At 58.8% G+C, this 55718-nt stretch carries 59 protein-coding genes and 2 tRNA genes (2 of these 61 running past the window's edge); 16 read left to right on the top strand and 45 right to left on the bottom strand.

All coding sequences use genetic code 11. From position 1 onward, the window contains the following. Nucleotides 1–1095, bottom strand: the 5' portion of a protein-coding gene (locus tag MchiMG62_RS10730) for a type II/IV secretion system ATPase subunit (protein ID WP_221056946.1). The gene continues 516 nt to the left of window position 1, outside the view; only the first 1095 of its 1611 coding nucleotides appear in the window; it begins with the start codon at nt 1093–1095; its stop codon lies beyond the left edge, outside the window. A gap of 383 nt (nt 1096–1478) precedes the next feature. Between MchiMG62_RS10730 and MchiMG62_RS10725 the strand changes: the two genes are divergently transcribed. Continuing rightward, nucleotides 1479–2063, top strand: coding sequence for a nucleoside recognition domain-containing protein (locus MchiMG62_RS10725; protein WP_244987693.1), 585 nt, complete (start codon nt 1479–1481; stop codon nt 2061–2063). Between the two features lie 229 nt (nt 2064–2292). On the opposite strand, the gene MchiMG62_RS10720 is transcribed toward MchiMG62_RS10725, so the two are convergent. The 3 genes from MchiMG62_RS10720 to MchiMG62_RS10710 all read right to left on the bottom strand — a co-directional run bounded on the left by MchiMG62_RS10720 (nt 2293) and on the right by MchiMG62_RS10710 (nt 6134). After that, nucleotides 2293–4296: a magnesium chelatase subunit D family protein gene (locus MchiMG62_RS10720; RefSeq protein WP_221056945.1), complete on the bottom strand. Its 2004-nt coding sequence runs from the start codon at nt 4294–4296 to the stop codon at nt 2293–2295. A 501-nt stretch (nt 4297–4797) separates the two neighbouring features. Further along, on the bottom strand, nt 4798–5322 hold the full coding sequence (locus tag MchiMG62_RS10715; RefSeq protein ID WP_244987692.1) for a type IV pilin N-terminal domain-containing protein: 525 nt from the start codon (nt 5320–5322) through the stop codon (nt 4798–4800). A gap of 47 nt (nt 5323–5369) precedes the next feature. Next, nucleotides 5370–6134, bottom strand: a complete 765-nt coding sequence (locus MchiMG62_RS10710; protein WP_244987691.1) for a type IV pilin N-terminal domain-containing protein — start codon at nt 6132–6134, stop codon at nt 5370–5372. A gap of 260 nt (nt 6135–6394) precedes the next feature. On the opposite strand from MchiMG62_RS10710, the gene MchiMG62_RS10705 reads away from it, so the two are divergent. The 9 genes from MchiMG62_RS10705 to MchiMG62_RS10665 all read left to right on the top strand — a co-directional run bounded on the left by MchiMG62_RS10705 (nt 6395) and on the right by MchiMG62_RS10665 (nt 16943). Then, nucleotides 6395–6835, top strand: coding sequence for a hypothetical protein (locus MchiMG62_RS10705; RefSeq protein WP_221056943.1), 441 nt, complete (start codon nt 6395–6397; stop codon nt 6833–6835). After that, nucleotides 6832–8004 (top strand): ABC transporter substrate-binding protein, encoded by a 1173-nt coding sequence (locus tag MchiMG62_RS10700; RefSeq protein WP_221056942.1) that lies wholly within the window; start codon nt 6832–6834, stop codon nt 8002–8004. The genes MchiMG62_RS10705 and MchiMG62_RS10700 overlap by 4 nt, the downstream gene beginning before the upstream one ends. Further along, nucleotides 8004–9044, top strand: a complete 1041-nt coding sequence (locus MchiMG62_RS10695; protein WP_221056941.1) for a FecCD family ABC transporter permease — start codon at nt 8004–8006, stop codon at nt 9042–9044. The genes MchiMG62_RS10700 and MchiMG62_RS10695 overlap by 1 nt, the downstream gene beginning before the upstream one ends. Beyond that, on the top strand, nt 9038–9823 hold the full coding sequence (locus tag MchiMG62_RS10690) for an ABC transporter ATP-binding protein (protein WP_244987690.1): 786 nt from the start codon (nt 9038–9040) through the stop codon (nt 9821–9823). Before MchiMG62_RS10695 ends, MchiMG62_RS10690 begins: the two co-directional genes overlap by 7 nt. After that, the gene (locus tag MchiMG62_RS10685) at nt 9820–13497 is read left to right on the top strand and encodes a cobaltochelatase subunit CobN (RefSeq protein WP_221056940.1); all 3678 of its coding nucleotides are present in this window, start codon (nt 9820–9822) and stop codon (nt 13495–13497) included. Before MchiMG62_RS10690 ends, MchiMG62_RS10685 begins: the two co-directional genes overlap by 4 nt. A gap of 7 nt (nt 13498–13504) precedes the next feature. Continuing rightward, on the top strand, nt 13505–14461 hold the full coding sequence (locus tag MchiMG62_RS10680) for an ABC transporter ATP-binding protein (protein WP_221056939.1): 957 nt from the start codon (nt 13505–13507) through the stop codon (nt 14459–14461). Continuing rightward, nucleotides 14458–15183, top strand: coding sequence for an ABC transporter permease (locus MchiMG62_RS10675; RefSeq protein WP_221056938.1), 726 nt, complete (start codon nt 14458–14460; stop codon nt 15181–15183). The genes MchiMG62_RS10680 and MchiMG62_RS10675 overlap by 4 nt, the downstream gene beginning before the upstream one ends. 223 nt (nt 15184–15406) lie before the next feature. Continuing rightward, complete coding sequence (locus tag MchiMG62_RS10670; RefSeq protein WP_221056937.1) at nt 15407–16132, top strand: hypothetical protein; 726 nt, start codon at nt 15407–15409, stop codon at nt 16130–16132. 478 nt (nt 16133–16610) lie between these two features. Then, a complete protein-coding gene (locus MchiMG62_RS10665) occupies nt 16611–16943 on the top strand; it encodes a hypothetical protein (RefSeq protein ID WP_221056936.1) in 333 nt (110 codons plus the stop codon). A gap of 853 nt (nt 16944–17796) precedes the next feature. Here MchiMG62_RS10665 and MchiMG62_RS10660 read toward each other — a convergent pair. From MchiMG62_RS10660 to MchiMG62_RS10485, 36 genes are all read right to left on the bottom strand, one after another. Next, nucleotides 17797–18492 (bottom strand): YIP1 family protein, encoded by a 696-nt coding sequence (locus tag MchiMG62_RS10660; RefSeq protein ID WP_221056935.1) that lies wholly within the window; start codon nt 18490–18492, stop codon nt 17797–17799. Between the two features lie 216 nt (nt 18493–18708). After that, on the bottom strand, nt 18709–18864 hold the full coding sequence (locus MchiMG62_RS10655; protein WP_221056934.1) for a hypothetical protein: 156 nt from the start codon (nt 18862–18864) through the stop codon (nt 18709–18711). Between the two features lie 122 nt (nt 18865–18986). Beyond that, nucleotides 18987–19364 (bottom strand): hypothetical protein, encoded by a 378-nt coding sequence (locus MchiMG62_RS10650; RefSeq protein WP_221056933.1) that lies wholly within the window; start codon nt 19362–19364, stop codon nt 18987–18989. Nucleotides 19365–19438: 74 nt separating this feature from the next. After that, nucleotides 19439–19657 carry a hypothetical protein gene (locus MchiMG62_RS10645; protein ID WP_221056932.1) on the bottom strand — a complete coding sequence of 73 codons (219 nt, stop codon included), beginning with the start codon at nt 19655–19657 and terminating at the stop codon, nt 19439–19441. A gap of 6 nt (nt 19658–19663) precedes the next feature. Further along, on the bottom strand, nt 19664–21100 hold the full coding sequence (locus MchiMG62_RS10640; RefSeq protein ID WP_221056931.1) for a TolB family protein: 1437 nt from the start codon (nt 21098–21100) through the stop codon (nt 19664–19666). 41 nt (nt 21101–21141) lie between these two features. Then, a complete protein-coding gene (locus tag MchiMG62_RS10635; protein ID WP_221056930.1) occupies nt 21142–22305 on the bottom strand; it encodes a TolB family protein in 1164 nt (387 codons plus the stop codon). Next, a complete protein-coding gene (locus MchiMG62_RS10630) occupies nt 22305–24017 on the bottom strand; it encodes a hypothetical protein (RefSeq protein WP_221056929.1) in 1713 nt (570 codons plus the stop codon). The genes MchiMG62_RS10635 and MchiMG62_RS10630 overlap by 1 nt, the downstream gene beginning before the upstream one ends. Nucleotides 24018–24073: 56 nt before the next feature. Next, on the bottom strand, nt 24074–24643 hold the full coding sequence (locus tag MchiMG62_RS10625) for a hypothetical protein (protein WP_221056928.1): 570 nt from the start codon (nt 24641–24643) through the stop codon (nt 24074–24076). Between the two features lie 30 nt (nt 24644–24673). Further along, entirely contained in the window at nt 24674–25492 is an 819-nt protein-coding gene (locus MchiMG62_RS13260) for a hypothetical protein (RefSeq protein ID WP_244987689.1), read from the bottom strand. Beyond that, the gene (locus MchiMG62_RS10615; RefSeq protein ID WP_221056927.1) at nt 25493–26539 is read right to left on the bottom strand and encodes a P-loop NTPase family protein; all 1047 of its coding nucleotides are present in this window, start codon (nt 26537–26539) and stop codon (nt 25493–25495) included. It lies immediately after the preceding gene. A 292-nt stretch (nt 26540–26831) separates the two neighbouring features. Next, nucleotides 26832–28517 carry a glutamate--tRNA ligase gene (locus MchiMG62_RS10610; protein WP_221056926.1) on the bottom strand — a complete coding sequence of 562 codons (1686 nt, stop codon included), beginning with the start codon at nt 28515–28517 and terminating at the stop codon, nt 26832–26834. A gap of 4 nt (nt 28518–28521) precedes the next feature. Beyond that, the gene (locus MchiMG62_RS10605; RefSeq protein ID WP_221056925.1) at nt 28522–29487 is read right to left on the bottom strand and encodes a polyprenyl synthetase family protein; all 966 of its coding nucleotides are present in this window, start codon (nt 29485–29487) and stop codon (nt 28522–28524) included. An 8-nt stretch (nt 29488–29495) separates the two neighbouring features. After that, nucleotides 29496–30833, bottom strand: coding sequence for an RNase J family beta-CASP ribonuclease (locus MchiMG62_RS10600; RefSeq protein ID WP_221056924.1), 1338 nt, complete (start codon nt 30831–30833; stop codon nt 29496–29498). Nucleotides 30834–30861: 28 nt separating this feature from the next. After that, nucleotides 30862–31914, bottom strand: a complete 1053-nt coding sequence (fni, locus tag MchiMG62_RS10595) for a type 2 isopentenyl-diphosphate Delta-isomerase (RefSeq protein ID WP_221056923.1) — start codon at nt 31912–31914, stop codon at nt 30862–30864. 3 nt (nt 31915–31917) lie between these two features. Beyond that, a complete protein-coding gene (locus MchiMG62_RS10590) occupies nt 31918–32676 on the bottom strand; it encodes an isopentenyl phosphate kinase (protein WP_221056922.1) in 759 nt (252 codons plus the stop codon). Beyond that, on the bottom strand, nt 32669–33538 hold the full coding sequence (gene mvk, locus MchiMG62_RS10585) for a mevalonate kinase (protein WP_221056921.1): 870 nt from the start codon (nt 33536–33538) through the stop codon (nt 32669–32671). Before mvk ends, MchiMG62_RS10590 begins: the two co-directional genes overlap by 8 nt. Next, nucleotides 33539–34327: an AmmeMemoRadiSam system protein B gene (gene amrB, locus MchiMG62_RS10580; protein WP_221056920.1), complete on the bottom strand. Its 789-nt coding sequence runs from the start codon at nt 34325–34327 to the stop codon at nt 33539–33541. A gap of 28 nt (nt 34328–34355) precedes the next feature. Beyond that, nucleotides 34356–34973, bottom strand: a complete 618-nt coding sequence (gene rpsB / locus MchiMG62_RS10575) for a 30S ribosomal protein S2 (protein WP_221056919.1) — start codon at nt 34971–34973, stop codon at nt 34356–34358. 1 nt (nt 34974) lies between these two features. Then, a complete protein-coding gene (gene eno / locus MchiMG62_RS10570) occupies nt 34975–36162 on the bottom strand; it encodes a phosphopyruvate hydratase (RefSeq protein WP_221056918.1) in 1188 nt (395 codons plus the stop codon). Between the two features lie 7 nt (nt 36163–36169). Continuing rightward, nucleotides 36170–36337 carry a DNA-directed RNA polymerase subunit K gene (locus MchiMG62_RS10565; protein ID WP_221056917.1) on the bottom strand — a complete coding sequence of 56 codons (168 nt, stop codon included), beginning with the start codon at nt 36335–36337 and terminating at the stop codon, nt 36170–36172. 30 nt (nt 36338–36367) lie between these two features. Next, nucleotides 36368–36441 (bottom strand) — tRNA-Pro (locus MchiMG62_RS10560). Continuing rightward, nucleotides 36442–36630: a DNA-directed RNA polymerase subunit N gene (locus MchiMG62_RS10555; RefSeq protein WP_054847994.1), complete on the bottom strand. Its 189-nt coding sequence runs from the start codon at nt 36628–36630 to the stop codon at nt 36442–36444. 34 nt (nt 36631–36664) lie between these two features. Next, complete coding sequence (locus MchiMG62_RS10550; RefSeq protein WP_074368526.1) at nt 36665–37066, bottom strand: 30S ribosomal protein S9; 402 nt, start codon at nt 37064–37066, stop codon at nt 36665–36667. A 13-nt stretch (nt 37067–37079) separates the two neighbouring features. Further along, the gene (locus MchiMG62_RS10545) at nt 37080–37502 is read right to left on the bottom strand and encodes a 50S ribosomal protein L13 (RefSeq protein ID WP_054847996.1); all 423 of its coding nucleotides are present in this window, start codon (nt 37500–37502) and stop codon (nt 37080–37082) included. A gap of 5 nt (nt 37503–37507) precedes the next feature. Further along, nucleotides 37508–37876: a 50S ribosomal protein L18e gene (locus MchiMG62_RS10540; protein ID WP_221056916.1), complete on the bottom strand. Its 369-nt coding sequence runs from the start codon at nt 37874–37876 to the stop codon at nt 37508–37510. Continuing rightward, nucleotides 37873–38703, bottom strand: coding sequence for a DNA-directed RNA polymerase subunit D (locus MchiMG62_RS10535; RefSeq protein WP_221056915.1), 831 nt, complete (start codon nt 38701–38703; stop codon nt 37873–37875). The genes MchiMG62_RS10540 and MchiMG62_RS10535 overlap by 4 nt, the downstream gene beginning before the upstream one ends. Beyond that, nucleotides 38703–39092: a 30S ribosomal protein S11 gene (locus MchiMG62_RS10530; protein WP_011844637.1), complete on the bottom strand. Its 390-nt coding sequence runs from the start codon at nt 39090–39092 to the stop codon at nt 38703–38705. The genes MchiMG62_RS10535 and MchiMG62_RS10530 overlap by 1 nt, the downstream gene beginning before the upstream one ends. A 4-nt stretch (nt 39093–39096) precedes the next feature. Then, complete coding sequence (locus MchiMG62_RS10525) at nt 39097–39645, bottom strand: 30S ribosomal protein S4 (protein ID WP_221056914.1); 549 nt, start codon at nt 39643–39645, stop codon at nt 39097–39099. 11 nt (nt 39646–39656) lie between these two features. Beyond that, complete coding sequence (locus MchiMG62_RS10520) at nt 39657–40106, bottom strand: 30S ribosomal protein S13 (RefSeq protein ID WP_074368521.1); 450 nt, start codon at nt 40104–40106, stop codon at nt 39657–39659. Nucleotides 40107–40140: 34 nt separating this feature from the next. Further along, nucleotides 40141–40225, bottom strand: a tRNA-Ser gene (locus MchiMG62_RS10515). A gap of 358 nt (nt 40226–40583) precedes the next feature. Continuing rightward, nucleotides 40584–41555, bottom strand: coding sequence for a deoxyhypusine synthase (locus tag MchiMG62_RS10510; RefSeq protein WP_221056913.1), 972 nt, complete (start codon nt 41553–41555; stop codon nt 40584–40586). A 690-nt stretch (nt 41556–42245) separates the two neighbouring features. Next, nucleotides 42246–43028 carry a CBS domain-containing protein gene (locus MchiMG62_RS10505; RefSeq protein ID WP_054848047.1) on the bottom strand — a complete coding sequence of 261 codons (783 nt, stop codon included), beginning with the start codon at nt 43026–43028 and terminating at the stop codon, nt 42246–42248. Further along, complete coding sequence (locus MchiMG62_RS10500) at nt 43025–43864, bottom strand: CBS domain-containing protein (RefSeq protein WP_221056912.1); 840 nt, start codon at nt 43862–43864, stop codon at nt 43025–43027. The genes MchiMG62_RS10505 and MchiMG62_RS10500 overlap by 4 nt, the downstream gene beginning before the upstream one ends. Before the next feature lie 7 nt (nt 43865–43871). Continuing rightward, nucleotides 43872–44819: a CBS domain-containing protein gene (locus MchiMG62_RS10495; RefSeq protein ID WP_221056911.1), complete on the bottom strand. Its 948-nt coding sequence runs from the start codon at nt 44817–44819 to the stop codon at nt 43872–43874. Nucleotides 44820–44858: 39 nt separating this feature from the next. Then, nucleotides 44859–45614 (bottom strand): CBS domain-containing protein, encoded by a 756-nt coding sequence (locus MchiMG62_RS10490; RefSeq protein ID WP_221056910.1) that lies wholly within the window; start codon nt 45612–45614, stop codon nt 44859–44861. Continuing rightward, nucleotides 45611–46174, bottom strand: a complete 564-nt coding sequence (locus MchiMG62_RS10485) for a CBS domain-containing protein (RefSeq protein WP_221056909.1) — start codon at nt 46172–46174, stop codon at nt 45611–45613. The genes MchiMG62_RS10490 and MchiMG62_RS10485 overlap by 4 nt, the downstream gene beginning before the upstream one ends. Before the next feature lie 211 nt (nt 46175–46385). Here MchiMG62_RS10485 and dipA point away from each other — a divergent pair, with 211 nt between their 5' ends. The 4 genes from dipA (at nt 46386) to MchiMG62_RS10465 (ending at nt 49241) form a co-directional block, all read left to right on the top strand. After that, nucleotides 46386–47027, top strand: coding sequence for a divisome-positioning GTPase DipA (gene dipA, locus MchiMG62_RS10480; protein ID WP_221056908.1), 642 nt, complete (start codon nt 46386–46388; stop codon nt 47025–47027). A gap of 5 nt (nt 47028–47032) precedes the next feature. Beyond that, nucleotides 47033–47401 (top strand): divisome-positioning protein B, encoded by a 369-nt coding sequence (dipB, locus tag MchiMG62_RS10475; protein WP_054848049.1) that lies wholly within the window; start codon nt 47033–47035, stop codon nt 47399–47401. Between the two features lie 21 nt (nt 47402–47422). Further along, nucleotides 47423–47800: a Zn-ribbon domain-containing protein gene (locus MchiMG62_RS10470; protein WP_054848046.1), complete on the top strand. Its 378-nt coding sequence runs from the start codon at nt 47423–47425 to the stop codon at nt 47798–47800. A 280-nt stretch (nt 47801–48080) separates the two neighbouring features. Next, nucleotides 48081–49241: a KamA family radical SAM protein gene (locus MchiMG62_RS10465; protein ID WP_221056907.1), complete on the top strand. Its 1161-nt coding sequence runs from the start codon at nt 48081–48083 to the stop codon at nt 49239–49241. Nucleotides 49242–49312: 71 nt separating this feature from the next. Here MchiMG62_RS10465 and MchiMG62_RS10460 read toward each other — a convergent pair whose 3' ends face one another. The 3 genes from MchiMG62_RS10460 to MchiMG62_RS10450 are packed head-to-tail and all read right to left on the bottom strand — an operon-like array spanning nt 49313 to nt 52141. Then, on the bottom strand, nt 49313–50413 hold the full coding sequence (locus MchiMG62_RS10460; RefSeq protein WP_244987688.1) for a PKD domain-containing protein: 1101 nt from the start codon (nt 50411–50413) through the stop codon (nt 49313–49315). Nucleotide 50414: 1 nt separating this feature from the next. Continuing rightward, nucleotides 50415–51194: a type IV pilin N-terminal domain-containing protein gene (locus MchiMG62_RS10455; RefSeq protein ID WP_221056906.1), complete on the bottom strand. Its 780-nt coding sequence runs from the start codon at nt 51192–51194 to the stop codon at nt 50415–50417. Nucleotides 51195–51247: 53 nt separating this feature from the next. Continuing rightward, a complete protein-coding gene (locus tag MchiMG62_RS10450; protein WP_221056905.1) occupies nt 51248–52141 on the bottom strand; it encodes a DUF7289 family protein in 894 nt (297 codons plus the stop codon). Between the two features lie 182 nt (nt 52142–52323). Between MchiMG62_RS10450 and MchiMG62_RS10445 the strand changes: the two genes are divergently transcribed. Together MchiMG62_RS10445 and uppS are read left to right on the top strand one after the other, a co-directional pair. Further along, nucleotides 52324–53334 (top strand): radical SAM protein, encoded by a 1011-nt coding sequence (locus MchiMG62_RS10445; RefSeq protein ID WP_221056904.1) that lies wholly within the window; start codon nt 52324–52326, stop codon nt 53332–53334. Next, nucleotides 53334–54113: a polyprenyl diphosphate synthase gene (gene uppS, locus MchiMG62_RS10440; protein ID WP_221056903.1), complete on the top strand. Its 780-nt coding sequence runs from the start codon at nt 53334–53336 to the stop codon at nt 54111–54113. Before MchiMG62_RS10445 ends, uppS begins: the two co-directional genes overlap by 1 nt. Nucleotides 54114–54429: 316 nt before the next feature. Here the strand turns inward: uppS and MchiMG62_RS10435 are convergent, their stop codons facing one another. Together MchiMG62_RS10435 and MchiMG62_RS10430 are read right to left on the bottom strand one after the other, a co-directional pair. After that, nucleotides 54430–55020, bottom strand: coding sequence for an undecaprenyl diphosphate synthase family protein (locus MchiMG62_RS10435; RefSeq protein ID WP_221056902.1), 591 nt, complete (start codon nt 55018–55020; stop codon nt 54430–54432). Beyond that, nucleotides 55017–55718: the final stretch of a DNA polymerase/3'-5' exonuclease PolX gene (locus MchiMG62_RS10430; RefSeq protein ID WP_221056901.1), read on the bottom strand. The gene runs 918 nt beyond the window's last position; only the last 702 of its 1620 coding nucleotides appear in the window; its start codon lies off the right edge, out of view; the stop codon is at nt 55017–55019. Before MchiMG62_RS10430 ends, MchiMG62_RS10435 begins: the two co-directional genes overlap by 4 nt.

Raw genomic sequence — 55718 nt, 5'->3', positions numbered from 1 at the left:
GCGCTGGCGGAGCGCCGCCTTGAGGAGGGCGAACATGTCGACATCCCCCTTCGAACCCCTGACGTTGATCTCGCGGGTCTGCGTCGGCAGCCAGTTCTCGTGCGGGAGCTGGATCTCACGGGTGTCTTCGATGGAGACGATCTTCGCGTGGTGGGGTATGAAGAACGAGATCGCGTTCATCGTCGAGGTCTTGCCGCTCGCCGTCCCGCCGACGACGATCATGCTCTTGCGGTTCTCGACGGCAAGCCAGATGCACGCGAGCACCTCCGGGCTGTAGGTCCCGTACTCGATGAGCGAGACGGGCGTCATCGGGTCTTTGCGGAACTTCCGGACGGTGAACGAGCTCCCCCTGGTGGAGACGATATCGGAGAACGTCAGCTGGATACGGGAGCCGTCGGGGAGCGCCGCATCGACGAGCGGCGTCGTGAGCGATATCTGCCGGTCCGCCTTCTGGGCGATCTTGAGGACGAACCGGTTCAGTTCGTCGCCCTTAAACGTGATGTTCGTCGGCATACTCTCGTAGAGCCGGTGATAGACGTAGACCGGGACGCCGACGCCGTTGCAGCTGATGTCCTCGAGGTAGTCGTCGTGCATCAGGGGGTCGATCCTGGCGAAACCCTGGAAGTTGCGCTTCAGGTAGTAGTAGAGGACACCGATCCGGTCTTTGGCCAGTTTCGGTGCGAACCGCCGCAGGATCGGCACCATGTCGTCGTACGTGAGGCTGATCTCGTTCTTTTCTCTGGGCGAGTCGAAGAGGAATACATCGCGTATGTAGTCATGGGCTTCGTTGAGGAGGATGTACTCCGAGGGTTCCAGTTCGGGTTCGAAGACCTCGTACTTCAGACTTGAGTTTTTATCCCGGGTGATGACGGCGTACGAGAATCCGGGGTTCAGCCAGTAGGTATTGACCGTGCCGTTGCCGGCGGAGGGGAGGGCCGGGCTGCCGGAGGCGATGTCTACCCCCGGCGCGTCGCGCGCCCTGAAGCGTGCGGCCAGGGTTTTGACTCCACCAAGTATCCTGGACGGAACTCCTCCGTTCGGGGTGCTCTCGTCTTCTTCTGTCGAACCCTGCTCCCGGTGCCTGAAGCGTTCCATCAGCGCCCTGATACTCCCGGGTATCCTGAGCCCTGCGGTCGGGGTAGCTCCGTATGTTTCCTCTGTCGAGCCCTGCTCCCTGCGCTGCAACACTTCTAATCTCCTGGAGTATACTTTATAGTTAATTAATTCCATAAGTTAACTATCTTATGTATACTCACGAGGGTCTTTCCTGGGTGACGATCTCCTTGGGCGTGGCGGTGATGGTGGCCCGGTCGTCGCGTCTGCCACAATCGATGAGAACCCGGACGACACGGATGTTTTCTATGAGTTCGCCTGTTGGTTATGTGTAGTAACACTTATTATATAAATTATAATAGATTGTAATACTGTGCAGATACGTCCGGGAGAATAAAAGATGGTATTCGGGGAAGGGTAGGGCCGTGCAGGTATTCTTTTCCGCGGTGAACGCCGTCCTGCTGGTAACCGTGGGCATCGTCGTCGTGAACATTCTCGCCGAGGCCGGGGTCTTTTCCCGGATTTCATCGTTTACCGGGCCGTTTTGCAAGATCTCCGGCCTCTCCGATGCGTGCGTCCTTTCGATCGTCGCGATGGGGGTCAACGCCACGGCGGGAAAGTCGATGCTCGCCGAATACTACCGCGACGGGAAGGTGACAGAGCGGGAGGTGATCCCGATCCTTATCATGGGCGCCTTCCCGGTGGTGCTCGGGGAATCGCTCTTCCGCGTCCAGCTCCCTGCGGCCCTGATCCTCCTCGGCCCTGTTGTCGGGGGGATCTACACGGGGCTGAACCTCTTCTCAAGCGGCATCCAGGCGCTTTTCGCCCTCCTCTACAGCCGCCGGTTCCTCGCAGATCCTGGACATGTGATCGCCCCGGTTCCTGCTGCCCCCGTGGCCGCGCTCGCGCTCAATCGGGGTTCTGTCATCGCCGGGTGCAGGAAGGCGGTCCCGCCGCTCCAGCGGGTCGTTCCCATCACCCTGGTCGCGCTGGTGTTGGTTGTGTTCTGAGGGGGAGGGGGGCGCACGCCGAGCTGGTGGGGGTTGCCGGGAGGCGAGACGTGCCCGGAGGGTTTTTGGATGCCGTTGCTCCGGAGATGACTGTCCTAATGTTTGAGGGGTGGTGTATGTTCACCGTCGGGTGTGAATGGCAGGGGCATGAGAAAATCGTTGGAGTTCATTAATAGTAAGTTCACTCTGCAGAGAAGATGTGCAGAAGGAGGATGGTGGTTGCCCCTCATCATGAACCGATAAAGAGCCCACCCTCCCGCCGTGCGATCTCTTCCACAGTTCCTGCAGAAAGTTCTGCGATCGGATAATAACTGCCGCCGCTGATACCGGCAATCTCCCGGCAGTAGCCGAGAGAGAGGGGCTGACGAGAAGATACTGCCTCGGTATCGATGATGACGGTTCGGATTCCGGCCTCTGCAATCGCCCCGGATACACTGCGAATCTCCTGGCGGATCTCTCCCCCCATCCCGGCATTTGCTCTGCCATCTGAGATGAGCATCATCATCGGAAGAATATCTCTGCGTTTTTTCCGCTCACGTTCGAGCATCTGCAGCCCCTTCTCAAGCCCGAGGGCAAGGGGTGTCCTCCCGCCGGTAGGGATATCCGAGAGGCGCTGATAAGCGAGTTCAACACTCCGGGAGAGGGGAAGGAGGACATCGGCGTCGTCTCCCCGGAACGCAACAAGCCCGATCCGGTCCCTGTTCTTGTATGCATCTTCAAGGAGAGAGAGGACGGCCCCTTTCGCACTCTCCATCCTCTTCTCAGCACCCATCGACCCGCTTGCGTCGACGACGAAGACGCAGGCGACCTCCGCTTTTCCGGTCCTTCGGGCCTGCCGGAGGTCTTCGGAGATGATCGAGATGGCATTCCCCCCCTTCTCACGATCACGCTGGTGAGGTGCCGCCGCTCTGATGGTGGCATCGAGCGAGAGGCCCCGCCACTCAGCTGCCGGAGCAGTACTCGTCTTCCGCCCCCGGAGGTCCTCGGTTGGAGTTGGGATACGGCGACCCCGTGCGGTCTTTCTGAGGGTGCGATCGGGGGGTATATCATCGTGGATCGGCGCCGTATTGACTGGGGAGCCGATACCATGAGTCTCTCTCCTCCCCCGGCCGGATGGCGGGGGCGGATGGGACTCGTCGCTTTCATCCTGCTCCTGTGGCGGGGATTCTGTCTCATCATCGGAAGGATCTGGATCGTCACTATCCGGGATGAGGTCATCGAGGACGCCCGGATCGATATCAGGCTCTTCAAACGGGCGTTTTCGCATCCGATGTGGGAGGGCAAGTGCAATCGCTTCGCGGACATCTGCCGGGGTGACGGACGTTCTCCCCTGGAATGCTGCGATCGTCTTTGCAGTCCGCACAACGGTGATCTCGGCGCGGTGGGTAGTGATGCCGAGGTTGAGGCACGCATCGATTATCTGCCTGACGAGGTCTTTTTCGATCTCGACCTCGGGAAGGATGTCGCGTGCGGCAAGGATCGATGCCCTGAGAGATTTGAGTTCCTCATCGTGTTCCAGACGCAGTGCTTCGGGATCTCCGTCCCATGCTTCGGCGGCTTCGATGACGAGCATCCTCTCTTCGGGATCGGCGATCCCTTCCACTGTTACCATAAGGCCGAACCGGTCGAGGAGCTGTGGCCTGAGTTCACCCTCTTCTGGATTCATTGTTCCGACAAGAATGAACTTGGACGGATGCGAGACTGATATCCCCTCTCGTTCAACGGTATTCACCCCCATTGCCGCTGCGTCGAGGAGAATATCGACGATATGATCGTCAAGGAGGTTTACTTCGTCGATATAGAGAATGCCACGGTGTGCTGTGGCAAGGATGCCGGGATCGAGTGCTGCAATCCCCTCCTTGATGGCACGTTTGAGATCGAGCGTTCCGACAACCCGATCTTCCGTCGCACCAAGCGGCAGGGTGACGACCCTGACCGGCCGGGTTGTTTGGGTGATTCGATCGCCATTATCTGCCATCCCTGAACATATCGGACAGTAACTGTCTGGATCGCCTGGATCGCATGAGAAGGGGCAGCCCTGCATGACCGGGATCTCAGGGAGAACATCGGCAAGTGCACGGACAGCGGTGGATTTTGCCGTCCCTTTCTCTCCCCGGATCAGGACGCCGCCGATCCGGGGATTGATCGCGTTGAGTACGAGAGCAAGTTTCATCTGCTGCTGCCCGACGATGGCGGTGAACGGGAGTGTGTGGTGGAGCGGTCTCGGAGTCATAATCCTACTATTGTCGTAATCTTTAATACTATTTCTTCATTTTCAAAAGTTTCTGACTACATATTCACACCTTGCTCTCTCCATGGCTTCTGCAGGAGCACTGCATGTCGGATCTGAGTGTCTAGTTTCAGTTTGCAAGACCGTACTGCAGCATCCCAACAGGTGGGAGGACGGGTGCGCTGGTTTGCCCAGAGATACTGCGAAAAACACTATATGTGTCATTGAGAATGGGTGTATCTGCGGTCTGCACAGGCACGCATACCAGGGCATTCGAGGGGGCAGAGGACACCTCCCTCTGCCTGACACCATCACCGGAAGGCCTTCCCCAGGGTGCTCTTCCGCATTGAATCATCTCGATCGAGGCCATCCTAAGACTTGGGGGGTTATTGTGGGGGTGGGTGAAATGGGTGCTCTAAAGAGGTTATCACCGGTTCGGTCGAACCGGTGGGCACCCCCCAAGGCTTGTTCAATAGCAGTGCCTTCGAAATGTTTTCAGGTATCTCAGGCTCTAATTGTAACCTCGGTCTGTGCAATAGTTTTTCCACCGTTGTCGACGAGACTTAAGGTAAATCGTTTGCCTCGATTTTCGGGATGTTGGAAACCTGCATTCTTCTCCTGTGCGTTATTATAGGGGGCCGAGTTGCCGACGTACGTCGCAGGCTGTACCGCTCCCTCATTGAGCTCAGCAGGCTCCACGATTGCGGTATCACCAGGTCCAAATATCAATGCATTACTTGTTTGATAGCCCCCCACTTTTAACCACGGTTTTTTATTTACCATAAGAGCAGAGGTATTGACCTCCCATGTCTGGTAATCGGAAGAAAAATCTCTTGTGGGTTTGACGAAAACCTTCGTGTCCAGTGTGTTCACGGTATCACCGCCGAGGTGGTAGATCGTCATGCCCTGAGACTGGCTGTATTCGGCCTTGATGGTTATCTGTGGCGTCTTCTTGGCATCGCTGGCAAGACCGCCAGCAAAGCTGGAAACAATCGCTGCGATGATGATCGTGACGACCAGCATCAGCATAATGCCGACAACCGGCGAAACGGCATCTTCGTTTTCTCTAATAGACCTCATCCCTGCACCACCACCGATTTATCAAAGATAACTTGCCCGCTTGGGATGTGTGTAATCTTGATATCCACAACATCTCCCACACGAAGGTGAGTCCAATCCTTGCCAAGAATTGCCTGAACTGAATCTCTTTGGTCTCTTTCTATATGCGTAGGATGATATTCATAGAGTTCAAGATATACATCCGCGGCTAGATCATTTCTATGAGCCGGCCCATAGCGTGCCGGTGATTGTCTCATCGCTGTTCCAACAGTCAATGTGTAATTTCCGAAGTATTGCCCGGGATCATAAGGGGGAACTGTCTTTTGGTACTCGAATTCCTGTAGCTGGGTAACTCCCTGGCCATGACCTATGGGAGAAACCATACGGAATTGCCCGGTAGTACCGGCATCGCTTGTTGTGTAATTCGTGTTTTCCACTCCTGCCGCAACCGTAGCGCCTCCGGTTATGATAGAGCCATCGTTCGCCGTTTTATTGGTTGTCCGCCACGATGTTGCAATCCGGAGATCACGTGTATGGATCGGTTCGGACACGCTCTTAATGTCGAATACAACCCAGCTTGTCCACATGTCTCCTGTATTTTTGATCTCTACATCCATCACCAGTTGCGGGGCTTTTTCTGTAGTTCCTACAAGTTCCCCGGCAAACCCCGAGATGACGGCGGCGATAATGATCGTGACGACAAGCATCAACATCACCCCTATCACCGGTGAAACGGCATCCTCATGTTTTTCTCTTCTTCCATTCATGCGATCATTATTCATGCGATCATTCCTCCTCGGCGGGGTATCCCGCGCCGAACGATCACAGTAACACTTATCACTATAAATGTGTTATTATATTGTAATTTTTAGAATTATTTTATGAATCGTTTGTGGGAAATTGTCTCATTGTCTCGACTTCTCTGGTTTTTGTTGTACAAAAATGGTTACTATCTTTATTTCGTGTGAATTATTCTGGATCTATTTTACCTAGTAATAATAACAGAAAAATACTTATGAATGAGTGTTACAATCATTGCATTATGCTTCGTATCCGCCAAGTCACCATCCTTCTTCTCATCTTTGTCCTCTGCATCGGTACCGCAACAGCAGCAATCGACCGGACAATTGCCTCTCCTGACACAGGGGGAACGATCACCGTCCGGGTGACATTCCCCGATGGGATGATCGGCGGGATCACTGAGGTGATCCCGGCAGGATACACCTATCTCGGAACAACGCACCCGATGGACCAGACCAGAACCGAAGAATCGAAGGTTCATTTTGCCATACTCGGTGAGGAATCAATCACTTACACGCTCAGTGGACCCGCAACCCCGGAGATCAACGGGACAGTTCTTGACCTGACAAACGGAATCTCCTTTTCACAACCCTCTGCAAAACAGTCCCCGGCACCCATTGCTGCTGTCATCCTTGGGGCCATACTGTCTGCTGTTATTCTTACCTGGAGGGGACACCCATGAGAACGGCACAGAAGATCCTCGGCGCGGTCATCCTTGCCTCATTCCTCATGATTTGCCCGGCACTGGCAGAGGATAACTACGATGAAGAGGCACGGCAGATCCTTGCCACAGGCATCCTCGACCATCTTCAGGGCTGCGGGCCGGGTGTCGAGGATCTCCGCGCCGCCGCTCCCCTCTATCCCCAATACCCCCGCAGGATCACCGATACCGTAGGCACGGAGATCATCCTGTACCGGCCGGTTGAACGGATTGTTATCCTTCATCACCAGGCAGCTGATGCTATCAATGTCATCGGTGAAGATGATCGGATCGTTGGAATCTCAGAGAGCATAAAGGAAAGAACATACCAATTCCCAAATCTTGTCGACCGCCCGAGCGTCGGAGGAGCCTGGGAGCCTGATATCGAAAGCATTCTTGCATTACAACCTGATATTGTCATGACCTTTGTCAAGTACCCCGAACAGGAAAAACTTGAACGCCATCTCCCTTCCCACATAAAAGTCGTTAGAATGGATTTCTATCGGGCCGAATATTTCCGTGAAGAAATGGTGACCCTCGGTAGACTCGTCGGAGCGGAAGCGAACACCCATGAATACCTTAACTGGCATGACGCCATCATGGACCTCGTCTCGGAGCGGGTCAGCACCATCCCGGATTCTAAACGGGTGCGGGTCTATGCCGAAACGGGAAGCGGTACATCCTTTGGGAGAAGGGCTTACTCTACCGATACCGGGCTTCACTCTATCCTCGTTGCGGCAGGCGGTCAAAATGTTGCTGAGGGTCATTTTACGATGAATGCCGATGTTGAACACGAATGGGTCATATCACAATCGCCAGACGTGATACTCATCTGGGCGCTTGGAAAAGGAGGATATAATTTTGATGATCGAGACGAGATCAAAAACCTTCGCAACGAAATATCGGCACTTCCAGGTTTTTCAAGGATACCTGCAGTCAGGGACGACCGGATCTATGTAGTAACCTCTGCTTTCTCCATGGGAACCGCCTCACCCGCTGCTGTTGCCATGGTGGCAAAATGGTTCTATCCAGCCCTCTTCGAGGATATCGATCCGGTCGCCATCCACCATGAATACTTGGACCGCTTCACGAAAACCGGGGAAGAGATCAAAGAGCAGGGAACGTTCTACTACCCTGACGGGAGGGTATAATGGACGTCATATCGGCACGGGATGGATATATTGATAGGACGCATTCGAGAATACTCATCATCGGCTTTTCCGTCGCCTTCCTTATTCTCCTCACAGGGATGGCAGCGACACTCGGGTCATATCCAATAAGCGTCCTTGACGTCTATACAATTATCCTCACAGGGCCTGACGGTGCAAGTGAAGCGGGAACAATCATCTGGGACTACCGTCTTCCCCGCATCCTGATGGGTATCCTTGCCGGTGCCGCTCTTGGACTTGCCGGAGCAGTGATGCAGGGTATCTTACGAAACCCGCTTGCAAGCCCCTTTACCCTTGGAATCGCCTCGGCGGCAAGTTTTGGAGCATCGCTTGCTATCGTTCTTGGAGCCGGTGTCGTCGCGGGAGGCTCCCTCATCGTCGGGAACGCCTTCCTCTTCACGCTGATCGCTGCCGCCCTCGTCTATGGTCTTGCCCGGTACAAAGGGGTCACCCCCGAGACGATGATCATGGCAGGAATTGCGATCATGTACCTCTTCTCGGCACTGACCAGTTTCCTCCAGTACATCGGAAGCTCAGAAGACGTCCATGCAGTAGTCTTCTGGATGTTTGGAAGCCTCGGGCGATCCACATGGGAGACGGTGACGGTTGCTGCAGTTCTGATCGGCTGCACCTTCCCGCTCTTTCTCATCTCTGCACGCAGTCTGAATACCCTCGCTGCCGGTGATGAGGCGGCAACGAGCCTGGGTGTCCCGGTCGAACGACTCCGGATAGGAGGGATGGCGGGAGCTTCCCTGCTCACCGCCGGTGTCATCTGCTTCACCGGCACAATCGGGTTCATCGGGCTTGTTGCACCGCACATCACACGAATGGTTATCGGGGGGGACCACCGGTTCCTTCTGCCGGGAACTGCTGTGGTGGGCGCACTCGTTCTCCTCGGTGCAGACAGCATCGGAAGAACCATCATGGCACCGCAGATTCTGCCGGTTGGGATCATGACCGCCTTCCTTGGCGTTCCATTCTTCATCCTGCTCTTCCTCAGAAGGGGGCGAAACTATTGGTAACCATCAACGTAGACACACTCTGCTTTGCCTACCGTAGCACTCCGGTACTGCGGGATCTGACTTTCCAGATTGATAAAGGCACAATTACCTGTCTTGTCGGGCCGAATGGCTCGGGAAAAACCACCCTCATCCGGTGCATAGATCGGATCCTTCATCCGGAAGGAACCATACTCATCAATGACCGGAATCTCCGTTCGATGCGCCAGCATGACATCGCAATGACGATCGGCTATGTACCCCAGAACGGAGCACGGATCTCTGCGGCAACCGTCTTTGACGTGATCATGATGGGAAGGACTCCGCATATGGGGTGGCGACTTGGAGAAGAGGACCTCAACTGGATCGAGTATGCGATCCGGCTCCTCGGAATTGAAGATCTCGCCGACCGCGATTTCAACGAGCTTTCCGGAGGCCAGCAGCAGAAGGTGCTGATCGCAAGAGCAGTTGCCCAGGACCCAAAAGTCCTCCTCCTCGACGAACCGACAAACAACCTTGATATCCACCATCAGCTGGAAACACTTGCCATCGTCCACGACCTCTCGCGGACAGCAGGTATGACCGTCATCATGGCGGTTCACGATCTGAGCATCGCCGCACGCTATGCCGACCGGTTGATGCTGCTCAAAGGCGGCCACATCGTCGGGTTCGGGAGCCCGGAAGACCTCATCACTCCGGAGCAGATACGCGAGGTCTACGGGGTGAATGCACGGATTATACACGATCCCGAAGCGGGCCTTCTTGTTGCACCGCTTCATGCAATAGCGGGGGGAAGATCATGAAGATCGCTGCCATTGTGTGGGGATCGGACATCCCCCTTCTTACTGCGGCCGCATACCGTGAAAAGATCTTTCTTGAGATCACCGGCATCCACGATGTCGCCCAACCGGATGCACAGGAGCGGTTCCTCTCTTCCCAACAGGAGGCAGACCTGATCCTCCTCCACCCCTCGCAGGATGCCGCATGGGACGACCTGATACCGCGCCTCCGAACCGACATTCCTATCGTCTCGTTTGGGCATAACCAGGCTTTCTGGTCACTTTCTACAGTTCCGGTCAAATCCGTCGCCGCCGTCTCGGCCTACATGACGCATGGCGGAGAAGAGAACTACTGCCGGATGATCCGGTATCTCAAGCATATTGCCGCCGGTGACGATACCGAACCCGAACCCCCGGTGCCTATGCCATGGGAAGGGATCTATTATCCTGATGCAAAAGAGCCTTTCGCCGACCTGAATGCCTACCGTACCTTCCGCCCACGGCGCCATCCCTTATCGGTGGGAATAGTTTTCTCACGGACCTACTGGGCAAACGGGGACCAGGAGGTCGTCGATGCTCTCATCAGGAGGGTTGAATTATTCGCAGATGTCATTCCGATCTTCTGCCTCTCCGGCGGGGATGCCGACCTCGGCGCTCGACCGGGACCCGAAGTCGCCCGGGAGTGGTTCTCTGGAGAGGTATCATTCATCATCAACCTTCAACCGGTCTTCCAAGCATCTAATGCAGAAGGATCACGGGATATCTTCTCCGAACTTGATGTACCCGTTATTCACCCGGTCATCCTATATCACAAGACACATCCGGAATGGCTTGATTCACCTCTTGGTCTGTCTGCTACCGAGATCGGCTGGAGTGTCGCTCTGCCTGAGATGCAGGGGATGATCGAGATGCTTGCCGTCGGAACCGAGGTCGATTCCGGTGAGGGGACCGGAATGCATGAGCCGATCCCGGATAGGATCGAGCGGATCTGCAAGAGGGTTGAAGCATGGATCCGACTGCGGGAGAAGAGCCCGGAAGAACGAAAGGTCGCATTCATACTCCATAACAAGCCCTGCTCATCGGTCGAGGCAACTGTCGGCGCCGGCGCCCATCTCGATACACTGGAAAGCGTTGCAAAGATTCTCAACGCAATGAAAGATGGGGGTTATTCGGTTGATCCTCCTCAGAGTGGTAAAGAACTGATCGATTTGATCATGGAGAAGCGTGCGATCAGCGACTTCCGCTGGACATCGGTCGGTTCGATCATTCGGTGCGGGGGTGCCCTTGCCCTCGTTGATGAGAGCGAGTACCGGGAGTGGTTCTCCGAGCTCGATCCAACAGTACAGGTGAAAATGGAGGAGTCCTGGGGGCGGCCGCCGGGAGAAGAGATGGATGGTGTCCCTGCCGCCATGGTACACGACGGTAACATCGTCGTCACCGGAGTATCCTATGGGAACGCAGTCGTCTGTGTCCAGCCGAAACGCGGATGCGCGGGGGCAAGGTGCGACGGCGAGGCCTGCAAGATACTCCACGACCCCGAGATTCCGCCGACTCACCAGTACCTCGCAACCTACCGGTGGCTGGAACGGGTTTTTGGCGCCGATGTCATCATCCACGTCGGAACACATGGAAACCTTGAGTTTCTGCCGGGGAAATCTGCGGCTCCTTCTTCACGATGCTTCCCCGACATTGCCATCGGCACAATCCCTCATCTTTACATCTACAATGCCGACAACCCCCCTGAGGGGTCGATCGCAAAACGGCGTGCCTGTGCGACACTCGTAGATCATATGCAGACGGTAATGCAGGCAAGCGGCCTCTATGGTGCGTTAAAGGATCTCGAAGGACTTCTTGACGAGTATGCTCGTGCAAAGGAGAGTGATCCGGCCCGTGCACATACCCTTGAACATATGATCACTGCTGCCGTCCGTGAAGGTGGTATCGCAGAGGAGACCCGTCTTCCAGAGACGGGGGGAGACTTTTCTGCCTTCATAGGGCGGGTGCATCGGCATCTTGGAGTGATTGCATCCTCCCGCATTCCAGACGGCATGCACATCTTCGGGGAGCGGCCGGAGGGTGAGGCAAGAGCACATTTCATCCATGCCGCTGCTCGGTTCAACAACGCTCTCTCAAAAGCACTCTTTGCGGATAGTTGTTCCCCAGAGAACGTGGAGTTGCTCCGCGAACGGGAGAGCGCAGAACTTGCCTTCGTCAGGGCGATCCTCTCTGGGTCGAATGCCCTTGATGCAGTCCATACCGCAGTCGGTCGTCCGCCGCTGCCGGGAACAGAGGATGATCTTTTCGCTGTAGCAGCTCTGATCCTAACTCTCAATACTGGTATCAACGAGACTAACGAGATAAGATCGCTCCTCCACGGCATCTCGGGCGGGTTTATTCCTCCCGGTCCATCTGGGCTGATAACCCGTGGAAAAACTGACATCCTTCCAACCGGGAGGAACTTCTACTCACTCGACCCTTCGACGGTCCCGACAAAAGCGGCCTGGATGGTTGGCAGAAAGCTCGCCGATGCTCTTTTAAAAACATACCTTGAGGAGCATGGGGATTATCCAAAGACAGTCGCGATGGACTGGATGTCAAGTGACCTGATGTGGACCGACGGAGAGCAGTTCGCTCAAATCCTGACACTTCTCGGTGTCGAACCGGTTTGGGAAGGAGTAAAAGTAACTGGGTTTTCTGTTATTCCAATCGAAGACCTTGGCCGTCCTCGTGTCGATGTCACAGTCCGGGCAAGTGGTATCATCCGCGACTGTTTCTTCTCTGCAATCGAACTCCTTGACCGTGCACTGGCAGCTGTATCTGAACTTGATGAACCGGATGACAAGAACCCAATTGGGATGCATACACGAGAGAGCGGAACCACCAAGAGGATCTTCGGGAGCAGGCCCGGTACCTACGGCAGCGGCGTCAACCTTGCAGTCTTTGCATCTGCATGGAAAGAAGAGAAGGATCTGGCAGAAATTTTCCTCGATTGGAACAGTTATTCGTACGGGGACGGAGACATCGGAACAGAGAACAGGTCTGGGTTCTCAAGCCTCCTCTCCCATGTTGACGCAACCTTCAACAAGACCGCAACCGACGAGTACGACCTGACCGGGTGTTGCTGCTACTTTGGAACCCACGGTGGGATGACAGCTGCCGCACGCCACCTCTCGGGGAAACGTGTGGAAGCATACTATGGTGACACCCGCACCCCCTCACAGGTCGAGGTCAGAACGCTTGCAGCAGAACTGCGCCGTGTCGTCACGACGAAACTCCTCAACCCTGCCTGGATCGAGGGGATGAAACGACACGGGTACAAAGGTGCAGGCGACATCGCAAAACGTGTCGGTACGGTCTATGGATGGGAGGCATCGACCGGCGAGGTTGATGATCGGATTTTTGATGAGATAGCAAAGACGTTCGTCCTCGATCCGGAGAACCGGGCCTTCTTCAAAGAAGCGAATCCATTTGCGCTCGAAGAGATTGGTCGGCGCCTCCTTGAAGCGGAATGCAGGGGGCTCTGGAACCCGGATCCAGAGGTTTCCGAAGGGCTCCGGGATGCGTACCTCGAAACCGAGGGGTGGCTTGAAGATCGCCTTGATGGAGCGGACGGCCAGGTACAGGGCGGTGCGATCACCATCATGACCCTTGAAGAGATCCGTGCTTCAAGAAATATGAAGAGAGAGCAGCAGGAGTAGTACTACTTTGACAGCAGTAGAGGTATCAGGGTTAACAAAACGGTTCGGCAGCCTTGTTGCGGTCGACCGGATGGATCTTCTGATCGACCGGGAGATCTTCGGCCTCCTTGGACCGAACGGCTCGGGGAAGACGACGACCGTAAAGATGCTGACGACGCTCCTTGCCCCGACGGAGGGGGATGCAACGATCTGTGGGCACTCGGTGACGGGGAACCCGCTCGCGGTCAGGGAGCAGATCAGCTATGTCCCGCAGGATATGGCGGTCGACCAGAAACTCACCGGGCGGGAGAATGTTGTCTTCTTTGCAAAGGTCTACGGCGTCCCTCATCCCCGGGAGACGGCGGATGAGGCGCTCGCGATGATGGACCTTTCGTCCCGTGCGGACGACCTTGTGCGGACCTACTCGGGCGGGATGCGCAGAAGGCTCGAACTGGCGCAGGCGCTTGTCCATGACCCGGCGGTGCTCTTCCTCGACGAACCGACGATAGGGCTTGATGTAGCAGGCAGAAAGCGGATATGGGAGCATATCATCGCGCTGAAGAACCGGGGGATGACGGTCTTTGTCACGACGCACTACATGGACGAGGCGGACCAGGCCTGCGACCGGGTCGGGATCATCGATGGAGGCCGGGTGGTGGCGACCGACACCCCGTCTGCGCTGAAGGCGACTGTCTGCCGTGACATCGTCTCGATCCGAACTGACGGAACCTTCGGGGGGCAACTCCCTGAAGGTGTCGCCTTTCTCGGCAGAACCGATGACGAACTCAGGTTTGAGGTGGATAACGGTGAAGAGGCGGGCCTTTCCATCTCCCGCGCACTCACCAGAGATGGAATGACGATCCGATCGGTCTCGATCCGGCAACCGACCCTCGACGACGTCTTCCTCGCCCTGGTTGGAGAACAGGACGAGACGGCGGCATTTGATGTCGGGCAGTTCAGCAGGATGCTTCGGAGGCGGGCATGAGGCGGATGTTCTATTACATGGAGCGGGACTTCCGCCGCTGGCTCCGGGGCAGGGTCAATGTCATCTCGACGCTGGTTCTGCCTGCGGCATGGCTCATCTTTGTCGGCCTCGCTCTTCCGATCCGGTTCACCGACAACTACCTTGACTTCATCGCCCCCGGTATCCTGGTCCTGACGATGCTTGGTGCATCCTTCCAGGGTGGAGCGCTCCTGATGTTCGATAAGATCCTCGGCTACCTCCAGAAGTTCCTTGCGATGCCAGCACCACGGGAGAGCATCCTCTTTGGCAAGATCCTTTTCATCACTCTCCGGGGCCTGATCCAGGCGACGGTCATTCTGGTAATTGCCATTCTGCTTGGTGCGCACTTCCTTGACCCGGCGCTCCTCTTCCAGACCTATCTAGTCCTCTTCATCTTCGGCCTCCTCCTCTCCTCGCTGATGACGACGGTCGCCCTCAAACTTGAGGATCATGACTCCTACGCGGCAGTCAACGCGATGATCTCAATGCCGCTCTTCTTCACGAGCAGTGCGCTGATGCCCTACGACCAGATGCCGGGCTGGCTCGCGGCCCTTGCGCGGTTAAACCCCGTCTCCTATGCAATCGATGCGATCAGGGATCTCCAGACCGGAATATTCCCGGCGGTCACCCTCCTTGGGCTTCTCGTCGGTGCGGTTCTGATCCTCCTGGTGAGTGTCACCGTCTTCCGGAGGGCGACGATCTGACCATGAAGGACACCTCCGTCTTGAACATCTACGGGGTCCTGTCCTGGGGTTCATGGTTCGATCAGGGACTTTGTCTTGCGGGAGATCTACTCGGAGATAGAACTGGATCGATGACCGGATGGACGATGCCACAGCCGTCCGCATGGTGATGCCACAGCCGTCCGCATGGTGACCACAGAGACTACAAAGCGCTATGGAGAAAGCAGAGGGAGGAACTGAAGGTATGAACAGAAAATCGTTGCCCTGCCGGCATGCGGGGCTGTACCGGCGAAACGATGGGAAAGGACGTGTGCCACGGCGCGGCGGAGACTTCCGTAGCGCACCTGCCCGAACCGCCGCACTCATCCTGATCGTCGTCCTTGTCGCCGCGTGCTCCGGATGTATCGCCCTCGAGAAGGACGATGAGCCGATCCCCTCCGGCGCCGTCGATCAACCGTGGTCGGGCTCATTGGAACCGGCCGGGGAGAGCCGCCCTGCTCCCTCCGTGACACAGAATTTGAACGTGGTGGTTCCGGTCGATCCGGTGCCGGTGCAGCCCGGCGAGCACCTGCCGGACCCGAACCCATGCAACGTCACGCCCGTGCCCCTGACACGGATGGATGGCGCAAAGCCGGTCGCCGAAAAGACGAAGGTCTTCGAGGAACAGTATACCCTCTACCATTCCGCCAGGGGGCTGCAGGTGGACGTCGTCGACGTGCCGTTCATCATCACCTTCTCCGCGACCCCGCGGCATCCCGAACCGGACGCGAACTCCCGGCTCGTCGTCACCGTCCGCGACCCCGAAACCCTCCGGCTCATCGCCGACGAGGGTTACCACGGGATATACGGAAGCGCCCGGGAGAAGTCGATCATGCTCTACCGGGCGGGACGCTATATCGTGACCCTGGACGGGCGGTTCGTCGATGTGAAGGTGACGATGGGCACCGAGAAGGTGAACGTCCCCGGATAGGCCGGATCCGGGGTTTCCCCTTCGATTCGGCGTGTCCCCTGTCCTGGCCCCCACATTTTCCGGGATCCTGTCCCTCACGATGCGTAGCGGAGGAGCCGGCACCGCCGGTCCTGCGCTTCATGGCACACAGTATCATCTGTTGCACTCCGGAGGTGATCGCAACGGAGAGCTCCAGGGAGAATTGCCGGTTCGACTGAGTTTGAGGATTCCGGCGGGTACATGCAGCGTATCCGTCGGGCGACCATGGGCATGCCTTTCGGGGCGAGTTGTTACTAAAAAATTATTTTATAACATCGGGTGATACTATACGAAAAATATATGTTACTTGCTGTTGTATCTCCGGATGGCGGGCGGTGGCGGAACCTCCTGTTCGACCCGGGCTGCGGAAGGGCCATGGCCACCTCACCGGGCTCCCGGAGTTCATCGTCGCCGCCTGCCGAACTGCCCTGCACGGCTGGCGGGGCAGAGGTGACTGACCATGAAGAAATGTATTCAATCCGAGAAAGGCGAGATCCTCCTCGACACCGACCGTGACGCCTGGCTCTACCTCGCGCCGCGGGGCGGTGACGCAGGCGGGGCATTCGGGCGCGGAAGGGATCTCTACCTGCACGAAGAGGAGGGGCTGCCGGACATCTACTACATCCATACCTGGTCGATGGTGCCCGGCGAAGACGAACAGATCCAACCTATCTCCATCGTCTCCGCCGAGGAGTTTCTGGAGTCGCGGGGGCTCGTGCTTGCCGCATACCCGGAGCAGCGGGGGAGCGAGGTACTGCGGTCATACGGCTACGGCATCGCGGAAGAGTTCTGAGACCACATGGTTCCGGGCGGGGGCAGGGCCGCCCTCGTCCGCTATTGGTTATTACGAAATAGAAACTATTTAACATCAATTGCATCATATTCTCTCATATGTCATACTCGGCGCGAAGGAGTGTCCTTCCGTTCACCGCTATTGTCGGTCAGGAGACAATGAAACGTGCGCTCATTCTCAATGCCGTTAATCCGGGGATCGGCGGCGTGCTCATCCGTGGCGAGAAAGGAACCGCAAAACTTTTCTGGAGTTCCGGCTGGGCTACTGCAGAGTCGTCGCGGAACATGCCGGCGGCGGGTACTACCCGATCGCCGACCTCTCTGCTGGCCTCCTGCAGAAGATCACGGCGGCCGAACGGGATGCGGCGGTGTACCCTGCCTGAGCGGCTGCCAACCCTTTTCACCGGCAGTATGGCGGGAATTTCCCGACCCGGTGTCCCGCCTGCCGGACGATTCGTCAGGGTTTAGGCCGTTTCAAAACGTGGATCCGTTTCAGTACCCGCACTGCTAAACTGTGATCGTACCCGTTGGTCGGGGTAACACAGGGGTTCTTTCACCAGCCTCATCGATGCCCGGATCGCCTTCCCGACGATGACAATAAACCGTTCAAACCGGAACGCGCTTCCCGGACGCCCGGTTCGCTCCGTATGTCTCGGGTTGCCGTTGAGGTAAACTCCCGTTGTCGCTGGCTAGTCGCATGTCGCTGTGAACATTCGTTCCATCCCGACGGGGTCGCCGATGCCGGGGCCTGCCGGGTTGATCAGAGTCACCACCGGGGGTTCTCCTCCCTCAGTCTCACATCTCTCTTGCCCCTTCATATCCTCAAGCACTCCTGACTGGGCATCTCGGTACAATCATGTTATTATATGTCGAACGAATAGCACCTGCATCCATACCACGCCATACATACAGACGAACGCCAGAATAACGGTGAGAAGTGCATGCGTTCGAGGGATATATCTGCCGTACTGGGTGGCTGCGACATGGACAATGAACGTCCATACAAAGCCGATGGTGCCTATTAACCAGAAGACCATCCAGAATACTGCTATCGTGGGATCTGTAGCGAGATTTGGGAAAGAGAGGTAGCCAGAGCCCATCATCAAACGAGACACTTCATGCATGATCTGTCGTCCGGCGAGAACGCTGAAGATTGCCTGAATAAGACTGATCATATATCCCACAAGGAGACCATACGCTGTGTACGCGAAAAGCTGGGAGAAAGACCCTTTTCCGCGAAGCAGAGCTGATATCGCGAAGACAATGCCAGCAACGAGAACCCAGCGAATGGCGGGGCCGATCGTGAGCAGTACCATCGACCAGAGCGCAAACCCGCCGGTGGGAAAACTGCTTCCTTCGAGCAGTCGTACCATGTAATCTGCGAGCACCTGGGAATACCATACGCTCCGCACCAGGCAGATACCCAGTATGAGGAGCAGCGGCGGCAGGAGGCGCGGATGCTCCGGCATGCTCTCGAAGAATTGAAACGGGTGGAACAACAACTTCCGGAGGTTCCGGAAGAGGCGTCCCGACATCTCATCGATCGGCATTTCAGCGCTCCTTCACATAGACTCCCGTTATCTCCACGTAGCCACCCCCGGCGAAGTCTTTGTTAACCTCAGCCGAGACACACGACCTCTCGTGTATATCATCTCCTGAGGTAGCGGTGCCTGCTCGTCCTCTCACCCTGACTATCACCCGGTGCAATCCACACCCTACATTGCAGACTGAAGTAGAGCGATAGATTATTTCATGGCTCCTCGGGCTCAATCCAGTGCCCGGATGGCCATCACCAGCACCGAAAATGCCAGTCCGAGGATCATAAGCACCAGCCAGACCCGTGCCCAGAACCGATTGTAATACCATGTTCCCCGCAGTTCCGGGTCACGGGGGTGCATCCGCCAGTCGATGTAATCCCGCATGAACGGACGGCCGCACTCCGGACAGATGGAGCGAAACTCCCTACTCCTGCGCCCGCAATGTGGGCATGTGAAACCCTGTACTGACTCGTCATGAGTTCCGGACTCCTGCTCCGCAGTCCCCTTCAGGAGAATGATGACCATAATGCACTTCGCGGAATTCCCGTTCTACTGAGCCTGTTCGCCGTTGCCTGCCCGTGGAAGTACTGTTCGAGCAGCATCGCCGTTGTCGTTTTTCCGGTACCGGGGACCGCTGCAATCACGTAGATACGGCTCATGAAGATCCACCGATCACATAACACGATAGTGAAGGATATTAGCATGTGATTATACCAATAATCGGATAAAAGCATGTCGATCCGGATGCCTCCCGTAGTCTTGGGGCAATTCGGTTTTATCGGTTCGCAATTCGGTTTTATCGGTTCGATGGCGGCAGTTATATCGAATCTTCCCTGCCTGCCGTACCAAAGGGGCTCGGCGGCCCTCTGCACGCAGTGCTCCATGGCATCAGCAATCCCGGTCCGCCGGTGCAGATATTCGCGGTAGAGATGTACTGTGGAAAAAAAGGGTGCGGGGTTCAACGGTGTGCGAAGTACGCCACCATACCGTCTCTCGTCGCCGCATCGATCCTGGCGAACCCCTCCCGTTCGAACCGAACCACGTTGCTCGCCTCCCCGACGACCAGCGACTCGCAGGCCCCGGAGCGGTCGCCGTCCAGGTACACCCGCATCGTCGCCGGCTGGTCACACGATGCCGTGAACGTCCGCGCTGGAGACCATACCGTTCTACAGCCCATATTCATTCACCCTCGATAGGACGCCTCATCTGCAGATTCGGCGCCCGGTTCGATTGGTTGTTCGGGGAGCACATGCCACGTCCATGAATGCCATGTCGTCCCCATGCGTGTCCAACTCTCGTTGACAACGGACACCGCCACCGTATGCGCACCCGGCGAGACGTTTTCAAACGTATACGACGCCTGTCGGACACCCTCGTCGCGCAGGTACACCCGTTCGTCGCTATCCAGGTAGAACGTCATCGTGACCGGTTCATCGGAAGCAACGGTAAACGTCCGGTTTCCTCCCACCGTATCGTTGACGACGCGCTCTGCAGGTTCGACGAACGTTATCTGCGGGGGGTCCGCGAATATCGCAGGCCTCTTATGCAGGTTTTTCAGGCGCACCATATCCAGAACCGCAGCAACCGGCTTACACCAGTCGACGCTGTCCATGCGTGACAGCCGTACCGTGCCGAGAGTGCTGTATGCGACCCGTTTTCCATCCCCGCTGACGGAAAAGGAGATGCCGTCTCCTATCGATGTCACCACCCGCTCGCCGGTTCCGTCAGCGTTTACCACCTTGATCTCCTTGTCCCACGTAAGGTAGGCGATCTTGTCGCCTGAGGCCAGCCACATTGGGCTTTCGGAGGGGAAGACGCGATCGTCGATGATTTTACGGTTCCCGCTGCCGTCGGGGTGAACCGTCCAGATGCCATCGGCGGAGAAGTACGCGATCCGGTCGCCATCGGGGCTCCATGCCGGCAGACTGCAATCTCCGACCTCAAGCAGGGTGTGCGCCCCTCCGTCGACCCTGACGACCAGTAATCCTTCATGTGGGTTTTGGTACGCGATCAACTCACCGTCAACGGTCGTCGTCACTTGATCTGGGCATGAAACGGCGATTCTCCCACTGTCCGGGCTCCAGACTGGAAAGTTGTCAAATATCACCGATGTTCCGTTAATGACCAGTTGTGTATTCCTTCCGTCGGTGTCCATCACCCAGAGGGAGCGGTTTAACAGGTAGGCGATCCGTTTCCCGTCAGGGCTCCACCCGCGGCACAGTTCGAGTGACCGGTCAGCCGTGAGGCGGGTGAGGTTGTTTCCGTCGCGTTCGATCGTCCAGATGTCCCGGTCGGCTAAGAAGGCAATGATGTCGCCCGATGGGTTCCAGTACGGACGAAGTGCTACGTCCCCGCAGGAGGTGAGCTGCCGGGTATGCCAGGTACGGGTATCCATGATCCAGAGATTGGATGAATGCTGGTCGGGGTAAATCGTGGCAACATAGACGATCTTCGTCCCGTCCGGGCTGATGGAAGGGTACATGCAGTCGTACTCCCCGCCAAGTTCGTAGAGGAAGTAATTCCCCGGGAGACTGTCGATGTGACCGGCCGTCCAGACGACGATGCCCCCCGTCGCAAGAACCAAAAGCGCGATTCCGGCAAGAAGGTGTTTTCGTTCCATTGTGGTGCTATTCCTTTTTCCGCTTCTCCGCTATGTGAGTGCTACTGAACAGGTCCTGAACCATACGGTTGGTTGATCCCATAGGTTTGGTCGTGAAATGGCCACAATCCGGTATTCCAATCACTTCCTTGATCCCGCACTTGTTTCGAAATTTTTATCAGATCAATGAACGTGCCGATCGGATCGTTCCGGTTATTACCGTCGGTCGTCAGCAACCTGATAGTTCCATGGGGATCATAAGCAATAGTCTCGCCGTCTCTACAGAGCGAAAAACTTACGCTCCCGCAGTAAGTTTCCGGATTGAGCTGGCGTGCACCGCTACCGTCGATGTTTGCAACCCTGATATTTCCCCCTGATAGGAACACGATACCGGTACCTGAAGGTAACCAATCGAGTTGATAGGAGACGTGCTCCGGGATAATCTTAGTATCTCCACTTCCATCTGCATTACGAATGCGGATACCTTCGATAGAATCGAATGCTATGGTCTTCCAGTCTGGACTCAATACGGGTGAAGAAAAGTCTCCAAGTTTGTTCAGGTTCAGCGACGTACTGTTTCCCGCTTCAGTGGATACGATCCAGAAGTCCTTCTGTCCGGCTTGTGAAGCGGCCACTGCGATTTTGTCCCCGTCAGGGGCCCAGGCTGCATGTATTGATGTATTTCCTAGGAGCCGACGCTTATTGTTTCCATCGGCATCCATCATCCAGAGGGAGAAACCTGAGTTGTTATCGGGTCTTAAGAAGTAGGCAATTTTTCTGCCGTCAGGACTCCATCGCGAACAGAGATAGTATCCCGGACCCTCGGTCAGCCGGGTGAGATTGGACCCGTCGCTTTCGATTGTCCAGATGCCGCCGTCTGCAGTAAATGCAATGACGTCCGCTGTCGGGGACCAGAAGGGTCGAAATACGTTTCCAAAAGAGGTGAGCCGTTTTGTGTTCCAACCGCTGCTATCCATGACCCAAATGTCGGCTGAATTCGGAAGCAGGTATAGCCCTGCTGTGTAAGCAATTTTCGACCCGTCAGGACTCATAGAGGGGTAAGTACAAACGTAATCTCCGGTAAATTCATAGAGATAGAAGTTGCCCGTCAGTTCTGCTATGGTGTGCCCCTCACGGAAAGTTGCGCAGACAATGACTGTCCCTGTGAGAAGGAGAAAGAGCATAAGACCAATGGCCATGATGTTACGGAGGTTCTTCTCCGGCATTATTGGCCCTCGTAAGCATCACTTATGAGGTGAATGTCCTCATAGGTCGAATCGTCCCGAGCAAAATTGGCACCACCTTGAAACATGTTAAGCAACACCGGAAGGATTGTCCAGATGGGGCTTCCTCGTGTAGGTAAAGACTCTACCATATTTGCACAATCTGCAGCTTTCAGCAACATACGGTATATCGGCCCGTCCTCACCAGAATATGCCCAAAGCCTGGCAAAAGCATTTGGTTGTCTGGTATTGAATGTCGTTGTGATTGTGAAATGAAGATCAAATTCGAGCCGATGCGATATGTCTAATAAGAACCAATTGACAAAGATGGAAAGATCAAGTAAGTGCCCCTTTGCTCCTGCTTTGATTCCGGTAATCAGTTCAATTTGATCCTCTGATTTAACGATTTCTCTGAGTATTCTATCTTCTCGTTTTGTTCTATCTTCTTTGATTTGCACGAGAGGTCCATAATAGGGGTCAGGTTCCATATCTGGGATGATATTGGATATGGATTCGCTGTAGGTTACGTATCCGGATTCCGTTGTATCATGTGGATCTCCGGTAATAAAGTATAATCTGAAAATTAATTCTTCTACTTCCCTAGGTAGCCTGTTTGGGTCTCTTTCCACATGAAAATGCAGATTTCCGGATATTTCCCATGTTTTAAAGTCTGAAGTAGTTATAATTATTGGTTCGAGTGAGGTGATGCGCATGCAGCTTGAAGTAGGCATTTGCGGATGATAGAATATATTTACATCAACCATTTCACTCTGTGGGCCTGGATAGCCGCATAAGGGTGAATTTTGTTCTTCAAGTACTAAATGACCATTTACGCACCGATAGAGATCGTAACATCTACATCTGGTTTTCCCTTCCGTACACCCCGGAGGAGCCGTCAAATGCCATCTCCAGTAATTTGTACCTCTACCGTTCGAATTTTCGGCGATCACCAACAGGATATGCTCTCCGGCAGATGCAGAATTGTTAGTATAAGTGACGGGAGTATTTGGGAAGTATACATCCGTCTCACGAACAAGTCGTCCGTCGAGATAGAACTTTATTTTTGCTTGCTGATTGATTGTTACCCGGAAAGTACGTGATGTACCGACAGGATCAGATACCTCTTGTGCAGCAGGCTGGATAAGGGATACAACTGGTGGATCTGCCGATCGTATGTGCCAGTTCCACGTCGTCTCTCCGCTACCATTCGTGTTTTCTGCAATCACTCTGATGCGATAATTCCCGAAGGCTGCCTTGTCAAAAGTGGTGGATATATGCTGAACGTCGGATACACTCTCAGATACAAGGAATCCGTTTACATACATCTTCATGATCGCGGTCTGATCGGATGATGCTTCAAATTGCCGTAACGAATGAATGGTATCGGTGACGTCCTGCTCCGCAGGGTTCACCCTCCTCACCACCGGCGGCGTCGAGAGCACGTTCCAGGTCCAGTAGTTCTCCCCGGAGCCGTTGGCATTCGCCGCGACCACCCGTACCATGTGCTCTCCCAGCGGAGCGCTCTCGAAGGTATAGGACATCTCCTGGACATCCGGATCGCTCTGGTGGACAGGTTCGTCGTCAAGGTACACCGTCAGCGTCGCCGGCTGGTCACACGATGCCGTGAACGGCCGCTCCGCTCCGACAGGATCGCCGATGTCCAGGTCTTCCGGCTCGACCAGTGTCACCACCGGCGGATTGCCTCCTCCTCCCATTTATTTCACCTCCCTGCAACCTCACAAATTGCATTTTGCAGCAGAACCTTCCTTTCTCACCCCTTTGTCCCCGTTGGAGTGGGTGTGAGGGTTTTCCAGATGTGGATCGTCCACCCGTGGATCTTCTGCCCATCCAGGGCCTGGTTTTCCGGTGTCAGATTGTAGACCCACATATTGACTTCTGTCTCGCCTGGACCAACATCCATAGTAAATCCCGCGATCTGCATTTTTGGATCCTTTTCCAACCGCATTAACTCAGCCCGTGTAGTCTCCATCTTCCTGATATACTCGATATCCAGAATCGATGTAACTGTCCAGTTTCCTACACGTTTTTCCTGAAGTCGGTTCAGTTGTTTATCGCTCATCCCAACAACATATAGAACAATGGTTCTGTTCGTCTCGTCAATCACCCCTCTCGTCACAGCAAAACCTTTCTCGCGTCTAACGTTATCCAATTCCTCTTGAATTTCCAGAGGCAGTTCACGTTCCATTTCTACCACCTTTTCCGTTTCTTTTTGTTGCATTATGGGTTGTATCCAGTACAGAATACCACAGGTGACTGTAATCGCAATCATCAACAGGGCAATAATGACGTTTTTTTTTAGAACCAACCGGATCATTGTCATGTTCTTCCCCTCCTAACACACCAGTCATATTTATCTGACATTCCCCTCGTGATCGATCAGAAATGTCGCCACTGGTCTTCCATCGTACTGGCCACAATTCGGTATATCAATCACTTCCTTGATCTCCACCCTCGTCTCCTGCCATTCGGATCCATACGGCATCTGCCAGTCCCCGGGCGTGATATTCAGGTTATCGTACTGGAAGAACCTCCAATTGGAGAACATATCCATCTCGCCGCCCAGGTACTGGGCGCAAACCGCATGCCCGAATGAAGGAACTAGGCTGCTGTTCATTACCGCTACAATGTAAATGTCTAAATTGAAGACCAGTTCCACATAACAGTGCTCGGAGCAGCCGATCTTTTCCATCCAGTAACAGCCTGCCAGCACGTTGGTATAAGGTGTGCTTTTTCCTGCTCTGGCATACCGCATCACCGCATTTTCCAGGCATACGGCATTGCTCCAGAACCCCGAGCCCCCCGCGCAGCCTGAGGAACCGCAACGATAGTGCCTGATGAAGAAGTCCAGATACGGCCCCGACAGCACGTGGCAGTCCGCATACTGGTAGACGTTCCAGTTCCAGTAGTTCTCCCCGGTCCCGTTCTCGTTCGCCGCGACCACCCGGACCATGTGCTGCCCCAGCGGCGCACTCTCGAAGGTATAGGACACCTCCTGGACGCCCGGATCGCTCTGGTAAACAGGATCAGGATCGTCGTCCAGGTAAACCGTCAGCGTCGCCTGCTGGTCGCACTCGGCCGTGAACATTCGCTCCGCCCCGACGGGGTCGTTGACATCAAAGTCTTCCGGCTCGACCAGGGCCACCACCGGCGGGTTGACTCCTCCTCCCATTCACGCCGCCTCCAGGAATCCTTCGCGGATCAGGTACTGCGGCAGGACCCAGCCGTTGCAAAAGACGACGTTTTCCTCCCGCCAGATCATCTCCCTCTCTGGATAAGGCCGGTAGGTCCAGAACCGGTTGTTGTACTCTGAGTAGGCGCTTCCTTCGGGGACGATGGGTTCGCCCACGGCCCGCTCGCGGATAGCCGAGAGTATACTGCCGAAGTTATCCTTCAAGGGCAAATTTTTGGGATGTTTCTCGAGATCGCAGTAGACGGAGGGCTGGTAACAGATGATCGACGGCCGTTCCGGCCGGTCGCGGAATTTGAGACGCTCGTTCAGGCACATACCGATGATCGCGACGTCGTACGTTCCCGTCCGGAACTCCTGCAGAAAGGACGCGTAGTCGAACCGGTACCATGTCAGGTTCGGGAAGATCTCCCGGTACTCCCCGGGAAACGCCCCCACGGCGATGACGGCCCGGTCACTCTTCGGCAGCGTCATCCGCGGCTCGACGGTGTCGCAGACAAACCTCTCCGGATGATGGAGGACCCGCCCGGTATCGACGCAGGGTCCATCGAGCGGCGAAGGAATTTTGGTGACGATCGTCTGCACGGTCCTGTCGTGGACGGTGTCCCACAGTTCGGTCGGATCGAAGTTCGTGTCGGAGGGATACTCCTTCCAGTAACCCAGCGTCTTGGTGAAGACAAAACTCTTCCAGTCCGCACGCGCTTCGAACGGGACAACCTCGTTGAAGGCATCGAAGGGGATGAGGTAAGGGGCTCCGAACGGCGTGTACGGGTACGTGACCTCCATGATGAGGACGTCGTACCCCCGGGGTGCCCATCGCTCGAAGGCCTCCCTGCTCTTCGTCGCTTCGAGCGGCACGGTGTAGTGGCAGCAGCCGGCCGAGAGGTAGGTGTGCACGTCGGACTGCCCCTTGTTCTGCTGCAGGCAGGCAACCCGTAGGTCCTGCCCGAGGAAGTGGCGCTCAAGCAACAGCGCCGTGGTCGTCTTTCCGGCGCCGGGGAGAGACGCCAACACGTAGATTCTGCTCATGAAGGATCTCCGGTAATTCTTACAATCACATCAATTAATAATACATGATCACACTATCCTGAATGATATGCATATCGATCTGCGGGTGTCACTTAAATATCCCGATGATTCCGGTTCCTTCGGGAAAAACAGGCAGCATCGAAGAGTTGCAGCGGATCGAGTGCCGTGCTGCAGACTCTGCGATCCTGTACGCGCAATGTTCTTTCCGATGAGCATTACAAAACGGGTTGTCCTAGCGATAGATCGCCGGCCTCATCATGCGCGGCCGTAGCAGAAAAAAAGATGTGAACCGTTACCGGTGCGCAAAATACGCGCTCACCCGGCCGTCCTCGACCGAGTCGATCCGGGCAAACCCGATCCGCTCGAACTGGACGACGCGGTCCGCCTCCCCGGCGACCGGCGGCTCGCAGAACCCTTCGAGGCTCCCGTCCTGCTGCAGAAGCGTGCACGGGAGTTTCGCGTCCGCCGGCAGCCACTGGATGATCGGCGCCTTCTCGCTCCGGGCCTCCTCGAGCGAGTCGCCCGCGTAGGATATGCGCGGCGTATCGCCGTCCCACACGATCCTGACGTTGTAGAGGTCTTTCAACCGGACCATGCTTTTCCCTTCGATATCCGCCCGCGGGAGGAGGATCCTCCCCTCGGCGACGAGGGTGCGGACCCCCCGGGCGGGATCGCTCGGGTGGAGCGCCGCGTGCGCCTCGCGGCGCGGGGCGCCCTCGACGGTCACCTCGACCGGATCGGGGACGAAGAAGTAGCGGTTCGCCTTCGGGTCGACGAGTTCCTTGTTCCGGGCATACAGGTTCTCCCACGAGAACGATATGTCGGTCTCCCCGATCCCGATATCGATCATGGCGTTCCGGACGGCCTCCGGCTCGATACCGCGACGCGCGATCGCCCGCATCGTCCCGAGGTGGATGTCGTCCCAGCCGGTGTAGAGACCGCTCTTGATCCCCTCGCGCATCCCCGAGGTCGAGAGGACGACGCCCGATATCCCCATCCGGCCGTAGTGGCGGTAGACCGGCGGCTTCCACCCGAAGTAGTCGAAGAGGTAACGCTGCCGTCGCGTGTTCGCGATGTGGTCCTTCCCGCGGATGACGTGGGTGATCCCGAGCAGGTGGTCGTCCACCGCGACCGAGAAGTTCATCAGCGGAAAGACCGTGTTCTCCACCCGCGGGTGGAGAGGCGCGTTCACGATCCGCATCGCGGAGTAGTCCCGCATCGCCGGGTCGGGGTGAGCGAGCTCCGTCTTCACCCGGACGGTCGCGTCGCCCTCGTAGAACTCCCCATCAAGCATCTTCTGCCAGAGTTCCAGGTTCTCCTCCACCGTCCGCTCGCGGCAGGGGCATGCCTTCCCCTTGAGTTTGAGCTCGCGGAAACGTTCGGAGTCGCAGACGCAGACGTAGGCGCCGCCGAGTTCGATGAGCTTTCTGCACCAATCGTAGTAGATATCGAGGCGGTCGCTCTGGTAGACGATATCGGTGATCCCGAGTCCCAGCCACTCGATGTCCTCGAGGACCATCGCGTATGCCTCGGGATCGACCCTCCTCGGGTCGGTATCCTCGACGCGGAGGACGTATCGCCCGCCGTAGCGCCTGACGTAGTAGTCGTTCAGGACGGAGGCGCGGGCGTGCCCGAGGTGCAGCGGCCCGCTCGGGTTCGGCGCGAACCGCATCACCACACCGTTCTCCGCACCCTCGAGTGCGGGGAGTTCCCTCGACTTCTCGTGCGTCTCGGTGAGTTCCGCAACGAGTTCGGGCGCGAGTTCCAGAAGACGGCTTTTACGCTCGGCCGCGCTCATCGCCGCCACCTCCGCGATCGCCTTCCCTGCAAGAGGGCCGAGTTCCTTGGCCCGGCTCCGGAACTCCGGGTGCTTGCCGAGCACCGTGCCGATGACCGTCCCGCTCTTCGGGGCGCTGTCGTGCTTCACCGCGTTCTGCAGAGCGTAGATAAAGAGCAGGCGCTCGATATCGGTCTCCATAGTATCAGTTGCCTCGAGCGATGAAGAAATCGGCGATATCGCCGAGCAGACGTTTCTCCTCCGAGTCCGGGATGACCGAGAGCGCCTCTTTCGCGACGGCGGCCCGCTCGACGGCAACCGCCCTGACCTCGTCGATGACGCCGGCTTCCCGGAGCCGGGCGGTCAGGTCGTCGATCTCCGCACCGGAGAGTCTCCTCCGGTATGGGGCGAGATCGATCCCCTTCTCCCGTGCCCGGATGGCGATCAGGGTCTGCTTTCCTTCCCGGATGTCCGACGCCCGGTCCTTGCCGCTCGCGTCGCTGCTCGCGAGGAGATCGATGAGATCGTCCTGGATCTGGAAGGCGATGCCGCTGTTCACCCCGTACTGGTAGAGGGCGTCGGCCTGGACGGGGTTCGCTCCGGCAAGGATCCCGCCGATGGCGGCGGATGCCCCGTAGAGCACGCCGGTCTTCTTGCTGACCATCTCCAGGTACTCCACCTCCAGAACGTCGTCGCGCTTCTCGAACGCCATATCCATACTCTGCCCGTCGCAGATATCGGTGCACGTCCGGGCAAGCATCTTCACCGCCCGGATCTTGGCGGCGTCCGTGGCTTCCGAGAGGCAGATGAACTCGAACGCCTTCGCGTACAGAACGTCTCCCGCAAGGATCGCCGTCGGTTCGTCCCAGACCGTATGCACCGTCGGTACGCCGCGCCGGACGACGTCGCCGTCCATGATGTCGTCGTGGATGAGGGTGAAGTTGTGGGTCAGTTCGAGCGAAAGGGCGGCAGGGAGCAGGTCGTCGGAGCTCCCCTTTCTCACCGCATCCGCAGCGAGGATGACGACCGCCGGGCGGAGGCGTTTGCCGCCCGCAAGCAGCAGGTGGGCGCTCGCCCGGAAGAGATCGCCGTGGACGTCTCCAAAGTAACGGTGGAGCGCTTTGTCTATCCGCTCAGCATTCATCTCCAGATAGTCTTCAAGCGTCGTCATAGATGCTCCTACTTTATCAGGATACTCTTCCCGTTCCTCATGACGTGAAGGTCGTTGCCGAGGGTATACCCGATCTCCTCCGCGAACTTCGCGTACTCGCCGGTCATCCCGATGTCGCCGTGGGACGGGATGACGTGCTGCGGGTTCAAGAGGTGGAGGAACTCGTAGTGGTCCTCTTTGTACGCGTGGCCCGAGACGTGCAGGTCGTCGAAGATCCGCACGCCCGCCATCTTCGCACGGGCCTCGACCAGGTAGCGCTGCCCGTGGTTCATCGGGTTCGGGATCACCTTCGCTGAGAAGAGGATCTTGTCGCCCTTCTCCAGCTTGTAGGGGGTATCCCCCATCACGATCCTCGTCAGGATGGCGCCCGATTCTCCCTGGTGGCCGGTGACGATCGGGAGGAACTTGTCCTTCCCGGTCTTCATGATCCGCCGGAGCGTCCGGTCAACCGTCCGCCGGTTGCCGAACATCGAGAGGGTCTCGGGGAACCCGACCAGTTTGAGCTGTTCGGCCGCCGAGCTGTAGCGCTCCATCGAGCGCCCGAGGAGGACCGGTTTTCTGCCGATCTCGTGAGCGCATTCGGCGATCGTCTTCACGCGGGAGATGTGCGACGAGAACGTCGAGACGAATATGGCGCTCTTGTCGTCCTCGTAACTCGTGATGGTGTCCCGCACGAGATCCCGCGCGACCCGCTCGCTCGGGCAGCGGCCCTTGTCGGCGATGTTGACGCTCTCCGTGATGAGGGCGATGACGCCCTCCTTCCCGATCTGGCGCAGCCGGGCAAAGTCCGGTGGCTCCCCGAGCACCGGCGTCCGGTCGAGTTTGAAGTCGTTTGCATAAACGACCGCGCCCCGCGGGGTGTGCAGGACCGGGAAGACGGTGTCGATGATCGAGTGCTGGGCACGCACGAACTCGAGCGTCAGGTGCGGGGAGATGGTGTAGCGCTGCCCGGCTTTCAGGGCAAAGAGCTTGTTGTTCACCCCGAACTTCTGTTCGCCTGCAATCTGCTGCCGGATCAGTTCCGATGTATACGGCGTGCTGATGATCGGGGCGTTGTAGCGGTGCGCCAGTTTCGGGATCGCACCGATATGGTCAAGGTGTCCGTGCGAACAGACGATAGCCTTGACGCTCCCCTCGACCGCATTCATGATGGTGTCATCAGGAATGGCCTTCATCTCGATCAGGTCCAGGGAATGCATATTCTCGATATCAGCATCCTCGTGGATCATCACCTGGTCGAGCCGCAGGCCCATATCAAAGATGACAATCTCTTTTCCGCAGCGGACGGCAGTCATATTTCTACCGACTTCGTTATATCCGCCCACTGCTATGATTTCAATATCCATGTAGCCTCCTTGTAGAGTTTTTCCGTTGTTAGTCGCTGTTTTCAATCATTTGCCGGGTCAGGCCGGTTATATACGTCCTGGCGTGCCGGAGATCCGCTACAGACCGGGATCCCGTCAGGAACATCGCCACGCGGAGTTCGCGGTGCATCGCTTCGACGGCTGCAAAGAGCGCATCGTCGCTCTCCATGGCCGGTTTCAGGAGGGGAAGCGCCATGCCCCCGAGGTCCGCCCCGAGAGCAACAGCCTTCGCGATATCGACACCCGTTCGAAGTCCGCCCGTCGCGATGATCGGGCCTCCGGTCGTCCGCACCTCACAGAGGCTCACCGCCGTCGGTATGCCCCACGAGAGGAATGTCTCCCCGAGATCGGCGAGTTCGGGGCTGTTCGCCCGCAGGCGTTCAATCTTCGCCCACGACGTGCCCCCGTAGCCGCCGATATCGATGGCGCTTGCTCCGGCACCCCGGATAATCCTTGCGGTTCCGGCCGATATGCCGGAACCTGTCTCCTTCACGATGACGGGGTAGGAGAACTCGTTGCAGAGGTTGCGCAGCGCTTCGATGCACCCCTCTGCGTTGTGATCGCCCTCCGGCTGAATCGCTTCCTGGAGCGAATTGACGTGGATGGCGATCGCCTGTGCATCGATCATCTCGACAGCCCGTTCCGCCCACTCGATGCCGTGGTCGCGGAGCTGGATGATTCCCAGGTTCGCACAGAGGAACGCGTGTGGCGCTTCCTCCCGCACGACGGTGAAACTCCCCTCCAGTTCGGGCTTCTCCAATGCCGCTCGCTGAGAACCGACACCCATGCCGAGGTTGTAACGCTCGGCGGCCCGTGCGAGCCGCCGGTTCACCTCGAGGGTGTCCGGATGTCCTCCGGTCATCGCTGCAATGAAGAGGGGGGAGCCGAGCGCTCTACCGAGGAACCGCGTCTTCGTCTCGATCGCGTCCATGTCGCACTCGGGAAGGGCGTTATGCACCAGGCGCACGTCCCCGAATCCGGCGTCGCCGGCCTCGACGGGCTGCTCGCAGCAGATCTGCAGGTGATCCCGTTTTCTTGAAGACGTGGCGGTCTCTTTCTCCATGGTTTACTCCTTTGCGGTTATCGTTGTTCCGCCATGTCCGGTGCCGTCCAGGAACCGGCCGATCTTCGAGACATGGAAGATGTGTGAATCGATGCCGGCATCGGCCAGCGCCAGGAGTTCCGCGATCTTGCCTCGCATCCCCCCGGTCACGTCGGTGTTTCCCGACCCGCCGACATCGAGCGACTCTACCGTGCTCCGGTCGATCCGCGGGACGACCGCGCCGTTCGCGAGGACGCCGGGAACATCCGTCGCAAGGCCCACGCGCCTGCTTTCGAGAGCGGCGGCAAGACGGGTCACCAGCTGGTCGCCCGAGACGATGCAGGAGCCCCGGAGCCGGTCCATCACCACGTCGCCGTGCAGCACGGGCACAATGCCGTGTTCCGTCATTTCGGCGATGTGGCGGGTCTCGAACGAGACCAGGCGCCCGTCTTCGGCGAGGCAGAGGTCGAGGGGGTGGATACCGATCGCCTCGACCCCCGCGTCCCGCAGGGCGTTGACGACCGCCGTGTTCAGGCTTGAGACGGCGGTATGCGTCTCGTAGACGCCGGGGACGTTCTCCGCGGAGAGACCATCGTTGATCCGGTAGCGCCGGGCCTCGGGATGCCCGCACGACCCCGCACCGTGGACGAGCACGAGTGCGGTCTCTCGGCGTGCGGCGAGTTCTGCCGCAATCCCGCGCAGGCGGGCATGATCGATGGCGCAGTCCCCCGACTTGTCGGTGATCACGCTCCCTCCCAGTTTCAGTACCACACTCTCAGTCATGCTTCTCTCTTCTCGCGCCGTCCGTATCTATCGACGTGATGATTGCCCGCCCTTCGCAGGCCTCGATCGCCCCGGCAACCCGGCTCTTTGCACGCCTTGGGCAGAGGGCGATGATGCACCCGCCGCCGCCGGCTCCCGTGATCTTTGCGCCGTACGCGCCGCTTGCCCGCGCCGCAAGCACGAGTTTGCTGCTCACCGGGTGCCCCACGCCGAGCGCCTCCAGGAGGGCGTGGTTCATATCCATGTACTGCCCGAGTTCCTTCGGGTTGCCGATGTTATGGAGGGCTGCGAGCGTCAGAGCCCCGATGGCGTCCAGGATCGGGTTCGCGACCTCGGGATGCTTCCGCTGCAGTGTTCCGACCAGTTCCACCATCTTTGCGGTGCTGTGCGGCACCAGGGTATTCCCCACGACGACCTGCAGGTTCTCGGGCGGCAGTCGCCGCTTGGAGTTCCCCGTGATCAGCACCATGCCGCCGTTTGCACAGACGTAAGTGTCGGTGGGGCTTGCCCGGCCTTTCTGGACCTTCTTCTCGATGGCGAACGCGGTCTCGGCGATGTACTCGCGGGCGTGCCCGAGATTGAACTCATCGTTGATCGCAGAGAGCGTCGCCACCGTCACCGCGGCCGACGACCCGAGCCCCGACGAACTCTGGAGCTGGGAGTGGACGTAGACGCTGCCCCGGACACCCATCATCCTGAAACACTCGTCGATGTAGGGCGACTTCGGGCGGGTCGGATTGCGCGTTTTCCTCACCGTGACGAAGACGCGCGGCTTGATCGCCATCGCGACGCCCGGTTTTCCGTAGACCACTGCATGCTCGCCGAAGAGGAACACCTTGCCCGGAGCGCTCCACGTTGCCAATCAGACCACCGCTATTGCCGCATACCCCACTACCTGATTGTAATCCTCCGTCACGTCGCCGCTCGTCGTATACCGTAAGAGTTCCCCTCTCGTCGCACCGAGCGACCGGCATGCCATGCACATGGTCGCGATCGGTCCGTAGCCGCAGACCGTAGCGCGTGTCTCCTGGAGCCGCCGGTAAAACTCGGGGATGTCCAGGGTTTTGAGCGCGTCGATCGCGTACAGGTCCTGCCGCCGGGCCACCTCGTCCGGGACGTAATGGGAGAAATCGCTCGAGGCGACGATCCGCACGTCCCGTTTCGTGTGCTCGATTGCCTGGAGCAGGTGCTCCGCAAGGTTTTCCGCTGCCTCGTAGGTCTGTTCTCCCATGAGGATGGGTGCGGCTCTTGCCCTCGGGAACCGGTATTTTATGATCGGCATCTGCACCTCGATCGAGTGTTCGCTCCGGTGCGATGCCTCGTCTATCTCGATATCCATCGCGTCGATGAACTCCGTATCGACATCGACGATCCCGAGCGGCGTCTCCCACGGTACGGCGGAGGCAGAGGTCATGTATCCCCGGTGACTCGGGCCGATGACCAGAAACGTGCCGTCAAAATCAGGTGGTATGGTAGAGAATGCACAGGCTCCCGTCTCTCCCGAGTAGACGTATCCGGCGTGGGGAGAGACGATCCCCCGGGACAGTATCCCCGGGGCCTTTTTCCGGAAGAATGTCTCCAGCAGTTGCTCCAGATGCCTGGGCTCGGCAGGATAAAACATTCCCGCTACACTGCATGGGCGCATATCCATCAACGATCGAGCTCTTGTGCTTCGGATCTTATAACTCTGTCTCAAAGTCTTCGGGCGTGAGCGATGTGGTCACGCCGCGCAGGCGGAGCAGTTCCTTTGTCAGGATGTAGTAGATCACCGAGAGCGCCTTCCGACCCTTATTGTTCGTCGGAATGACCAGGTCGACGTACTTCGTCGTGTTGTTGGTGTCGCAGAGCGCGACGATCGGGATGCCGGTCTGGACGGCCTCGTCGATCGCCTGGGCATCGCCGATGGGATCGGTCACCACGACGACGTCGGGCTCGATGTAGGTGTTTAAGCCGTGTAGACGCTGGTTGGTGAGCATCCCGGGGATGAAGCGGCCGATGACGGCCATGCCGCCGACGGCGTCGGCGAACTTCTTGGCCGGGTACTGGCCGTACTGCCGGGAGGTGACGACCAGGATCTTCGAAGGCTCGTACTGCGAAAGGAACTTCGCTGCGGTCTTGATCCGCTCGTCGGTGGCCTGGATGTCCAGGATGTAGAGCCCATCCCCGCGGACGCGGTAGATGAACTTCATCATGTCCTTGCTCTTCTGCTGGGTGCCGATATGCACACCTGCCGCAAGGTACTCCTCGACGGGCATCAGCGGTTCTTTCAGTTCAATCTCAAGTTCGTTTCCTGTCAAGTTAGATCAGCTCCTCTATGCGAATCAGTTCGTTTAGTTTGGCTATCCGCTCCCCGCCGACCACGCCGGTCTTGAGGAAGATGCACCCGAACGCGGTTGCAAGGTGCGCTATCGTCGCGTCGGTCGTCTCTCCGGAACGGTGGCTCATGACGCTCTCCATACCGTTCTCCTGCGCGAGGCGTATCGCCTCGAAGGTGTCGGTGAGCGTCCCTATCTGGTTTGGTTTGATCAGGACGCAGTTCGCTGCGCCCATCTCGACGCCCTTCGTGATCCGCTCGACGTTGGTCACGAAGAGGTCGTCGCCGCAGATCAGGCACCGGTCCCCGACCTGTTCGGTCAGGTCGGCGAATGCCTCAAAGTCCTCCTCGAAGAGAGGGTCCTCGATGTAAATGAGGTTGTAGCGGTCGACGAGATCCGCCATATAAGCGATCTGGCCCTCCCGGCTCCGCGCCGCGTCTTTGTAGCGGTACTGCTCGCCGTTCCACATCTCGCTTGCTGCTACGTCGATCCCCATCCTGACCTCGACGTTCGTCTCGTCGGAGACGGCGGCGATCGCTTCGGTGATGATCTCGAATGCCTCAATGTCGGATACGGCAGGTGCCCAGGCGCCTTCATCCCCTTTCCCGGAGAGTTTGCCCTGCTCCTGCAGCATCTTTTTCACGGTCTTGTGAACGGCAGCGTTCACGAAGACGCCTTCCGTCGCGCCACAGGCCCCGGTGGGAACCACCAGGAACTCCTGGATTGAGGTGGCGTTCGGGGCATGCGCGCCTCCGCCGATGACGTTGCCGAGCGGCAGAGGCGTATCGGCGGCGAACGTGCCCCCGAGGTAGCGGAAGAGTTCAAGATCGAGGGACGACGCAGCCGCCTTTGCACACGCAAGCGAGAGCGCTACGGCGACGTTCGCGCCGATCGAACTGAAGTCGGCCGTTCCGTCGTTCTCCCTGAGCAGTGCGTCGAACGTGATCTGATCACGGGTATCTTCACCCATGAGCGATGGAATCAGGTTTTTCTGTGCGTCCTCGACAGCCTCGCGCGGCGGCCGCACCTTTGCTTCATAGGTTCCGGTGCTGGCACCACTGGGTGCCGCAGCCCGCCCGAAACCGCAATCGGTGTAGATCTCAGCCTCGACGGTCTCGTTCCCGCGGCTATCCAGGATTGTTCTCAGGATAATCTGTTCGATGGTCGTCATCAGATCACTACTTTCTCTTCACCGTTATAGGGATCACGCCTTTATCGAACTCTTCGAGTGCGATCTCGAGTGGCTCCGTATTTGGTGTTTTGACCAGAACAGGTGCACCCATCGAGATCTGAAGAGAGCGCGCCCCTATAATTCGCGCCCGTTCATACCGGGTATAAGATTCCATCGTGCAGCCTCAAAATCATTCATGATAAAATGGGGTCGCTGAGATTTGAACTCAGGTCACAGCATCCCGAACGCCATAGGATGGCCAGGCTACCCCACGACCCCTCATTGGTACGGATTCAGGTCCTCCACAATTTCCTTGTGCGTCAGCAGCATCCGTCTGCAGCAGTAACGCTCCAGACCGAGATCGTCGAGGATCCGTTTCGGATCCTCGCCGGCATCCCGCCGCTCCTTGAACTCCTTCCAGGCTGTAGAGACGACCTTACCGCATGTAAAACATCGTACGGGTATCATAATAATGGTTCAGCATCCCATATATCTCTTTTGCTCACCGGTAGGACTTCTGGAACCGTGCCCGTGCTCCGGGGCCGTGCGGCTTCTTGGTTTCTTTCTGCCGCGAGTCGTTTACGAGCAGCGTCCGGTCGTACGCGAGGAATGCGTCCTTGATCGCGGGGTCGTTGTGCCACTCCACGATGCCGCGCGCGAGCGCTGTCCGGACCGCTTCGGCCTGCCCCATCGTGCCGCCGCCGGAGACGTCGATCGCCGCGTCGACACCGTCGAGCGCGTTCGGCACCAGCAGCAGCGGTTCGGCGATCTTCATCCGGACGAGCTCCGTCCCGTAGATCTCCAGGGGCACGGAGTTGACGCGGACCCGGCCGTTGCCGGGCTTTAAGGTCGCGCGGGCGATTGCCGTCTTTCTCTTACCGCTTGAATTGATGATCTTTGCCACTTCATCACCTCATCTAGTATTTTGCTCCGAGGTTGTTGCTTATCGCCCCGATCGTCACGTATCTCGTGTTGCCCAGCCGGTCGACGTGGGCCGCTTCGAGCGTCTCCGTCTCCATCCCGGTAAACTCCATCGGAACGCCGACGTAGGTCTTGATCCGCTTGAATGCCGCGATACCGCGCTCGCGCTTGTAGGGGAGCATTCCGCGGATGGTGCGCTTGACGATATGGTCGGGCCTGCGCGGGAAGAACGGGCCGCCCTCGCGGGAACCGCGCTCGCGCTTCGTGGTGTAGTTCGCGAGCACCTGCGCCTTGTTTCCGGAGACGATTGCCTTTTCCACGTTCACGATGGCGATCTCCTCGCCGGCAAGCGCACGCTGCGCGACGATGCTGGCCATCCTTCCGAGCAGTAATCCGTCTGCGTCGATAACTGTAACCATTCGTCTCACCTGAGGATCCGTACCCTGCTCCCCGTCGGGTTGTCCCGGACGAGGTCCTCGATAGTCATGCACGTCCCGTTTGCGCCGGTGATCTTGCTCACCGCCGCCTCGGAGAAGTCCAGTGCGGCAATCTTCACCGGCAGGCTGAGCGCGCCGCTGCCGAGCACCTTGCCCGGCACCAGGATCGTCTCGCCTTCGTTCGCGTACCGGTCGATCTTGCTGAGGTTCACCTCGGCGTAGTTCTTCCGGGGCGCATCCAGCCTCTTTGCAATCTCGCGCCAGATGTTCGCCTCATGCACGCGCGACGCATCTTTGAGCGTCACGATGAGGGCGGTCAGCCGGGGGTTCGATTTAGTCTCGTTTGTCTTCTTCATTCAGTCCCCTCTCCCGTAATCTCGTTCATCACGTCTACCAGGTCGTCTGATGATCTCTGGATATACTGTAGCGCTCTCTCGATGATCTCGCGGACGGGCATTGAACCGTCGCTCTCCACCACGAAGATGAATCTCTCGGCGTCCGTGCCGATACGGATGGCCGCTTCAGTGCCGATCCCGCCGGCAAGGCATGCCCGCTCGCAGAGCTTGCAGAGGGAACAGAGTTCCTGCCGCCCTTCGGTGACCCGGACTTTTCCCTGCGCCGTCTCGAGCACGTTCCTCGGGCACTCGTCGATGCACATGCCGCACCCGTCGCACCTCGCGTCGATGGCGATTATGGGGTAGTTCTTGTAACCGCAGGCGGTCGTCGCCTGCCACTTGGCATGCTCTTTTCCGGTGCCGACGACTGCGTGCGCTTCGAGCACGACCTTCTGGTCTTTCGCGAGTTCGATGATGGGGATGCCCTCCTCCGCCGGTGCGGCGTCGGGATCCTGCGGTATCAGGTCGCTTGAGCTGACGATCTTCGGCCCCTCGACGGAGAGCGTATAGGTCGCGGTGCAGGCCGAGCACCCGGCGCCTTCGCAGGTACACTCGCTGCGCGGTTTGTAGACCTTGAGGTCTGTCCGGAGCGGAATGAGTCCCAGGCGGTGCGCCAGCATCTCGTCGAAGAGAACGCTCGTGTTGTCGTAGATGCGGACATCTTCGATGGCGAGCGTCGGCACTTCGCTGATCATTGCCCGCCGAAGCATATTGGCGAACGACGTCGAAACGCCGCTCAGGGTGAATTTGGCGACTCTCTCATCCAGTCGAGAAAACGCTATCTCCATTACACTCTCCTTCCTCTCCGGCCGCCTTTGCCGCGGATGCTGTCGTGAGGCACCGGGGTGACGTCTTCGATGCGGCCGATCCTCATCCCTGCACGGGCGAGGGCACGGATCGCTGCCTGGGCGCCGGGCCCGGGGCTCCGCTGTTTGCCCCGGCCGGGTGCGCGGACCTTCACGTGGACGCCGGTGATCCCTTTGTCCCGTGCGTTCTGCGCGACCTGGATCGCCATCTGCATGGCGGCATACGGCGAGCTCTCGTTCCTGTCCTGTTTCACGACCATGCCGCCGCTGCTCTTGGTGACCGTCTCCGCTCCGGAGAGGTCAGTGACGGTGATGATGGTGTTGTTAAAGGAGGCAAAGATGTGCGCGATGCCCCATTTCTCTTCTGCCATGGTGTTACCTCACTCCTGCGCGGGCGATGCGGCTTCTCTCGGGATGAACCTCGTTCGTGAGCGGGGAGGGGCCGTAGTAACTGATCTCGACCTCTTCGGCTCTCTCGACCCGGTAACTCGGGACGGTCACGCGGCGGCCTTTGATTGCGATGTGGCCGTGGGTGATGAACTGGCGAGCCTGCTTGGGGGATCGTGCGAACCCTTTGCGGAGAACCAGCGTCTGGAGCCGGCGGTCGAGCTGCTGCTCGACTTTGAGCGCGAGAACGTCACCGACATCGGCGTTCTCACCGACGATACCGTAGCGGTACAGGTGGTTGACGAGCTGGTCTCTCTTCTTCTGGTAGTCCTCGGTGCTGAGTCCGCCCGAGCGGAGCGCCACCAGTTCACGGGCGGCGGAGCGGTACTTCCGCAGCACGCTCTGGGCCTTCCAGAGTTCGCGCTTGTTCCGCAGGCCGTAATCGATGATGAGCCGCTTTTCGTCCTCAAGCCGGGTCTTCTCAAACCGCCGCTTGGGCGTCGCATACGTTTTGTAGTTTTTTCCGGGATATCCCATTCAATCACCACTCAATCCTTCTTTCTCTTGACGCCGACGGTCGTGCCGGTTCTTCCGGTGGACTTGGTGCGCTGGCCGCGGACCTTCTGTCCGGTCTCGTGCCTGATGCCGCGGTAACTCCGCATCTTTCTCATGCGGTTGACGTCGTCGTCGTTCATCATGGTGAGATCGGTCCCGAGCAGGTGGCGGACCTCTCCGGTGTAGACGTCTTTCTGGCGGTTGACCATCCAGTCGGGCACCTGTTCCGTGTAGGTGTCGACGGCGTTCGCGATCCGCTCGACCGATTCGTCGTCGAGTTTGCCGAGCACGGCACGGGGATCCACGTTGGCAAGGGCGGTGATGGTGCGCGACGTGTGCGGACCAATGCCCTTGATCCCGGTCAGTGCGATCTGCACTGACTTGGTGCCGTCGAGATCAGTGTTTCTGACTCGAACAAAGTACTTTATCTCTTCTTCATCCATGTGATCGCCTCATCATCGACGTTGTCGGTGAAAGCGCTGAGGGAGGGATTTGAACCCTCGAGTCCCAGGGGGACACAGGTTTAGCAAACCTGCGCCATACCAGGCTTGGCTACCTCAACATAGAACTTCGCATCTTTCGACACTCGCAACACGCGATGTGCTGCTCCAGACACAGCATTCTATGACTTGTGCCTACTAATTTTGGCCCCATTGATTAATAATAATTGTGGTGGTCTGAGGCCGGGGTGGCGGGCGGTCCCGGTCTCCGCGAGAGTCAATACAAATGGGTTCCATGCACGTTCCTATACCGCTGTCGCACGCGAAGCCGCGAAGAGCGATGGGCCGAAGGGCAGGAGCTTGAACACCGTAGGTGCGAAGAACGCGAAGCAAGCACTCAGACACCAGACTTCGCGTTCTTCGCGTGAGACTTCATTATTGTCTCCTGTTGACTTGCGTGAGCCCGGGCATCCACTCCGATTACTGCCGGGGCGCCTGGCGGGCGCGCTCGACTCCGCTCCCGATCAGCCCCGATGCGACGATGGGAAGCGCGATCGTCGCGTCGCAGAAGCACTGGACGCGAGGGGACTCGGGCGCCTCCTTGCCCCAGCTGATCGCCTCCTCGAACGTGCACCCGGAGAGGCCGCCCCAGTGGGGGGCGTCGGTGGTGTACTGGATGGCGTAGGCGTGCCCGCCGAGGTTCTGGTCGTGGATCGACGCGATGACCTGGGTCTGCTGGATAAAGTTCTTCGGGACGCCGCCGCCGACGTAGATGACGCCGGTCTTCTTCGCGTCCTCGACCATGCGGGTGATCTCGTCGGTGTCGGCGAGCTGGTCGATATCGACGTCGACCCCGCGCCGGCGTGCCATCACGAGGCCGATCCCGATGGACGAGTCGCAGAGGGCGGGGATGAAGATCGGGACACCGTATTCGGCGCAGGTGGCGACGAGCGACCGGCCTTCCGGCCGCCGTTCGCGGAGCCAGTTCCCGAGGCGGCGGATGAACTCCCGTGAGGAGCCCCGGAACGGTGCTATCTCGTCGGCGAACCGGGCGATCTCCGCGTCGATGCTCCGGAACTCCTCTTCGTAGGCGAAGACGTCGTAGATCCGGTCGATCCCCTCCGCAAAGAGCGCTTCGTCGTCTGCGTGGTGGTGGCCGAGATAGTGCCGGACGCCGAGGTGCTCGCAGGTGTCGTGGAAGATGTTCGCGCCCGTCGAGACGATGACGTCAACGTAACGGTGTTTGACGAGTTCGATGAGCACGTTCTGCATGCCTGCGGGGATCATCGCGCCCGAAAGTCCCATGAATATCGTGCAGTCCGGATCCGAGACCATCCTGGTCCAGACGCCGAGCGACTCCCCGAGTTTTCTCCCCTGAAAGCCGGTCTGGCTCATGGATAGAAGGAGGGCCGTTATATTGCTGGTTGGTTTGACTGGCTGCGTTGGTTTCATGGAAATATCGTGATATCATTTCGGATTGTGGCCTATTAATGGTTGGTGCCGACCCGATGGAGGGGGCGGATGGAGGTTTTTGGGCTGTCATTGTGGCGGGTCGGGAGGAGTGGGTGGGGGCTACAAAGGAGGACCTTACGCAATAGAGACAGGGGAGGGGGCACGCCCCCCCTCGCACCTAACGGTGCTCAAGCTCGCTGCGCTCGCACTCCGCACCCTTCGGGTGCTCGAGCTCCGTTCCTACGGAACATCGCACTCCCCGTCAGCCCCTCCCCCAGTGGCGATACCCCCATGGTCCACTGCATGGGTGAGAACCCGGGGAAGAACCGTGCACGGCTTCCCGCCGGCTATCCCCACGCACTGCCCCCGCCCCTTGCGGGCGGGGAACGACTGCCGGAACGGCAGGAGTTCGAGCGCCGCAGGTGCGGTTGAGGAGCGCGAAGCGCGGGCGGGGTGGGGGCTACAGGAATCGCGGATAGGTAAAGGCAGAGGAGGGAGGATGCCCCACCACCCCCGGTGGCGACACCCCTGGTTCACCGGCTGGGAGACGCTGGCGAAGAATCGCACACGGTTTCCCATCGCCCCGCCCCCCGGGCAGGGTTACGACTACAGAATATGCCGTTCTCGTTCCCAAAAATCCCCGCGGCCGCCCCGCCGCCCGCAAAAAAAGTGGTAGTAGTATCCGGCCCTTCACAGGGCCTGCACGAGCGAGTTCCGGGTCACGACGCCCGCGATCCTGCCGTTCCGATTGATCGGGACGGAACTGATGTTCTTCTTGAGCATCAGGTCGATGACGTCGGAGACGTCCGTATTCGCGTCCATTGAGATCAGGGGCGTGGTCATGATGTCCCGCACGAGCAGGTTCCTGATCCGGTACTCCTGCCGGGTATCCTCCACGAGATCCTTGATCGCGTGGAGCGCCTTTGCGACATCGGTCTCCGTGACGATACCGAGGACGGCGTCTCCGTCTTCGACGATGAAGCGGTCGATCTCGCCGTCAAGCATCCTGCGGCGGAGGTGGACGGCGCGCTCCTCGCTCTGGATGGTGTGCGCCGGTTCCATGACGTCGAGGGTGCCACCCGCCGGGCGGAGCACCTTCAGGAGATCGCCCGCCGTCACCTGCCCGATAAGGCGGTGCTCGGCGTCGAAGACCACCACCAGCTTGTAGTGCTGGAGCAGCGGCACCAGAACGTCGATGCTCTGGTCCGGATACGCGGAGGTGAAGTTCTCCTCGACCGTGTTCGCGACATGAATGGATGTGGCCTTCAGCGCCTGGGTCTTCCTGCTCCCGAGCGTCTCGGCGATTGCCGCGCGGGACGTCGTTCCGATGACCGTGCCGTTGTTGGTCACGATCAGCGGATCGACGCCCTCACCGAGCATCTTATCGAGCGCTTCGCTGACAAAGGCGGACTTCGCGATGGTGATCGGTTTTGCCATCACGTCTTTGACAAGTACCTGAAATCTGTCGCTCATTTTGCCACTTCCTTGATGATATCATCTCTCTTGAGCATACCCCGGATATCGCCGTCCTCCACGACTGCGAGGCTGTTGATCTGGTTCTCCAGCATCAGCCCGACGGCATCCTGGAGGGATGCATCGGGGGATACGGTGATGACCGGGCGGCTCATGATGTCTTCCGCAACTGCCGATACCTCAACGACGTATCTGAAGCGTTTCTGCCCCGCCGGCGCCTCCTTCCTGAGGTGAGTAACATCCTTCCTGGGCAGGTTCATCCGTTCGTCCAGATACTCGTAAAATGCGAGGTTACTCTCGGTAATTATGCCGGCAAGGCTTCCATTGTCGTTGACGACAATAAGTTTATCGTTTTTTCCCTTTATCGTGTCGATGACGTGGTCCAGCGAGTGATACCGGTTCACCGTGACCGCATCCTCCATGATATCGCTGACCTTTGCGGTGAGCCCGCGGATATGGGCCGACCGCATCACATCCAGTTTGGTGACGATGCCGCTCACCCTGCCCTCTTCGACGACGGGAATCCCGGAGATGTCCTTATCGAGCATGATGGCCGCGATCTCGCGGATGCCGGTCTGTGGCGCTATCGTGATCGGTTCGGGCGCCATCAGGATACTGACCGGAATCCGGTCGATCGGGCGCCTCCGCCACATCGGTTCCGTCTGCCTGAGCCGGTATGCGATATCCTTCTTGGTGAGGATACCCCGGAGTTCGTCCCCTTCCATGACGGGCAACCGCGACACCCGGTGTTTGAGCATGAGGTTTCGCGCATAGGCGACATTATCCCCCGGCGCAACGACGTACACCGGAGATGCCATCACATCAATGGCACGCATCTTCGCATCACTCCTCAGAAAATGCTTTCACAAGGTCGTATTCCGTAACGAGGCCGACAAGGTGCGAGTCCTCGATGACCGGGAGCGCCCCGACACGCCGCCGGATCATCTCGAGGGCGATCTCGTGGATGTTCCGGTCGGGCGTGATGGTGTGCAGTTCCCCGGAGAGGAGCGAGCGCACCGGCACCCCCATGACCTCGATGGAGTCCCCGGTCGTCAGCTGCTCGAACGCCTTGCCCTTCCCGAGATAACTCATGATATCGGTGGCGGTGACGATCCCGCAGAGGACGTCGTCGGCAACAACCGGAAAGCGCCTGAACCGGCATTTCACCATCTCCCGGCAGACCTTGCCGATCGGTGTGTCGGGGCCGGTGACGCGTACCGACGAGTTCATGATATCCTCCGCCTTGCGGCCCGAGTTCTCCGTGGCGAGCACCTTCATCACGTCGCGCTCGGTCACGATGCCCTTCAGTTCTCCTTCCGCGTCGGTGATGGGGATCCCGCCGATATTTTTGTTGACGATGATATCGACCGCGTCGGCGATGGCTCCGGTCACGGGCATCGTGACCAGGTGCGGCGTCATGATCTCGCGGAGCCCCTCGTTGATGGCCGCGAGGAAGTTCCCCCCGTGCTTCACCTGCACGAGGTTGAACTTGTCGCCGCCGCCCATGAAGTTGATGATGTCGCCGACGGTCACGATCCCCCGGAGGTGGCGCGTTCCGGGATCGACGACCGGCAGCCTGCGGAACCCTTCCCGGGTCATGATCTCGACCGCCTGGATGATCGTGGTCGTCTGCTGCGCCACGACGACATCCCTTGTGGCGATCGCCATGATCTCGCCTTCATGCTCGGCAATCTTTGTCTTGAAGTCGACCGGCCCGCGTTCGCGTTTTCCGGGCATCTTCAGGAGCCTGTCGGCCGGTTTCTTATCCGAGTTATTCGAGTTGGGTTGCATCGTATCACTCCTCTGAAATTATAGGGTCTGGAACTGCTCTCAGGGCAAACGGCCGCTGAGGACGTCATGCCGGTCGATAACGCCGACGAGCCGCTTCTTCTCGTCGATGACCGGGAGCATGCTGATGTCGTGTTCGACCATCAGCCGGCTTGCCGTTGCTATCGTGTCGTCCGGCGCCACCGAGATGACGGGTGTCGTCATCACCCGCTCGACGGTGGTGTCTGCCTGGTTCTTCACCGATATGCGGACACTCCCGGCGCGCAGGAGATCCCGGCGGGAGACTACGCCGATAGCCTCATTCTTCTGCACCACCGGAAACGCGGTAAACCCGCTCGTGACGATCAGGCTGTAGATGCGGTGTATGGGCTCGTCCGGCGTGCAGGTGACGGGTTCTCGCGACATGGCGTCCTCGACCCTGCCGGGGATGGTGCGGCGCGAGATCAGGACGGGGAAGAGTTCGGAGAAGAGCACCCCTCCCTGGTATACGCCGTCTTCGTTGACCACCGCAGCGCTGTTTGTGCGGGCGTTCATGATAGCGATGCCTGTCTCCGCAAGGGGGGTATCCGGGGCGGCCTGAGCGGCCTCCCGGACGAACCCTTTGATCGTGACGTTCGACTTGGTGTCCATGACTCGCAGGACGTCGGAGATGTCGAGATAACCTCGCAGACGGTTCTTCTCGTCCACGACGTAGACCTCACGAAAGACGTCGTCCCTGAGGATGCTCCGTGCTTTTGTGACGTAATCGTCGTAATGCAGGGTGGGGATATCCACCATCAGGTCTGAGGCCACCTTCATAGCAACTGCTCCTCCTCCCGACAGGCGGGGCAGAGCATAAGGTTGTCGACCCTTGATAAGTCGTCGGAGATGTTCCCGCACCGGTCGCATACCCCCATGGCGTACACCTCTTCGCGGTTGATCTCGATGAGATCCGCGAGGAGTTCGTTCACTTCGGCCGCGACGGTGAGGATGTCCCGAACTGTCACGATCCCGATGACCATCTGGTCTTCGACGACGGGGAGCCTGCGGACACGGTGCTTCACCATCATTGCCGCGGCGTCCCCGACCAGCTTCTCGGCGCCGATCGTGATCAGGGGCGTGCTCATGATCTCGCTGACGTGAATTTCACCCGGTTTCAAGTCTTTAGCCACGACTTTGCAGTTGATATCTTCCTCCGTGACGATCCCGGTAGGCAGGTTGCTCTGCAGCACAATACAACTCCCGACCTCGTCGCGGCACATGATCTGCGCCGCCCGGGCGACAGTCTCCCCGACATCGATGGTCGTCGGATGGCTCTGCATGACCTCCCTGACCGGTATGCGTGTCTCGAAATGGATGGTATCACTATTATTCATCATGGAATTCTCCTAATCTGGTCGCAATTAGAGCCGATTTTCCAGGTGCAAGTCTATCTACGTTTCAACAGTATAAAAGAATTCTCTCGCACCGGGAAAGTTGTTTGTCTGCAAAATGACGAGAATATGCCGGACGGAACATATAATTATATTTATTTGTGAGTGCCACAACTCACTTAAGTATAGGCAAATTCTGCCTACCTGAGGGAGCTTAATGACGTTCTTAGTTCGTACGAAAAGAAAGATCTCGGGGCTGTTGAAGGCGCTCTTTAAGAAGCGAACCTGCCGCATCGGGATCTACGGCCCTCCCAATGCCGGCAAGACCACGCTTGCGAACCGGATTGTGCGGGATTGGGTCGGCGATGCGGTCGGCCCGGTCAGCGAGGTGCCTCACGAAACCCGGCGCGTCCGGCGCAAAGAGGATATCACCATCACGGGACAGAATGGCAGTTCGGTCACCATCGACATCGTCGATACCCCGGGCGTGACGACCAAGATCGACTACAACGAGTTTGTCGAGTACGGCATCGAGAAGGAGGAGGCGGTCAAGCGGGCCCGGGAGGCGACCGAGGGCGTTGCCGAGGCGATGCACTGGCTCCGCGAGGATATCGACGGCGTCATCTATATGCTCGATTCCACGCAGGACCCGTTCCAGCAGGTGAACATCATGCTCATCGGGATCATCGAGAGCCGGAAACTCCCGGTCGTGATCGTCGCAAATAAGAACGATCTCCCCGATGCGTCCGCCGCGCGGATCAAGAGTGCGTTCCCCCAGCACCCGGTGATCTCCATATCGGGTCTTGAAGGGAACAACGTGGATGAGTTGTACGAGAAGATGACGACGTATTTCGGGTGATGGAGATGATACAGGGTGTACAAATCGACCTGATCTCTGCGGAACGTCTCGATCGCCTCACGTCGATGGAGAAGATCCGCCTGATCCTCGATGACGTGATGGAAGGAAACATCGTCATCCTGGAGAAGGGCCTCGCGCCGGACGAGCAGAGCAAGCTTATTGAGATCACGATGCGGGAGATCGCGCCGGACGGGTTCTCCGGGATCGAGATGGAGACCTATCCCATCAGGGATGCCCAGGGCGGGTTCCTGGCGAAACTTCTCGGCGGGAAACGCTCCGAGACTCGCCTGACCGTGATCGGGCCGGCGAACCAGCTCAAGACGCTCAAGAAGGAGAAGGATCTCATCAGTGCATGGGTCTCCTCGTCGAGATGAACGGATACCGGGAGTGAAGAGATGCCTCACAAGTGCACACAATGCGGGAGAGAGTTCGAAGACGGTTCGACGAAGATTCTGAAAGGATGCCCGAGTTGCGGCGGGAAGAAGTTTCTCTACATCCGTGAGGCCGAACGGCACGATGACGTGCTGAAAGAGAAGACCATCGATGAGATCGCCCGGGAGACGGGCGAGGAAGTGCTTGAGGTCAAGCCGGACCTCCGGAAAAAAGAGGAGATCGAGGTATTCGAGCGTATCGAGAGCATCCGCATCCTCGGTCCGGGTTCATACGAACTGAACATCGATAAGCTGGCCCGGTCGGACGAGGTCGTCGTTGGACTGGAGAAGGAAGGAAAATACGTTGTGGATATCCTCTCCATGGCCCGGAAAAAGAAGTGATGCGATATCCCCGGCATTAAATAGGGGGGCGGGTGCTGCTTCTGCAACATTCTTCCCCCAACCGAAAATATAAATATCCTCAGAACCCTTTTGAGTTGCAACACGTAATCCGACACTCAATGACGCATGTCGGAGCGACGGTTTCCTGCATGAGAACATGAAACTCTCATGAACCTTTGCGTAGATCGGATTTCATTCACGATCTCTGCTCTCGTGCACCTGTCCCCGGCTGTTAGCGGATTGTATCCTGCACTGGAGAGTGTCGGCTGGGAGGTACTCCATGAACACGACATACGATATCCAAAACGCGATCGGGAGCACCAAAAACCCGATCTATGTCTCATCGCTCGATTCGGTTCCCGGTATCGGTCCGGAGGAGCGCGCCCGCCTCGCGGAGGTGACCGACCACTTCGCATTCCGTGCGAACGACTATTATCTCTCGCTGATCGACTGGGATGACCCCGCCGACCCTATCCGTCGGCTGATTGTGCCGACCGTCGAGGAGCTTGAGCCCTGGGGGCATCTCGACCCGTCGTCGGAGCACCGGTACACTCAGGCTCCGGGGCTGCAGCATAAATATCGTGAAACCGCTCTCCTGCTCGTGAGCGACATCTGCGGCGGCCTCTGCCGCTACTGTTTCCGCAAGCGCCTCTTCATCGAGGAGGCGCGCGAGGTGAATAAGGAGATCTCCACGGGGCTTGCCTACATCCGGGACCATCCGGAGATCACGAACGTCCTCCTTACGGGGGGCGATCCTCTCTTCCTCGAGACCGGCCGGCTGCTCGATATCGTCCGGCAGATCCGCGAGATCGATCACGTCGGGATCATCCGGATCGGCACGAAGATGCCTGCATACAATCCCTTCCGGATCATCAACGATCCGACGCTGCTGGACATGATCCGGGACTACAGCATGGACGAGAAGCGTATCTACATCATGGCGCAGTTCAACCACCCGAGGGAACTGACCGATGCCGCGTGCCGGGCGGTCGCTCTCCTGCAGGACGCGGGAGCGGTCGTGATGAACCAGACGCCGCTCATCCGCGGCATCAACGACGACCCGGGGGTGCTTGCGGCGCTCTTCGACAAACTCTCGTTCATCGGCGCGAACCCCTACTATGTCTTCCAGTGCCGTCCGTCAATCGGCAACAGGACGTTCGCGGTGCCGGTGGAGGAGTCCTACCGGATATTCGAGCAGGCCCGCACGATCTGTTCGGGGCTTGCGAAGCGGGCCCGGTTCGTGATGTCCCACGCGACGGGGAAGATCGAGGTGCTCGGGAAGACGGACCGGCACACCTACTTCAAGTACAACCAGGCGGCAGACCCGGAGGATCTCGGCCGGTTCATGGTCTATAAGAGCAACCCGGAGGCCTACTGGTTCGACGATTACACGGAGCTGGTGGACGAAGGAAGGGTGAGGGAACCGCAAGACCTGGTGTAGGCGGGCTTATTGACCGGCCGCGGGATTCCCTCTTTTCCGTCTTCCCCTTCTGCCCGGCACGGTTCTGCTCCCTAGAGCCAGAAACTGTAATGCGCCGTGGCTGTCAGGCTCTCATCATCGGCAACCGGGACATTGATTGTCCTGCTCCCATACCACGTTTCGCCGACCTGCCACCTTTCGAAGTACCATAACAGAGGCCAGAATCCTATGCTATCAGGCGCCGTCAGCGTGACCCTGAAGCCGGAGTCGTCCGAATCGGTTCTGCTGAGGACGAACGGCGTCTCGTCCGATCCCGTTCCGAGGTCTCCGGAATAATCGATGCCGATCCCGTTGACCGGGACGTTCCACCAGAAGAATATGAGCGCCTGCCGGACCGAATTCACCTCAAGCCGGGAGACGTGCTCCTCCGTAACGATGATGTACCCCGTCTTCGTCACCGTATCGCTGTCTTTGGCGTTTTTGACCGTCAGCGTGACGGTATAGATCCCTTCGTCCGTATACGTGTGCGCCGGGTTTCGTTCGGTCGACGTGCCGCCGTCGCCGAAGTTCCAGGACCACGAGGTCGCCCCTCCCGCGGAGGCGTCGGTGAACTGTACCCGGAGGGGAGCGGGGCCGGATGTGGGGTCGGCGGTGAAGCCGGCGACAAGGGGCACCTGTGTCGGTTCAGTCGTCGGTATTGTGGTGGGTATTGTGGTGGGTATTGTGGTGGGTATTGTGGTGGGCACCGTCGTTGCCGTTACCGTTGGCCCGACCGCCGAGCCGCTCCCGACTTCGTGGAGGAGCCATTCACTGCCGGTGCGGCTCACGCCCCCGGCGACGATCTGGATGTGGGCGTCCTCGGGCACACCACTGAGGACGAGGGCCTCCCCGGTTCCCCACGACGTCCAGGTGCTGTGTTCGTTCCCTGAGGTATCGACGAGGCTGAACTCCTCCGTCCGGTCGACGCCGTCGACGATGATCGCAAAGTGTTCCCATTCGAGGGGGTCGCCGCCGTCGTGGCGGATGGAGAGTTTGCCGTCCTCTCCCACAACACTGCGGGCAAGCATCGCGGGCGCCGCGTCGCCGGAGGGGCTGGAGAGGAGCGTCACCCCGAGGATCGCCACCGCCGTCACGAAGACGGCGATGAGAGTCATGACGGCGATGAGATCGGAGGCGGCGGTGTCGTTGGGCATTTCAATGCGCGCTCTGGACAACACCCATCGTTGTTATGGACATGAGGGGGTCGTCGTTACTGTCATAGATGATGATCACCACTGCTATGCGATCATTGGGATGATCGCCGGTTGTGAAACCGTTGAGATTAATCTCTTCGGAGGTATAGAGATCTCCGAGCGCTTCAGAAGTCATCATTGCAACTGTTATTTTTGGATTATTCTCTCCACGCTTCACAGCGTCATAGTTGTAGAGGGTTATGTGGGCATAGCTCGCCTGTTCCAATGTTATCGTCGCATCTATCGTCGCTTTTTTTGGTAGGGCTATTAAACTTTCATTTATTTTGGGAAGATTAATAATCACATCTTCGGGTGTTGGAGTCGGAGTCACTGTCACCACCGGCGCCACCCCCGGTCCCACCGGGTCGGGGGAGAACCTCCCGTTCCCGCCCCGGAACTCCGGTTCTGCAAGGATCGTCTCGCTGCCCCCCGAGACCGCGGTCACGACCACCCGCTCCGGTGTTGGACCGTTGTGGACGAGGCTCCCCCCCACCGACCACGCGCCGTCTTTGAGTCCGGTGAATGTATCGGTCCCGTCCACAAGCCCGCTCCCGGTATCGACGTAGATCCGGTAGTCGCCTGCTTTCAGGGGATCGCCCCCATCGTGGACGAGGACGAGGCTGCCGGTCTCGTTAACTCCCGCGGCGATGGCCGCCCGGGGGATCGCGTCCGGCTGGGGGGCGGAGAGAAAGACGATCCCCACGAGCGCGACGCCGATGACGGTCAGGCCGAGCAGGAGCATGGCTCCGACCAGCTCGGAGACTCCTTCTTCACTACGATGCCGTCTCACACCCATCACTCCATCAGGGACGCCGCGTTGTAGATCGAGACCGTGTAGTTCGCCGGGTACACGGTGAGGAACACCTTCTTCTCCGGCTGGACGGTGAGCGTGGCCGTATTCCCGCTCTGTCCGGTCGATAGCCATGAAGGTTCGACGCTCTCCTCAATCGCCCTCTGCCGGACCTCGTCGAACGCCCTCTTCCAGGCCCGGGCCGTCGCCGGATCGCCGGCATCGACGGTCAGGTTCACCCGGTCGTAGGTCCCGCTGAGGGAGGAGGGGTCGCTCCAGCGCATCCGGGTCTCGACCCGCACCGGCCCCGACCCCGCAATCCCGGCCGAACCCTCGAGGCTGATCGGGGCTACGGTGAGGGTGATGTTCTCATCCGCCGTCTTCGCCGCCGCAATCGACGGCCCGACCCGGACCGTCGTCCCCCCGTCCTGGGAGAGGAAGACCGCGCCCATCTGGTAGGTCCAGGTCTGGTCGACCCAGTAGCGGTTCGAGGAGGTGTAGGAGAGGCTCCCGAGGGGGATGGTCACCGGGTCCTTCCCCTCGGGCGCAATCGTCAGGTTCGCTCCCCCGCTCTTCGCCGAGACCGTTCCCCCCGAACCCGCGGGGGTGAGGATGGGGAGCGCGAAGGCGCTGCCCCCGGTCGCTCCCGCCCCCGTCCCGAGGTCGAAGGCTGTCGAGAGGAGGACACCGTTCCTGTTGTTCAGCCAGAGTGAGTCCAGAACAATCTTATAATCGATGAACCGGTCTTTCACCTGGTTCATGTGCGCAATCTCGTTCTCCCTCCCGGCCGCCGGAACCCCGTAGATCTGATAGAGCGAGAGCGCTACGACGATCAGGGCGAGGATCAGGACAAAACCGACGACCTCCGAGAGACCGTCATCACGTGCGCACAGCGGCATAGCCAGGGTAATTCTCTGCACGGAGCCTATATCTAGTTGTTGCTCGGTACCACGCTCGTTCCGGCGGGAAAACCGGAAACCATCTCCAGCACAGCCACTTACCGGCCTGCCTGCCTCTCCCCCGTTTCTCTCCCTGTACCGTCAAACCTTTTCACTTCCGCCGCCCCATACATGCTGTAACTATGCCGCAGGAGTCGGGAGTACCCCCCGGCGGGCAGTTCCTCTCGCCGGGGTGCGTCCTCTGCCACCAGGGAGCGAAGATGGTCCTCTTTGTGACCGGCCGGTGTCGCCGCACCTGCTGGTACTGTCCGCTTTCACGTGAGCGAAAAGGCCGGGACGTGGTCTTTGCAAACGAACGGCAGGTCTCGTCGCCGTCCGAGGCCATCGAGGTTGCGGAGAGCATGAGCGCTCTCGGGACCGGCGTCACCGGCGGCGAACCGCTCCTCGAACTCGACCGGGTGGTGGAGTACTGCCACGCTCTCAAGGAGCGCTTCGGCCCGGATCACCAGATCCACCTCTACACCGGCCTTGCGCCGGACGAAGCCGTGCTCCGGCGCCTGCAGGGGCTGGTCGACGAGATCCGGCTCCACCCGCCTCATGAGGTCTGGCCGCAGATTATCGAGACCGATTTTGCCCGATCCGCCGCCCTCGCCCGGAAGATGGGCTTCCTTGTCGGCATCGAGGTGCCGGCGCTCCCGGGGATCGAGGATCTTGCCGCCGCCCTCCCGCTCTTCGACTTCCTCAACATCAACGAGCTGGAGTGGGGCGAGACCTGCGCCGCCGCCATGCGCGACCGCGGGCTCGAACTCGACGACGGGATGCACAACGCCGTGAAGGGTGCCCGCCAGTGGGCGGAGAGACTCACCGGCGACCCGAAAGTTCACTTCTGCTCGTCGGTCTTCAAGGACTCGGTCCAGCTACGGGAACGGTTAAAGCGGATCGCTGCCAACACTGCGCGTCCGTTCGAGGAGGTGACGGATGACGGAACCGTTGTCTACGGGGTGCTCGAGCCGGAAGGTGCCGTCGACGGATTCCTGGAGGGTCTCGATGACGATGAGTATGCAGTTTTTGAGGGGCGGATCGAGATGGCGTGGTGGGTGCTCACCGAACACGGCGCCGGGCTGCCGGGGAAGAAGTATGTCGTCGAGCGCTACCCGAACGGCGGCATGGTGGTCGAGGTGACGCCGCTCTGATGTTGCGATCGGGGATCGAACCTCTCTACGAGCGTTACCTGAAGTGGCAGGTGAAGCACGTCCCCCGGCATGTCGCGGTGATCCAGGACGGGAACCGCCGGTATGCCCGGGAACAGGGGCTCGATACAGCGGTCGGCCACCGGCTCGGGGCGGATGCGACCGAGCAGGTCCTCGACTGGGCGTGCGACCTCGGCGTGCAGCACATCACGCTCTACACCTTCTCCACGGAGAACTTCCGGAGGGATAGCAGCGAGCTCGAATCGCTCTTTCGCCTCTTCCGGGAGAAGTTCGTTGCGGTCATGAAGGATGAGCGGGTACACAAAAACCATATCCGGGTGCAGATGATCGGCGATCGATCCCTCCTCCCCGGCGAACTCCTTGCAACCATCGATGCGGCGGAGGAGGCGACCCGGCACTACAACGATTACTTCATCAACATCGCGCTCGCCTACGGCGGCCGGAACGAGATCGTGCACGCCGCCCGGTCGATCCTCGACGAGGTCAGGGATGGCGCCATCGACCCGGCGGCCATCGACCCCGCGACCGTTGAGGCCCACCTCAACCGGGGAGCGCCCATCCCTCCTGTCGACCTGATCATCCGTACCGGCAACGATTACCGGACCTCGAACTTCCTCCCCTGGCTCGCGAACGGCCATGAGTCGGCCGTCTACTTCTGCGCCCCCTACTGGCCGGCGTTCAGGAAGATCGACCTTCTGCGGGCGATGCGGGTCTACGACCAGCGCATGCGGCTCAAGGAGCGCGTTGCCCGGGGGGGCTGACGGTTACCTCCACGCCGACGTGGCTTCACGCGATGTGCGACTTCCCCGCAGGAAGTTGCTATACTTACATCTCGGACTTCGCGGCTCGAAGCCTACGGCTTCTCAAACTCCTTCCCCAAAGAGGAAGTCGTTCTTCGCGTGAGACTCTGCTATTATCCTTGTATGTTGCCTCACGCGAAGCCGCGAAGAACGCGAAGTTCGGTTTATCTGAGAGCAACTCCCCTTCGAAGCCTGATGGCTTCTCATGCTCCGGTTCTACGAACCGTCGCACTTCGCGGCTTCGCGCGAGACTTTGTTACCGGCCTCTATCGCCGGCTTACTTCCCGAACCGCCGCGCTCTCGACTGGAAGTCCCGGAGCGCTCGGAGGAAATCCACTTTTCTGAGCAGCGCCCAGTTGACGTCGAGGAAGAAGAGTTCGGAGTAGACCGACTGCCAGATGAGAAAATCGGTGAGGTGGTCGCCGCCGGTCTTGATGACGAGATCGGGCTCGTACTTGAAGGTGAGGTATGACTCCAGCAGGTCTTCGTCGACCGATTCCGGATCTACTCCGTCCTCGGCCATCCTTCGCACGCACCCGGCGATCTCCTCCCTGCCGCTCTTGCCGATCGCCACCGTCACGTCCATGCCTTCGCCGCTGACCTCCTTCTCGTCGCGGTAGTGCAGGGTCAGGCGCGCGATTGAGGATACCTCGCGAATCCGCGGGAGGCAGCGTTCCAGCCGGGCGGGGTCGGCGGTGCTGATGTGGAACGTGGCACTCTTGATCCCGAGGTCGCGGCACCACCCGGCGGCACGGGAGAGGTTGCCGGGAGCATCGAGCATGTCCTGCTCGGTGATCATGAAGCAGACGTGCTCGGGGAGCGTCCTGAGATCGCGGAGGAGGATCTTCTCGTAGAACCGGTAGATCATGACGTCCACTCCAGCAGCGCGGATAGAGAAAGGGTGTTCAGGACGTCGTCCGGGGTGCACCAGCCCCGGCGTGCCAGTAGAATACCGTAACGCATGTTTGCAAATTCGCCGTTCCTATGGGCATCCGTCCCTGCAGCCAGTTTCACTCCTTCCTTCTTGGCCTGCCGGATATAAATATCCTCAAGATCGAGCCGGTGGGGCGATGCATTGATCTCGAGAGCCGTCCCCGTCGCCGCCGCGTGTGCGATAACGCGCTCGAGGTCGACGGCATACGGCGGTCTCCGGCCGAGCAGGCGGCCGGTGGGGTGACCGACGATATCGACGTGCTCGTTCTCCATCGCGGTGAGGATGCGCCGGGTCAGGACGTCCTGGTCCTGGGAGAACCCCGAGTGCACCGAGGCGATCACCAGGTCGAGGTCGGCAAGAACCCTGTTCTCGTACCCGAGGCTGCCGTCGCTTTTGATGTCCACCTCGCTCCCGGCAAGGAGCCGGCAGTCGTGCCGCCGGTTGACGCGCTCGATCTCGGCCTGCTGTTTTAGAAGGGCCTCGGGCCGCACCCTTGACGAGTGGTCGGTGATCACGATGTACTCGTAGCCCCTTCTCTCCCCCGCCTCCGCTACGTCTTCGAGCGACTGGCGGCCGTCGCTCCACGTGGTGTGGGCGTGGAGATCGCCCCGCACGTCTGAGAGATCGACGAG

The sequence above is a fragment of the Methanoculleus chikugoensis genome (genome assembly GCF_019669965.1).
Lineage (GTDB): Archaea > Halobacteriota > Methanomicrobia > Methanomicrobiales > Methanoculleaceae > Methanoculleus > Methanoculleus chikugoensis.
The sequence above is the reverse complement of the archived record's forward strand: the minus strand, read 5'-3'. Positions and strand labels throughout refer to the sequence as shown.

What these genes read in the sequence shown, in the direction of transcription:
- MchiMG62_RS10720 (WP_221056945.1), bottom strand. Translation starts at nt 4,296, where the DNA reads ATGACTCCGAGACCGCTCCACCACACACTCCCGTTCACCGCCATCGTC.
- MchiMG62_RS10715 (WP_244987692.1), bottom strand. Translation starts at nt 5,322, where the DNA reads ATGCTGATGCTGGTCGTCACGATCATCATCGCAGCGATTGTTTCCAGC.
- MchiMG62_RS10710 (WP_244987691.1), bottom strand. Translation starts at nt 6,134, where the DNA reads ATGAATAATGATCGCATGAATGGAAGAAGAGAAAAACATGAGGATGCC.
- MchiMG62_RS10705 (WP_221056943.1), top strand. Translation starts at nt 6,395, where the DNA reads ATGCTTCGTATCCGCCAAGTCACCATCCTTCTTCTCATCTTTGTCCTC.
- MchiMG62_RS10700 (WP_221056942.1), top strand. Translation starts at nt 6,832, where the DNA reads ATGAGAACGGCACAGAAGATCCTCGGCGCGGTCATCCTTGCCTCATTC.
- MchiMG62_RS10695 (WP_221056941.1), top strand. Translation starts at nt 8,004, where the DNA reads ATGGACGTCATATCGGCACGGGATGGATATATTGATAGGACGCATTCG.
- MchiMG62_RS10685 (WP_221056940.1), top strand. Translation starts at nt 9,820, where the DNA reads ATGAAGATCGCTGCCATTGTGTGGGGATCGGACATCCCCCTTCTTACT.
- MchiMG62_RS10675 (WP_221056938.1), top strand. Translation starts at nt 14,458, where the DNA reads ATGAGGCGGATGTTCTATTACATGGAGCGGGACTTCCGCCGCTGGCTC.
- MchiMG62_RS10670 (WP_221056937.1), top strand. Translation starts at nt 15,407, where the DNA reads ATGAACAGAAAATCGTTGCCCTGCCGGCATGCGGGGCTGTACCGGCGA.
- MchiMG62_RS10665 (WP_221056936.1), top strand. Translation starts at nt 16,611, where the DNA reads ATGAAGAAATGTATTCAATCCGAGAAAGGCGAGATCCTCCTCGACACC.
- MchiMG62_RS10660 (WP_221056935.1), bottom strand. Translation starts at nt 18,492, where the DNA reads ATGCCGATCGATGAGATGTCGGGACGCCTCTTCCGGAACCTCCGGAAG.
- MchiMG62_RS10655 (WP_221056934.1), bottom strand. Translation starts at nt 18,864, where the DNA reads ATGCGGGATTACATCGACTGGCGGATGCACCCCCGTGACCCGGAACTG.
- MchiMG62_RS10650 (WP_221056933.1), bottom strand. Translation starts at nt 19,364, where the DNA reads ATGGAGCACTGCGTGCAGAGGGCCGCCGAGCCCCTTTGGTACGGCAGG.
- MchiMG62_RS10645 (WP_221056932.1), bottom strand. Translation starts at nt 19,657, where the DNA reads ATGGGCTGTAGAACGGTATGGTCTCCAGCGCGGACGTTCACGGCATCG.
- MchiMG62_RS10640 (WP_221056931.1), bottom strand. Translation starts at nt 21,100, where the DNA reads ATGGAACGAAAACACCTTCTTGCCGGAATCGCGCTTTTGGTTCTTGCG.
- MchiMG62_RS10635 (WP_221056930.1), bottom strand. Translation starts at nt 22,305, where the DNA reads ATGCCGGAGAAGAACCTCCGTAACATCATGGCCATTGGTCTTATGCTC.
- MchiMG62_RS10630 (WP_221056929.1), bottom strand. Translation starts at nt 24,017, where the DNA reads ATGGGAGGAGGAGGCAATCCGCCGGTGGTGACACTGGTCGAGCCGGAA.
- MchiMG62_RS10625 (WP_221056928.1), bottom strand. Translation starts at nt 24,643, where the DNA reads ATGACAATGATCCGGTTGGTTCTAAAAAAAAACGTCATTATTGCCCTG.
- MchiMG62_RS13260 (WP_244987689.1), bottom strand. Translation starts at nt 25,492, where the DNA reads ATGGGAGGAGGAGTCAACCCGCCGGTGGTGGCCCTGGTCGAGCCGGAA.
- MchiMG62_RS10615 (WP_221056927.1), bottom strand. Translation starts at nt 26,539, where the DNA reads ATGAGCAGAATCTACGTGTTGGCGTCTCTCCCCGGCGCCGGAAAGACG.
- MchiMG62_RS10610 (WP_221056926.1), bottom strand. Translation starts at nt 28,517, where the DNA reads ATGGAGACCGATATCGAGCGCCTGCTCTTTATCTACGCTCTGCAGAAC.
- MchiMG62_RS10605 (WP_221056925.1), bottom strand. Translation starts at nt 29,487, where the DNA reads ATGACGACGCTTGAAGACTATCTGGAGATGAATGCTGAGCGGATAGAC.
- MchiMG62_RS10600 (WP_221056924.1), bottom strand. Translation starts at nt 30,833, where the DNA reads ATGGATATTGAAATCATAGCAGTGGGCGGATATAACGAAGTCGGTAGA.
- fni (WP_221056923.1), bottom strand. Translation starts at nt 31,914, where the DNA reads ATGGAGAAAGAGACCGCCACGTCTTCAAGAAAACGGGATCACCTGCAG.
- MchiMG62_RS10590 (WP_221056922.1), bottom strand. Translation starts at nt 32,676, where the DNA reads ATGACTGAGAGTGTGGTACTGAAACTGGGAGGGAGCGTGATCACCGAC.
- amrB (WP_221056920.1), bottom strand. Translation starts at nt 34,327, where the DNA reads ATGGATATGCGCCCATGCAGTGTAGCGGGAATGTTTTATCCTGCCGAG.
- eno (WP_221056918.1), bottom strand. Translation starts at nt 36,162, where the DNA reads ATGACGACCATCGAACAGATTATCCTGAGAACAATCCTGGATAGCCGC.
- MchiMG62_RS10565 (WP_221056917.1), bottom strand. Translation starts at nt 36,337, where the DNA reads ATGGAATCTTATACCCGGTATGAACGGGCGCGAATTATAGGGGCGCGC.
- MchiMG62_RS10555 (WP_054847994.1), bottom strand. Translation starts at nt 36,630, where the DNA reads ATGATACCCGTACGATGTTTTACATGCGGTAAGGTCGTCTCTACAGCC.
- MchiMG62_RS10545 (WP_054847996.1), bottom strand. Translation starts at nt 37,502, where the DNA reads ATGGTTACAGTTATCGACGCAGACGGATTACTGCTCGGAAGGATGGCC.
- MchiMG62_RS10540 (WP_221056916.1), bottom strand. Translation starts at nt 37,876, where the DNA reads ATGAAGAAGACAAACGAGACTAAATCGAACCCCCGGCTGACCGCCCTC.
- MchiMG62_RS10535 (WP_221056915.1), bottom strand. Translation starts at nt 38,703, where the DNA reads ATGGAGATAGCGTTTTCTCGACTGGATGAGAGAGTCGCCAAATTCACC.
- MchiMG62_RS10530 (WP_011844637.1), bottom strand. Translation starts at nt 39,092, where the DNA reads ATGGCAGAAGAGAAATGGGGCATCGCGCACATCTTTGCCTCCTTTAAC.
- MchiMG62_RS10525 (WP_221056914.1), bottom strand. Translation starts at nt 39,645, where the DNA reads ATGGGATATCCCGGAAAAAACTACAAAACGTATGCGACGCCCAAGCGG.
- MchiMG62_RS10520 (WP_074368521.1), bottom strand. Translation starts at nt 40,106, where the DNA reads ATGGATGAAGAAGAGATAAAGTACTTTGTTCGAGTCAGAAACACTGAT.
- MchiMG62_RS10510 (WP_221056913.1), bottom strand. Translation starts at nt 41,555, where the DNA reads ATGAAACCAACGCAGCCAGTCAAACCAACCAGCAATATAACGGCCCTC.
- MchiMG62_RS10505 (WP_054848047.1), bottom strand. Translation starts at nt 43,028, where the DNA reads ATGAGCGACAGATTTCAGGTACTTGTCAAAGACGTGATGGCAAAACCG.
- MchiMG62_RS10500 (WP_221056912.1), bottom strand. Translation starts at nt 43,864, where the DNA reads ATGCGTGCCATTGATGTGATGGCATCTCCGGTGTACGTCGTTGCGCCG.
- MchiMG62_RS10495 (WP_221056911.1), bottom strand. Translation starts at nt 44,819, where the DNA reads ATGCAACCCAACTCGAATAACTCGGATAAGAAACCGGCCGACAGGCTC.
- MchiMG62_RS10490 (WP_221056910.1), bottom strand. Translation starts at nt 45,614, where the DNA reads ATGAAGGTGGCCTCAGACCTGATGGTGGATATCCCCACCCTGCATTAC.
- MchiMG62_RS10485 (WP_221056909.1), bottom strand. Translation starts at nt 46,174, where the DNA reads ATGATGAATAATAGTGATACCATCCATTTCGAGACACGCATACCGGTC.
- dipA (WP_221056908.1), top strand. Translation starts at nt 46,386, where the DNA reads ATGACGTTCTTAGTTCGTACGAAAAGAAAGATCTCGGGGCTGTTGAAG.
- dipB (WP_054848049.1), top strand. Translation starts at nt 47,033, where the DNA reads ATGATACAGGGTGTACAAATCGACCTGATCTCTGCGGAACGTCTCGAT.
- MchiMG62_RS10470 (WP_054848046.1), top strand. Translation starts at nt 47,423, where the DNA reads ATGCCTCACAAGTGCACACAATGCGGGAGAGAGTTCGAAGACGGTTCG.
- MchiMG62_RS10465 (WP_221056907.1), top strand. Translation starts at nt 48,081, where the DNA reads ATGAACACGACATACGATATCCAAAACGCGATCGGGAGCACCAAAAAC.
- MchiMG62_RS10460 (WP_244987688.1), bottom strand. Translation starts at nt 50,413, where the DNA reads ATGCCCAACGACACCGCCGCCTCCGATCTCATCGCCGTCATGACTCTC.
- MchiMG62_RS10455 (WP_221056906.1), bottom strand. Translation starts at nt 51,194, where the DNA reads ATGCTCCTGCTCGGCCTGACCGTCATCGGCGTCGCGCTCGTGGGGATC.
- MchiMG62_RS10450 (WP_221056905.1), bottom strand. Translation starts at nt 52,141, where the DNA reads ATGCCGCTGTGCGCACGTGATGACGGTCTCTCGGAGGTCGTCGGTTTT.
- MchiMG62_RS10445 (WP_221056904.1), top strand. Translation starts at nt 52,324, where the DNA reads ATGCCGCAGGAGTCGGGAGTACCCCCCGGCGGGCAGTTCCTCTCGCCG.
- uppS (WP_221056903.1), top strand. Translation starts at nt 53,334, where the DNA reads ATGTTGCGATCGGGGATCGAACCTCTCTACGAGCGTTACCTGAAGTGG.
- MchiMG62_RS10435 (WP_221056902.1), bottom strand. Translation starts at nt 55,020, where the DNA reads ATGATCTACCGGTTCTACGAGAAGATCCTCCTCCGCGATCTCAGGACG.